Annotated in this window: 51 protein-coding genes, 1 tRNA gene and 1 pseudogene; 19 read left to right on the top strand and 34 right to left on the bottom strand. The window is 63.0% G+C overall.

Annotated features, from left to right (window positions below):
• The 8 genes from PSTU_RS0109525 to PSTU_RS0109565 all read left to right on the top strand — a co-directional run.
• Nucleotides 1–446, top strand: a 446-nt coding sequence (locus PSTU_RS0109525) for a gamma-glutamyl-gamma-aminobutyrate hydrolase family protein (protein WP_019340806.1), incomplete at its 5' end; no start/stop codon positions are given.
• Nucleotides 447–492: 46 nt separating this feature from the next.
• Nucleotides 493–1,851, top strand: coding sequence for a glutamine synthetase family protein (locus PSTU_RS0109530; protein ID WP_019340807.1), 1,359 nt, complete (start codon nucleotides 493–495; stop codon nucleotides 1,849–1,851).
• Nucleotides 1,852–1,923: 72 nt separating this feature from the next.
• On the top strand, nucleotides 1,924–3,282 hold the full coding sequence (locus PSTU_RS0109535) for an aspartate aminotransferase family protein (protein WP_019340808.1): 1,359 nt from the start codon (nucleotides 1,924–1,926) through the stop codon (nucleotides 3,280–3,282).
• A 252-nt stretch (nucleotides 3,283–3,534) separates the two neighbouring features.
• The gene (locus PSTU_RS0109540) at nucleotides 3,535–4,632 is read left to right on the top strand and encodes a polyamine ABC transporter substrate-binding protein (protein ID WP_019340809.1); all 1,098 of its coding nucleotides are present in this window, start codon (nucleotides 3,535–3,537) and stop codon (nucleotides 4,630–4,632) included.
• A gap of 227 nt (nucleotides 4,633–4,859) precedes the next feature.
• On the top strand, nucleotides 4,860–5,945 hold the full coding sequence (locus PSTU_RS0109545; protein ID WP_019340810.1) for a polyamine ABC transporter substrate-binding protein: 1,086 nt from the start codon (nucleotides 4,860–4,862) through the stop codon (nucleotides 5,943–5,945).
• Nucleotides 5,946–6,045: 100 nt separating this feature from the next.
• Nucleotides 6,046–7,197, top strand: coding sequence for a polyamine ABC transporter ATP-binding protein (potA, locus tag PSTU_RS0109550; protein ID WP_019340811.1), 1,152 nt, complete (start codon nucleotides 6,046–6,048; stop codon nucleotides 7,195–7,197).
• Nucleotides 7,194–8,090 (top strand): ABC transporter permease subunit, encoded by an 897-nt coding sequence (locus tag PSTU_RS0109555; RefSeq protein WP_019340812.1) that lies wholly within the window; start codon nucleotides 7,194–7,196, stop codon nucleotides 8,088–8,090. Before potA ends, PSTU_RS0109555 begins: the two co-directional genes overlap by 4 nt.
• A 76-nt stretch (nucleotides 8,091–8,166) precedes the next feature.
• On the top strand, nucleotides 8,167–9,069 hold the full coding sequence (locus PSTU_RS0109565) for an ABC transporter permease subunit (RefSeq protein ID WP_019340813.1): 903 nt from the start codon (nucleotides 8,167–8,169) through the stop codon (nucleotides 9,067–9,069).
• Between the two features lie 193 nt (nucleotides 9,070–9,262).
• On the opposite strand, the gene PSTU_RS0109570 is transcribed toward PSTU_RS0109565, so the two are convergent.
• The 6 genes from PSTU_RS0109570 to PSTU_RS0109595 all read right to left on the bottom strand — a co-directional run bounded on the left by PSTU_RS0109570 (nucleotide 9,263) and on the right by PSTU_RS0109595 (nucleotide 15,861).
• Nucleotides 9,263–10,519 carry an NnrS family protein gene (locus tag PSTU_RS0109570; protein ID WP_019340814.1) on the bottom strand — a complete coding sequence of 419 codons (1,257 nt, stop codon included), beginning with the start codon at nucleotides 10,517–10,519 and terminating at the stop codon, nucleotides 9,263–9,265.
• On the bottom strand, nucleotides 10,513–11,337 hold the full coding sequence (locus PSTU_RS0109575; protein ID WP_019340815.1) for an ABC transporter ATP-binding protein: 825 nt from the start codon (nucleotides 11,335–11,337) through the stop codon (nucleotides 10,513–10,515). The genes PSTU_RS0109570 and PSTU_RS0109575 overlap by 7 nt, the downstream gene beginning before the upstream one ends.
• Entirely contained in the window at nucleotides 11,334–12,125 is a 792-nt protein-coding gene (locus PSTU_RS0109580) for an ABC transporter permease (RefSeq protein ID WP_019340816.1), read from the bottom strand. Before PSTU_RS0109580 ends, PSTU_RS0109575 begins: the two co-directional genes overlap by 4 nt.
• Nucleotides 12,122–13,114: an ABC transporter substrate-binding protein gene (locus PSTU_RS0109585; protein WP_019340817.1), complete on the bottom strand. Its 993-nt coding sequence runs from the start codon at nucleotides 13,112–13,114 to the stop codon at nucleotides 12,122–12,124. Before PSTU_RS0109585 ends, PSTU_RS0109580 begins: the two co-directional genes overlap by 4 nt.
• Nucleotides 13,114–15,177, bottom strand: a complete 2,064-nt coding sequence (locus PSTU_RS0109590; protein WP_019340818.1) for a TonB-dependent receptor plug domain-containing protein — start codon at nucleotides 15,175–15,177, stop codon at nucleotides 13,114–13,116. Before PSTU_RS0109590 ends, PSTU_RS0109585 begins: the two co-directional genes overlap by 1 nt.
• A gap of 114 nt (nucleotides 15,178–15,291) precedes the next feature.
• The gene (locus PSTU_RS0109595) at nucleotides 15,292–15,861 is read right to left on the bottom strand and encodes a DUF6436 domain-containing protein (RefSeq protein ID WP_019340819.1); all 570 of its coding nucleotides are present in this window, start codon (nucleotides 15,859–15,861) and stop codon (nucleotides 15,292–15,294) included.
• Between the two features lie 86 nt (nucleotides 15,862–15,947).
• Between PSTU_RS0109595 and PSTU_RS0109600 the strand changes: the two genes are divergently transcribed.
• On the top strand, nucleotides 15,948–16,886 hold the full coding sequence (locus PSTU_RS0109600) for an alpha/beta hydrolase (RefSeq protein ID WP_019340820.1): 939 nt from the start codon (nucleotides 15,948–15,950) through the stop codon (nucleotides 16,884–16,886).
• A gap of 25 nt (nucleotides 16,887–16,911) precedes the next feature.
• Here the strand turns inward: PSTU_RS0109600 and PSTU_RS0109605 are convergent, their stop codons facing one another.
• Nucleotides 16,912–17,664 carry a hypothetical protein gene (locus PSTU_RS0109605; protein WP_019340821.1) on the bottom strand — a complete coding sequence of 251 codons (753 nt, stop codon included), beginning with the start codon at nucleotides 17,662–17,664 and terminating at the stop codon, nucleotides 16,912–16,914.
• 107 nt (nucleotides 17,665–17,771) lie between these two features.
• Here PSTU_RS0109605 and PSTU_RS0109610 point away from each other — a divergent pair, with 107 nt between their 5' ends.
• Nucleotides 17,772–18,380: a 2OG-Fe(II) oxygenase gene (locus tag PSTU_RS0109610; RefSeq protein ID WP_019340822.1), complete on the top strand. Its 609-nt coding sequence runs from the start codon at nucleotides 17,772–17,774 to the stop codon at nucleotides 18,378–18,380.
• 68 nt (nucleotides 18,381–18,448) lie between these two features.
• Here PSTU_RS0109610 and dctM read toward each other — a convergent pair whose 3' ends face one another.
• The 9 genes from dctM to rfbB all read right to left on the bottom strand — a co-directional run bounded on the left by dctM (nucleotide 18,449) and on the right by rfbB (nucleotide 28,661).
• Complete coding sequence (dctM, locus tag PSTU_RS0109615) at nucleotides 18,449–19,729, bottom strand: C4-dicarboxylate TRAP transporter large permease protein DctM (protein WP_019340823.1); 1,281 nt, start codon at nucleotides 19,727–19,729, stop codon at nucleotides 18,449–18,451.
• Nucleotides 19,730–20,356, bottom strand: coding sequence for a TRAP transporter small permease (locus PSTU_RS0109620; RefSeq protein ID WP_019340824.1), 627 nt, complete (start codon nucleotides 20,354–20,356; stop codon nucleotides 19,730–19,732).
• 239 nt (nucleotides 20,357–20,595) lie between these two features.
• On the bottom strand, nucleotides 20,596–21,591 hold the full coding sequence (dctP, locus tag PSTU_RS0109625; RefSeq protein ID WP_019340825.1) for a C4-dicarboxylate TRAP substrate-binding protein DctP: 996 nt from the start codon (nucleotides 21,589–21,591) through the stop codon (nucleotides 20,596–20,598).
• Between the two features lie 383 nt (nucleotides 21,592–21,974).
• Complete coding sequence (locus PSTU_RS0109630; protein WP_019340826.1) at nucleotides 21,975–23,366, bottom strand: sigma-54-dependent transcriptional regulator; 1,392 nt, start codon at nucleotides 23,364–23,366, stop codon at nucleotides 21,975–21,977.
• A 1-nt stretch (nucleotide 23,367) separates the two neighbouring features.
• Nucleotides 23,368–25,167: a sensor histidine kinase gene (locus PSTU_RS0109635; RefSeq protein ID WP_019340827.1), complete on the bottom strand. Its 1,800-nt coding sequence runs from the start codon at nucleotides 25,165–25,167 to the stop codon at nucleotides 23,368–23,370.
• Between the two features lie 104 nt (nucleotides 25,168–25,271).
• Nucleotides 25,272–26,183 (bottom strand): dTDP-4-dehydrorhamnose reductase, encoded by a 912-nt coding sequence (rfbD, locus tag PSTU_RS0109640; protein ID WP_019340828.1) that lies wholly within the window; start codon nucleotides 26,181–26,183, stop codon nucleotides 25,272–25,274.
• Entirely contained in the window at nucleotides 26,180–26,725 is a 546-nt protein-coding gene (rfbC, locus tag PSTU_RS0109645; protein WP_019340829.1) for a dTDP-4-dehydrorhamnose 3,5-epimerase, read from the bottom strand. The genes rfbD and rfbC overlap by 4 nt, the downstream gene beginning before the upstream one ends.
• Nucleotides 26,722–27,594, bottom strand: a complete 873-nt coding sequence (rfbA, locus tag PSTU_RS0109650; RefSeq protein WP_019340830.1) for a glucose-1-phosphate thymidylyltransferase RfbA — start codon at nucleotides 27,592–27,594, stop codon at nucleotides 26,722–26,724. The genes rfbC and rfbA overlap by 4 nt, the downstream gene beginning before the upstream one ends.
• Nucleotides 27,591–28,661, bottom strand: coding sequence for a dTDP-glucose 4,6-dehydratase (gene rfbB, locus PSTU_RS0109655; protein WP_019340831.1), 1,071 nt, complete (start codon nucleotides 28,659–28,661; stop codon nucleotides 27,591–27,593). The genes rfbA and rfbB overlap by 4 nt, the downstream gene beginning before the upstream one ends.
• Before the next feature lie 332 nt (nucleotides 28,662–28,993).
• Between rfbB and PSTU_RS20630 the strand changes: the two genes are divergently transcribed.
• The gene (locus PSTU_RS20630) at nucleotides 28,994–29,293 is read left to right on the top strand and encodes a hypothetical protein (protein WP_019340832.1); all 300 of its coding nucleotides are present in this window, start codon (nucleotides 28,994–28,996) and stop codon (nucleotides 29,291–29,293) included.
• Here PSTU_RS20630 and PSTU_RS0109665 read toward each other — a convergent pair.
• From PSTU_RS0109665 to PSTU_RS0109695, 7 genes are all read right to left on the bottom strand, one after another.
• Nucleotides 29,290–30,417 carry an ABC transporter permease gene (locus tag PSTU_RS0109665; RefSeq protein WP_019340833.1) on the bottom strand — a complete coding sequence of 376 codons (1,128 nt, stop codon included), beginning with the start codon at nucleotides 30,415–30,417 and terminating at the stop codon, nucleotides 29,290–29,292. The genes PSTU_RS20630 and PSTU_RS0109665 overlap by 4 nt on opposite strands.
• A 1-nt stretch (nucleotide 30,418) precedes the next feature.
• Complete coding sequence (gene rbbA / locus PSTU_RS0109670) at nucleotides 30,419–33,160, bottom strand: ribosome-associated ATPase/putative transporter RbbA (RefSeq protein ID WP_019340834.1); 2,742 nt, start codon at nucleotides 33,158–33,160, stop codon at nucleotides 30,419–30,421.
• Complete coding sequence (locus PSTU_RS0109675) at nucleotides 33,157–34,233, bottom strand: HlyD family secretion protein (RefSeq protein WP_019340835.1); 1,077 nt, start codon at nucleotides 34,231–34,233, stop codon at nucleotides 33,157–33,159. Before PSTU_RS0109675 ends, rbbA begins: the two co-directional genes overlap by 4 nt.
• Before the next feature lie 110 nt (nucleotides 34,234–34,343).
• Entirely contained in the window at nucleotides 34,344–34,967 is a 624-nt protein-coding gene (locus tag PSTU_RS0109680) for an ABC-type transport auxiliary lipoprotein family protein (protein ID WP_019340836.1), read from the bottom strand.
• Nucleotides 34,964–35,902, bottom strand: a complete 939-nt coding sequence (locus PSTU_RS0109685) for an MlaD family protein (protein ID WP_019340837.1) — start codon at nucleotides 35,900–35,902, stop codon at nucleotides 34,964–34,966. The genes PSTU_RS0109680 and PSTU_RS0109685 overlap by 4 nt, the downstream gene beginning before the upstream one ends.
• A complete protein-coding gene (locus tag PSTU_RS0109690; protein ID WP_019340838.1) occupies nucleotides 35,903–36,688 on the bottom strand; it encodes an ATP-binding cassette domain-containing protein in 786 nt (261 codons plus the stop codon).
• Nucleotides 36,685–37,806: an MlaE family ABC transporter permease gene (locus tag PSTU_RS0109695; protein WP_029404701.1), complete on the bottom strand. Its 1,122-nt coding sequence runs from the start codon at nucleotides 37,804–37,806 to the stop codon at nucleotides 36,685–36,687. The genes PSTU_RS0109690 and PSTU_RS0109695 overlap by 4 nt, the downstream gene beginning before the upstream one ends.
• A gap of 387 nt (nucleotides 37,807–38,193) precedes the next feature.
• Between PSTU_RS0109695 and PSTU_RS20635 the strand changes: the two genes are divergently transcribed.
• On the top strand, nucleotides 38,194–38,601 hold the full coding sequence (locus PSTU_RS20635; RefSeq protein WP_019340840.1) for a VanZ family protein: 408 nt from the start codon (nucleotides 38,194–38,196) through the stop codon (nucleotides 38,599–38,601).
• A gap of 15 nt (nucleotides 38,602–38,616) precedes the next feature.
• On the opposite strand, the gene PSTU_RS0109705 is transcribed toward PSTU_RS20635, so the two are convergent.
• The gene (locus PSTU_RS0109705) at nucleotides 38,617–39,270 is read right to left on the bottom strand and encodes a DUF2238 domain-containing protein (protein ID WP_019340841.1); all 654 of its coding nucleotides are present in this window, start codon (nucleotides 39,268–39,270) and stop codon (nucleotides 38,617–38,619) included.
• Between the two features lie 136 nt (nucleotides 39,271–39,406).
• Here PSTU_RS0109705 and coxB point away from each other — a divergent pair, with 136 nt between their 5' ends.
• The 6 genes from coxB to PSTU_RS0109735 are packed head-to-tail and all read left to right on the top strand — an operon-like array spanning nucleotide 39,407 to nucleotide 45,887.
• Entirely contained in the window at nucleotides 39,407–40,426 is a 1,020-nt protein-coding gene (gene coxB / locus PSTU_RS0109710) for a cytochrome c oxidase subunit II (RefSeq protein ID WP_019340842.1), read from the top strand.
• On the top strand, nucleotides 40,423–42,951 hold the full coding sequence (gene ctaD, locus PSTU_RS0109715; protein WP_019340843.1) for a cytochrome c oxidase subunit I: 2,529 nt from the start codon (nucleotides 40,423–40,425) through the stop codon (nucleotides 42,949–42,951). Before coxB ends, ctaD begins: the two co-directional genes overlap by 4 nt.
• Complete coding sequence (locus tag PSTU_RS0109720; RefSeq protein ID WP_019340844.1) at nucleotides 42,948–43,373, top strand: hypothetical protein; 426 nt, start codon at nucleotides 42,948–42,950, stop codon at nucleotides 43,371–43,373. Before ctaD ends, PSTU_RS0109720 begins: the two co-directional genes overlap by 4 nt.
• 20 nt (nucleotides 43,374–43,393) lie before the next feature.
• A complete protein-coding gene (locus tag PSTU_RS0109725) occupies nucleotides 43,394–43,999 on the top strand; it encodes a cytochrome c oxidase assembly protein (protein ID WP_036992935.1) in 606 nt (201 codons plus the stop codon).
• A complete protein-coding gene (locus PSTU_RS20640; RefSeq protein WP_080571197.1) occupies nucleotides 43,980–45,275 on the top strand; it encodes a c-type cytochrome in 1,296 nt (431 codons plus the stop codon). The genes PSTU_RS0109725 and PSTU_RS20640 overlap by 20 nt, the downstream gene beginning before the upstream one ends.
• A gap of 3 nt (nucleotides 45,276–45,278) precedes the next feature.
• On the top strand, nucleotides 45,279–45,887 hold the full coding sequence (locus tag PSTU_RS0109735) for a DedA family protein (RefSeq protein ID WP_019340847.1): 609 nt from the start codon (nucleotides 45,279–45,281) through the stop codon (nucleotides 45,885–45,887).
• Nucleotides 45,888–45,929: 42 nt separating this feature from the next.
• On the opposite strand, the gene PSTU_RS0109740 is transcribed toward PSTU_RS0109735, so the two are convergent.
• The 7 genes from PSTU_RS0109740 to PSTU_RS0109770 form a co-directional block, all read right to left on the bottom strand.
• A complete protein-coding gene (locus tag PSTU_RS0109740) occupies nucleotides 45,930–47,114 on the bottom strand; it encodes a polysaccharide pyruvyl transferase family protein (protein ID WP_019340848.1) in 1,185 nt (394 codons plus the stop codon).
• Between the two features lie 8 nt (nucleotides 47,115–47,122).
• Entirely contained in the window at nucleotides 47,123–48,181 is a 1,059-nt protein-coding gene (locus tag PSTU_RS0109745; RefSeq protein ID WP_019340849.1) for a nitroreductase family protein, read from the bottom strand.
• A complete protein-coding gene (locus PSTU_RS0109750; RefSeq protein ID WP_019340850.1) occupies nucleotides 48,178–49,506 on the bottom strand; it encodes a flippase in 1,329 nt (442 codons plus the stop codon). The genes PSTU_RS0109745 and PSTU_RS0109750 overlap by 4 nt, the downstream gene beginning before the upstream one ends.
• A gap of 685 nt (nucleotides 49,507–50,191) precedes the next feature.
• A tRNA-Thr gene (locus PSTU_RS0109755) sits at nucleotides 50,192–50,267 on the bottom strand.
• Nucleotides 50,268–50,342: 75 nt separating this feature from the next.
• A complete protein-coding gene (locus PSTU_RS0109760; protein ID WP_019340851.1) occupies nucleotides 50,343–51,575 on the bottom strand; it encodes a methyltransferase in 1,233 nt (410 codons plus the stop codon).
• 93 nt (nucleotides 51,576–51,668) lie between these two features.
• On the bottom strand, nucleotides 51,669–53,045 hold the full coding sequence (locus PSTU_RS0109765) for a TRAP transporter large permease (protein ID WP_019340852.1): 1,377 nt from the start codon (nucleotides 53,043–53,045) through the stop codon (nucleotides 51,669–51,671).
• Entirely contained in the window at nucleotides 53,038–53,583 is a 546-nt protein-coding gene (locus tag PSTU_RS0109770; RefSeq protein ID WP_019340853.1) for a TRAP transporter small permease subunit, read from the bottom strand. Before PSTU_RS0109770 ends, PSTU_RS0109765 begins: the two co-directional genes overlap by 8 nt.
• Nucleotides 53,584–53,778: 195 nt before the next feature.
• Here PSTU_RS0109770 and PSTU_RS0109775 point away from each other — a divergent pair, with 195 nt between their 5' ends.
• A complete protein-coding gene (locus PSTU_RS0109775) occupies nucleotides 53,779–54,882 on the top strand; it encodes a TRAP transporter substrate-binding protein (protein ID WP_019340854.1) in 1,104 nt (367 codons plus the stop codon).
• A gap of 61 nt (nucleotides 54,883–54,943) precedes the next feature.
• Here the strand turns inward: PSTU_RS0109775 and PSTU_RS0109780 are convergent, their stop codons facing one another.
• From PSTU_RS0109780 to PSTU_RS0109790, 3 genes and pseudogenes are all read right to left on the bottom strand, one after another.
• Nucleotides 54,944–55,369, bottom strand: a complete 426-nt coding sequence (locus PSTU_RS0109780; protein WP_019340855.1) for an OsmC family protein — start codon at nucleotides 55,367–55,369, stop codon at nucleotides 54,944–54,946.
• A gap of 98 nt (nucleotides 55,370–55,467) precedes the next feature.
• Nucleotides 55,468–55,776, bottom strand: a complete 309-nt coding sequence (locus PSTU_RS0109785; protein WP_029404704.1) for a DUF2388 domain-containing protein — start codon at nucleotides 55,774–55,776, stop codon at nucleotides 55,468–55,470.
• Between the two features lie 64 nt (nucleotides 55,777–55,840).
• A pseudogene (locus tag PSTU_RS0109790) lies at nucleotides 55,841–56,049 on the bottom strand (response regulator); the annotation flags it as partial.

Below are 56,049 nucleotides of genomic sequence, written 5' to 3' on the forward strand. Positions count from 1 at the left end.
TCGACGCGGGCATTCCGGTGTTCGGCGTTTGCCGCGGGTTTCAGGAAATGAACGTCGCCTTCGGCGGCAGCTTGCACCAGAAAGTCCACGAGGTCGGGCCCTATGCCGATCACCGCGAGCGCGCCGAGGATCCCGTCGAGGTGCAGTATGGTCTAAGCCATCCCTTGCACGTGCAACCGGGTGGTTTGCTGCAGCGTCTCGGATTGCCAGCGCGGATAGAGGTCAACTCGGTGCATGGCCAGGGTGTCGAGCGGCTCGGCGAGGGTTTGCGTATCGAGGCGTTGGCACCCGATGGGCTGATCGAAGCGTTTTCCGTCGAAGGCGCGCGCAGCTTCGCACTCGGCGTGCAGTGGCATCCGGAATGGAAGGTGCATGAGCATCCTTATTACCTGGCGTTGTTCCAGGGCTTTGCCCGGGCTTGCCAGGAACGCGCAGGACGGCGCTGAGCGCGGGCCGGCACGGCGCTCGTTTTCATTAATTTCTGAGGTCGATATGTCCAGCAAGCTCGACCAGCTCACCGGCTGGCTGAAAGAACGCAAGATTACCGAGGTGGAGTGCCTGATCAGCGACCTGACCGGCATTGCCCGCGGCAAGATCTCGCCCACCAACAAGTTCCTTGATGAAAAGGGCATGCGCCTGCCGGAGAGCGTGCTGCTGCAGACCGTGACCGGTGACTACGTCGAGGATGATATCTATTACGAGCTGCTCGATCCCGCCGACATCGACATGTTCTGCCGGCCTGATCCGGACGCGGTGTTTCTGGTGCCCTGGGCCATCGAGCCGACTGCGCAGGTCATCCACGACACCTACGACAAGATGGGCAATCCCATCGAGATCTCGCCGCGCAACATCCTCAAGCGCGTGTTGAAGATGTACGCAGACAAGGGTTGGCAGCCCATCGTCGCGCCGGAGATGGAGTTCTACCTGACCAAGCGCTGCGAAGACCCGGACCTGCCGTTCCAGCCGCCGATCGGGCGTTCAGGCCGGCAGGAGACGGGCCGGCAGTCGTTCTCCATCGACGCGGCCAACGAGTTCGACCCGCTGTTCGAAGACATGTACGACTGGTGCGAAGCCCAGGGGCTGGATCTGGATACGCTGATCCACGAGGAAGGCACGGCGCAGATGGAAATCAACTTCCGTCACGGCGAGGCGCTGCACCTGGCCGATCAGATCCTGGTATTCAAGCGCACCATGCGCGAGGCGGCGCTCAAGCACAACGTGGCGGCCACCTTCATGGCCAAGCCCATGACCGGCGAGCCGGGCAGCGCGATGCATCTGCACCAGAGCGTTGTGGACATCGAAACCGGGCGCAACATCTTTTCCAACAGCGACGGCACCATGAGCCAGCTGTTCCTGCACCACGTCGGTGGCCTGCAGAAATACATCCCCGAGCTGTTGCCGCTGTTTGCGCCAAACGTCAACTCGTTCCGCCGCTTCCTTCCGGACACCTCGGCGCCAGTCAACGTCGAATGGGGTGAGGAGAACCGCACCGTCGGCCTGCGGGTTCCAGACTCCGATCCGCAGAACCGCCGCGTCGAGAACCGCCTGCCGGGGGCCGATGCCAACCCGTACCTGGCCATCGCGGCCAGCCTGCTGTGCGGCTATATCGGCATGGTCGAGGAGCTGCGGCCGAGTCAGCCCGTCAAGGGCCGCGGCTATGAACGTCGCAACCTGCGCCTGCCGCTCACGCTCGAAGCGGCACTGGAACGTATGGAGAACTGCCGACCGCTGGAGAAGTACCTGAGCCCCAAGTTCATCACCGGCTACATCGCGGTCAAGCGCGCCGAGCAGGAGAACTACCACCGGGTCATCAGCTCGTGGGAGCGGGAATTCCTGATGCTCTCGGTGTAACGAACAGCCGTAGGGCGGATGACGCTTTTCTCATCCGCCGATAAAGCACACCAAATAGCTAAGAGGTGATTGATGAGCGATTCGCAAACCCTGCAGTGGCAAGCCCTGAGCCGCGACCATCACCTGCCGCCGTTCACCGACTTCAAGGCGCTCAACGCCAAGGGCACGCGCATCATCACGCGGGGCGAGGGCGTCTACCTCTGGGACAGCGAAGGCCACAAGATCCTTGATGCAATGGCCGGGCTCTGGTGCGTCAACCTCGGCTATGGTCGCGAGGAACTGGTCGAGGCAGCGACGCGGCAGATGCGCGAACTCCCTTACTACAACCTGTTTTTCCAGACCGCCCACCCGCCGGCGCTGGCATTGGCCAAAGCCATCGCCGAAATCGCGCCCGAGGGCATGAACCATGTGTTTTTCACCGGCTCCGGCTCGGAAGCCAACGACACCGTGCTGCGCATGGTTCGTCACTACTGGGCGATCAAGGGGCAGCCGCAGAAGAAAGTGGTGATCGGCCGCTGGAACGGCTATCACGGCTCGACCATCGCCGGTGCCAGCCTGGGCGGCATGAAGGCCATGCATGAGCAGGGCGACGGCCCGATCCCGGGCATTGAGCACATCGACCAGCCCTACTGGTTCGGTGAGGGCGGTGACCTTGAGCCGGAAGAGTTCGGCGTTCGCGTGGCGGAGCAACTGGAGCAGAAGATTCTTGAAGTCGGCGAAGACAAGGTCGCTGCTTTCATCGCTGAGCCCATCCAGGGCGCAGGCGGGGTGATCATTCCGCCGGACAGCTATTGGCCGAAGATTCGCGAGATTCTGGCCCGCTACGACATCCTGCTCGTAGCCGACGAAGTCATTTGCGGCTTCGGCCGTACCGGCGAATGGTTCGGCAGTGATTACTACGGCAATGCGCCGGACCTGATGCCGATCGCCAAGGGCCTGACGTCCGGTTATCTGCCCATGGGCGGCGTGGTGGTACGCGATGAAGTGGTGCACACCCTTAACGAAGGCGGCGAGTTCTATCACGGCTTCACCTACTCGGGGCATCCGGTGGCGGCCGCTGTGGCGCTGGAAAATATCCGCATCCTGCGCGAGGAAAAGATCGTCGAGCGGGTGAAAAGCAAGACGGCACCCTATTTGCAAACTCGTTGGCGCGAGCTGGTCGAGCACCCGCTGGTGGGTGAGGCCCGAGGCGTCGGCATGCTTGGCGCGCTGGAGCTGGTGAAGAACAAGAAGACCCGGGAGCGTTTCGCTGACCCAGGCGTGGGCATGCTCTGTCGTGAGCACTGCTTCCGTAACGGTCTGGTGATGCGCGCCGTGGGTGACACCATGATCATCTCGCCTCCGCTGGTGATCAACGAGGAACAGATCGACGAGCTGATCGGCAAGGTCAAGCTGTGCCTGGACGCGACCTTGAAGGATGCGCGAGGTTGAATGGCGCGGGTGCCGGCAGGATGCTACCGGCGCCCTATAGCGAGTTGAACGCGTGGCAAACGAAGCGCATGCAAGCTGTTGAAAAACTGCCATCGACCTTGCCAGACTGCGCGCGTGCTTTGGCCTGACCTACCGAGGGTGTGTCGATGCCGGCATAGCCATTAGCTGCACCAGACGCAACAGGACGGCATCGACGCCGGCCAGTGTGAGCTGCCCACAGCCCAACAGATGACTACAACAGGAGCTGCACGGATGAAAACCTTTGCCAAGACCCTACTTGCGATGACGCTGGCTGGCGCGGTCGCCGGCGCTGCGCAGGCCGAAGACAAGGTGCTGCACGTTTACAACTGGTCCGACTACATCGCCGAAGACACCTTGGAAAATTTCACCAAGGAAACCGGCATTAAAGTCGTCTACGACGTATTCGACAGCAATGAAGTGCTGGAAGCCAAACTGCTCGCCGGCAGCTCAGGGTATGACGTGGTCGTACCGTCCAACCCCTTCCTGGCGAAGCAGATCAAGGCCGGGGTGTTCCAGAAACTCGACAAGAGCAAGCTGCCAAACTGGGAGAATCTCGACAAGGACCTGCTCAAGGCGCTGCAGCCGAGCGACCCGGACAACCTGTACGCAGTGCCGTACATGTGGGGCACCATCGGCATCGGCTACAACCCGGAGAAGGTGAAGGCCGCATTGGGCGAAGACGCACCGGTCGATTCCTGGGATCTGGTGTTCAAGCCGGAGAACATGGAAAAGCTGAAATCCTGCGGTGTCTCATTCCTTGATTCGCCGACGGAAATCCTCCCGGCTGCACTGCATTACCTGGGCTACAAGCCGGACACCACCAACAAGGACGAGCTGAAGAAGGCCGAAGAACTGTTCATGCAGATCCGTCCGAACGTGGCGTATTTCCATTCTTCGAAGTACATCTCCGATCTGGCCAACGGCAACGTCTGCGTCGCCATCGGCTACTCCGGCGATATCTACCAGGCCAAGGCGCGTGCCGAAGAAGCTGGCAACGAGGTCACGGTCAAGTACAACATTCCAAAGGAAGGCGCAGGCACCTTCTTTGACATGCTGGCGATTCCGGCTGATGCGAGCAATGTCGACGAGGCCCATGTCTTCCTCAACTATCTGATGAAGCCTGAGGTGATGGCCAACATCACCAACTATGTGCAGTTCCCTAACGGCAACGCTGCGGCCACACCGCTGGTAGACGAAGCGATTCGTACCGACCCCGGCGTTTACCCGAGCCAGGCTGTGCTGCAGAAGCTCTATACCTTCCCGGACCTCGATCCGAAGACCCAGCGCACCATGACCCGCAGCTGGACCAAGATCAAATCCGGTCGTTGATCCAGGCGCCTCGCCAGGCGTGCTTGCGGGTCTGGTGAGGCTTCACAATCCCCTGTAAGCGGCGAAGTACGGACCCGCAACGCTGGCTTGCGGTCCGCTGTGGTGCCACCTTTTGGGCGTGACCGTCTCGTTTGTTGCGCCGTGCCAGTTGATTTTTAGAGGTTTTTCCAATAAATAGCCCGCCTTTCGCCCGCTGATCGCGCGGTCTGCACCAAGAGGACACTCTCATGCGTTCGACATTGAAGTCGCTTCTTATCGCCGCTGCGGTCAGCGGTGCTGCATCCGCCCAGGCTGCCACGGTGCATATCTACAACTGGTCCGATTACATCGGCGAAACAACGCTGGAAGAGTTCGAGAAAGAGACCGGCATCAAGCCGGTTTATGACGTTTTTGATTCAAACGAAACCCTTGAAGGCAAACTGCTCGCTGGCCGGACTGGCTATGACGTGGTGGTGCCTTCCAACCATTTCCTCGGCAAACAGATTCGCGCTGGCGCATTCCAGAAACTGGACAAGAGCAAGCTGCCCAACTGGGAACACCTGGATCCGGCGCTGCTCAAGCAGCTCGAGAAAAACGATCCGGGCAATGCCTATGCCGCGCCCTATCTTTGGGGCACCAATGGCATCGGTTACAACGTCGAAAAGGTCACCGCTGCGTTGGGCATCGAGAAGGTCGATTCCTGGGCGGTACTGTTCGAGCCGGAGAACGCCAAGAAGCTGGCCGGCTGCGGCATTGCCTTGCTCGACTCGCCTGATGAAATGATCCCGGCGATGCTCAACTACCTCGGCCTGGACCCCAACAGCACCGACCCGGACGATTACGCCAAGGCTGAAGCGAAACTGCTCGAAATACGCCCCTATGTTCGCTATTTCCATTCATCCAAGTACATTTCGGACCTGGCGAACGGCAACATCTGCATAGCCGCGGGCTTCTCCGGGGACGTCTTCCAGGCGGCGGCGCGCGCCGACGAAGCCGGCAAGGGCATCGAGATCGCCTATACGATTCCCAAAGAGGGCGGCAATCTCTGGTTCGACATGCTGGCCATCCCGGTCGACGCGCAGAATGTCGAGGAAGCTCATGCCTTCATCAACTATCTGCTCGAACCCGAGGTGATCGCGTCGGTGAGCGATTACGTGGGCTACGCCAACCCCAATCTCAAGGCGGGCGAGCTGATGGATCAGGAGGTTCGCAACGATCCGTCGGTCTATCCGCCGCAAGCGGTGCTGGATCGCCTGTACGTCTCGGCTGAGCTGCCACAGAAGATCATCCGCCTGATGACCCGTACCTGGACCAAGGTCAAGTCCGGTCAATAGCCACACCGGGCGACACGGATTGCTTCGGCGTCCGTGTTGCCCGCGCTCCATGACGTTTCCGGGTTGTCCGGGTCCATTATTTTCAATCGGGAGTTCGCGCATGGCCGTTGCCTCCAGCGCCTACAAAAAGGCCCTCACCGGTGAGAGCCAGAACAAGCAGGTGCTGCTGAAGATTGACCGCGTCACCAAGAAGTTCGATGAAACGGTGGCGGTCGATGATGTCTCGTTGAGCATTCACCAGGGCGAGATCTTCGCCCTGCTGGGCGGTTCCGGCTCGGGCAAGTCCACGTTACTGCGCATGCTGGCAGGCTTCGAACGACCCACCGAAGGGCGGATCTTCCTCGACGGCCAGGACATCACCGATATGCCGCCGTACGAGCGGCCGATCAACATGATGTTCCAGTCCTACGCGCTGTTCCCGCACATGACCGTAGCGCAGAACATTGCCTTCGGTTTGAAGCAGGACGGGCTGTCGAAGGACGAGGTACAGACCCGCGTCGACGAGATGCTCGCGCTGGTGCAGATGAGCCAGTACGCCAAGCGCAAACCGCACCAGCTGTCTGGTGGGCAGCGCCAGCGTGTGGCCCTGGCGCGCTCGCTGGCCAAGCGACCCAAGCTGCTTTTGCTAGACGAGCCCATGGGTGCGCTGGACAAGAAACTGCGCTCGCAGATGCAGCTGGAACTGGTGCAGATCATCGAGCGGGTCGGCGTGACCTGCGTGATGGTCACCCACGACCAGGAAGAGGCCATGACCATGGCCGAGCGCATCGCCATCATGCACCTGGGCTGGATCGCCCAGGTCGGTAGCCCGATGGATATCTACGAGACCCCAGCCAGTCGGTTGGTCTGCGAGTTCATCGGCAACGTCAACCTCTTCGACGGTGAACTCATCGAAGACCTGGAAGATCATGCGGTGATCGCCTGCCCAGGCCTGGAAAACCCGATCTACGTCGGCCACGGCATCAGCACGCGCGCCCAGGACAAGCAGATCACCTATGCGATACGCCCCGAAAAGCTGCTGATCGGCACTGAGCTGCCTGACCTGCAGCGGCCCGGCTACAACTGGGCCAAGGGCGTGGTATACGACATCGCCTATCTGGGCGGACATTCGGTTTATTACATCCAGATGCCGTCCGGCGGCATCCTCCAGGCATTCATGGCCAACGCCGAACGCCATGTGAAGCTGCCTACCTGGGAGCAGGAAGTGTTCGTCTACTGGTGGGACGACAGCGGCGTGGTGTTGCAGGCATGAGCCGCTCACGGCTGAACCCGGGGCGTCGACTGGTCATCGGCGTTCCCTTCCTCTGGTTGGCGCTGTTTTTCCTGCTGCCGTTCGTGATCGTGCTGAAGATCAGCTTCGCCGAAGCCGATGTGGCGATTCCGCCTTACACGGAGGTGTTTGCCTACGCCGAGCAGCAGCTGCAGATCATCATCAACCTGGGCAACTATGTGTTCCTCAGCGAAGACGATCTGTACTGGGCGGCCTACGCCGGCTCGCTGCGCATCGCCTTCTTCAGTACGCTGATCTGCCTCTTGGTCGGCTATCCGATGGCCTATGCCATCGCCCGGGCGCGCAAGGATCTGCAAACCGTGCTGCTGCTGCTGATCATGATGCCGACCTGGACGGCGATCCTGATCCGCGTCTACGCCTGGATGGGCATCCTCAGCAGCAACGGTATTCTGAACGGCCTTTTGCAGGGCCTGGGCCTGATCGACGAGCCGCTGCGTATCCTCAACACCGATCTCGCCGTCTACATCGGCGTGGTGTATTCCTACCTGCCGTTCATGATCCTGCCGCTCTACGCCAACCTGGTGAAGCATGACCTCAGCCTGCTGGAGGCCGCCTCGGACCTCGGTGCGCGCAACCTCACCAGTTTCTGGAAGATCACCGTGCCGCTGTCCAAGAACGGCATCATTGCCGGCTGCATGCTGGTATTCATTCCGGTGGTCGGCGAGTTCGTCATCCCCGAGCTGCTCGGCGGGCCGGAGACGCTGATGATCGGCAAGGTGCTGTGGCAGGAGTTCTTCAACAACCGCGACTGGCCGGTAGCGTCTGCACTGGCGGTGGTGATGCTGGCGATCCTGCTGGTGCCGATCATTCTGTTCAACCGTAACCAGACCAAGGAACTGGAGGGCAAGCTATGACTCACCTGAGCAGCTGGCTGCCCTGTTCAACCGGCTTTCCACCGGCAGGCATGACCAAGGATCTGGAGGGCAAGCTATGAAGCGTTACAGCTTTTCCAACCTGATCCTGGTGCTCGGGCTGTTTTTCATCTACCTGCCGATGGTGCTGCTGGTCATCTACTCCTTCAACGCCTCACGGCTGGTGACGGTGTGGGGTGGCTGGTCGCTGAAGTGGTATGTCGGGTTGCTGGACAACAGCCAGCTGATGGGCGCAGTCATGCGTTCGCTGGAGATCGCGTTCTACACCGCTATTGCTGCAGTGGCGCTGGGCACCATGGCCGCCTTCGTGCTGACGCGGATCCCCAACTTCCGCGGCCGCACCCTGTTTGGCGGTCTGGTCACGGCGCCGCTGGTGATGCCCGAGGTGATCACCGGTCTGTCCTTGCTGCTGTTGTTCGTGGCCATGGCGCAGCTGGTTGGCTGGCCTGCACAGCGGGGCATTGTCACCATCTGGATCGCCCACACCACCTTCTGCTCGGCCTATGTCGCGGTGGTGGTGATGGCGCGTCTGCGCGAGCTCGATCAGTCTATCGAGGAAGCGGCAATGGACCTGGGGGCCCGTCCCTGGAAGGTGTTCTTCCTGATCACCATGCCGATGATCGCGCCATCCCTGGCCGCCGGTGGCATGCTCTCGTTCGCCCTGTCGCTGGATGATCTGGTCCTGGCCAGCTTCGTCTCCGGCCCAGGCGCAACGACCCTGCCGATGGAGATTTTCTCGGCGGTGCGCCTGGGGGTGAAGCCGGAGATCAATGCAGTCGCCAGCCTGATCCTGCTGGTGGTGTCGCTGGCGACTTTCATTGCCTGGTACGTCGGCCGTCGCGCCGAGAAGCGCCGTGTGCGTGCGATGCGCCAGGCAATGGATGACAGCAATGCCAACCCGACCTGGCGTCAGCCGATCGACAGCCACAAGGTGATGACGCCGCCGTCGGCGCATAGCTGAAGGTTTGAGCAAAACGAAAGGGCGCATCGATGCGCCTTTTCGTTTCAGGTAGCGCGTCCGCAATTGCGCCAGAGCAGGGTGGATAACGCGAAGCTTATCCACCGTCGTGCCCTTCCGACGCCGAGTGCGCACTCACGGCCCGGTTGGCTGTTCTTCTACAACGGCTGTCGTCGCGTACAGGTGCCGATCTCGTTCAGGTCCGACAGCCCGACCCCATGCTGTGTTCGTCCTGTGGCTCGTCACATCCCGCACCACCATCCGGGCGCGGGCGCAGCCAGATCGGTGCCAGGTAGCGCAACGCCAGGCCAAACGCTATCAGCCAGCCGAGCCCTGCGAGCATGTTCAGGAGCGGCACCGGCGCGCCAGGCAGGCCGGCACTTGCGCGCAGCAGCGCGGCGAATACCAGCAGGCAGGTGGCAGTCGGCACCCAGCGCCGTTGATCCAGTGCATAGCCGCTGTGGGTACGGCCGGCGATGCACAACACGGCGAGAATCGATACGCCCATGGCCCCGAGCGTGAGCAAATGGCGCCCGGCGCTGCTGGCAAAACCGTCGGCGAGCAGCGAGACACCCAGCGCGCCATAGCCCAGCGCCATCAGCCAGTACACGCTGTAGAGCATCAGCGACCAGCGTTGCAGCAGCGCCCGGCCGATGTGCCAGTCATTGAGCAGGTTGAACAGGGCGGCGCTAGCCGCGAGGGCCAGCCAGCCGGTCAGCGGTGCGGGTAACGCCAGCCATTCGGCGAGGCTGAACAGGCTGATACAGAAGATCGCCAAGTTGCGCCGTGGCGGACGTGCCCGGTAGTCGTCGTCTACTTCGTGGCCGGCATCCCGGCGGGCCTGAATGGCATCGTTGAGGATGCGCATGGAGATTCGGCTCATGGCGACCACGATCAGCACCATCATCACGCCGATGCCAGCGTACAGCCAGCGCATCGGATACTGGCCGCTGACGCTTGCGATGTGAAAGCCGACGGTCACCAGCGCCAGCGCACTGAGCCCACCCAAGAAACCGTACTGTCGGCGCAATGGATCGCCCAGCAGGCGCGGTGCGAGCAGCACGGGCAATGCGATGGCGAAGGCGCTGTTGAACAGCGCCGCTGGCCATGGCCCGATAACCCCGGAGAGCCAGAAGCACAGTCGCGCGACCAGCCATAGGATGAGAAAACCCAGGCCGACGTGCCGACCGAATGCCGCAGTCGCAGTGAATTCCGGCACCGCGGTGAGGACGAAGCCCGCGACTGCCGCAAGCCCGAAGCCGAGCAACATTTCGTGAGCATGCCAGACCATCTGGCCACCCGGTACGCTTGGCAGCGGCAACCCGAACCCAAGAAAGCCCAGCCAGAGTGCGATGCTGGCCACGGCCAGCAGCACGGTAGAAAGAAACATCGGTCGGAAGCTGCATAACAGCAGCGGCCAGTCGGCAAGTCGCGGCGATAAGGTTTTCAGCATCGTGAGCGCGCTCTGCTGGCGGAGGGTAAGGGGGCCGCCTCGCGAATGGCGACCTTGGCGGCGCCAGGCAAGGTCTGCGGCACGCGGCTGGCCAGGCCGAAACTCTCTCTTACGGCCGGCAACTGCAGCAGCTCGGCGGTGTGTTGGTAGATCCAGGCATCGCTGCGCTGCGCGGCTGGCAGATCCAGCTCAAGGTGGCTGACGATCCGCCCCGGCGCCGCCGCCATGACCAGGATGCGGTCGGCCAGGCGTACGGCTTCCATCAGATCGTGGGTGATCATCAGCACGCCCATGCCGCGGGCGGCCTGCTCGGCCAGCAGCAGGGCATAGAGGTCTTCCTTGAGGCCGATATCCAGCGCGGCGAAGGGTTCATCAAGCAGCAGCAGGTCCGGCTGCAGCACCAGCGCCCGCGCCAGCGACACGCGGCTCTGCATGCCGCCGGAAAGCTGGTGCGGAAACTTGCCGAGATCGCCGGCGGCCAGGCCCAGGCGCAGGGCCAGGGTACGGGCCTGCTGCAGGCGTTGCTGCCGCGCCATGCCTGCCGCCTTGAGGCCCAGGGCGATGTTGTCGAGGGTGGTTTTCCACGGCAGCAGCCGCGGTTGCTGAAACATGCTGGCAGGGTTGCCGAAACCGTTGTCGATGCGTCCTTCCTGTACGTCCAGCAGTCCGGCACAGAGGTGCAGGAGGGTGGTCTTGCCGCAGCCGGAGGGGCCGACCAGAGCGACCACTTCGCCTGCCGCCAGGCTGAAGTCGATGCCGCTGAAGATCTCGTCGCGGCCGAAGGCGTGGGCCAGGCCGTGGATATGCAATTGCGTCATGAAGGCACCTCGCGCCAGCGCTCGACTTCGCGCTTGATCGGTTCCAGCAGCAGGTATTCCACCGCCAGCAACAGGCCGACAACGGCGGTGATCCAAGCCATGGTCGCGCTGGTATCCAGGTGCGAGCGCGACACCGCCAGGGCGGCACCGACGCCATCCTGGGTGGCCAGCAGTTCGGCCATCACCACGATCTTCCAGGCCATGGCGAGCGCGGTGATCCACGCGGGGAACAGGTAGGAGACGACGTGCGGTAGATAGACATCGAGCAACAGCATCCGCCGCGGCAGACGGAATGCCAGGGCCATGTCCTTGAGCTGGTTATCCAGCGTGCGGGTGCCTTGCAGTGCGCCGACGAACACCAGCGGGAAGCTGGCGATGAACACGGTGAACACCGGAGTGCCGTCGCTGGCGCCGAACCAGAGCATCGCCAGTACCAGCCAGGCGATTGGCGGCATGCCCATGAGCACGGTGACCAGCGGCCGCGCCATCATCGAGGCGGTCATGGAGACACCGGCGGCGAGCCCGAGCACGCTGCCGACTGCCACGGACAGGGCAAAGCCGAGCAGCGCCCGGCGACTGGTGGCCAGCAGCTCCGGCCAGGCGGCACCTTCATCGATCAGCTGGAGCAGGCGGGAAAAGGTCTCCAGCGGCGCCGGCAGCACCAGCGCGCCATAGTGACTGGCCACTGCCTCCCAGGCGGCCAGCAACAGAAACAGGCTGGCCAGCGCGCCCCAGCCGCTCCACAGATAGCCGGGCAGGCTGGTCAGCCAGCTGCGCAGGAGGCTCATGGCTGATCGCTGACTGGCGAGTAGAAGTCATCGGCCGGCAGCTTGCCGCCGATCAGCGCCGGATTCTTTTGCAACAGCAGCTCGAACAGATACTCCACTTCCGCCCGCGCCTCGGCGGCGGGCACGGCCTCCATCTGCGCCACGGCCAACGAATCGGTCACCGCTTCGGCGCTGAGCATCGGCAGATGCCTGGCGACCAGCTGGCCGCAGCGCTCGGCGTTGGCGCTGCACCATTGCAGCGAGTCGGCGTAGGCCTGGGCGATTCGCGCGGCGATTTGCGGCTGGTCTTTCACGCTGGCCATCAGCGCGATGCCAGCCTGCGGGATGCGTGCTTCGCGTTGCAACAGACGGCCCCATTCCTGTTGCAGGTCGACGCTGCGATACAGATCCGGCGCGACCAGTCCCAGCGGCCCTTCGCTGGCCTTGCGCAGGGCCATGGAGATGGCCGGCTCGGCGAGCAGGGCGTGGTCGGTACGGCGCATCAGCAATAGCTGCATGGCGTCGATGGGCGTGGCGACGTAGCGCAAACGCAGGTCCTTGCGCACATCGATGCCGGCACGCTCGGCCAGCAGGCCGAAGAGGATGTCCGGCATGTCGCCGCGGAACGGCATGGCGATTTCCTTGCCGCGCAGGTCGTCGAGGGTGCTCAGGCCCTGTTCGCGGGACACCAGCCAGAGCAGACCCCAGGTCGAAACGTTGAGCATGCGCAGCTTGGCGCCGCGGTTGTACAGGTTGGCGGTGACGTTGACCGGCATGGCCAGCACGTCCGCCTGCTGGTTCAGCGCCAGCAGGCGCAGTTGGTCGGGATCGCGCCAGCTGACGAATTCCACCTTGTCCGCCAGGTCGTCCAGTGCGCCGGATTCGACCATGTGGATCAGCGGATTCGATACCGACGAAGAAGGGCCGGCCAGGACCAGGCGCGGCAGCTTGTCCGCCAGTGCCGGTGTACCGGCCGCCAGCAGGATGACCATCAGCAGATGGCGGAGCATCAGAAGCTCCCGCTCAGCGCGACGGTGATGCCGCGCCCGGGTGCTTGCAGCTCGTTGCCGCTGATGCCGTCGGCCAGATGCTCGTGGTAGGCCTTGTCGAACAGGTTGCTCAGGCGCGTATCGAGGTTGGCGGTCTGCAGCACGCCGATCCTGCCGAAGCCCCAGCCGAGGCTGGCATCGGCGGTAACGAAGCCTGCGGTACGGTCCTCGCCACCGCGGGTGAACTCGGTCGCTACACGATCCTGCTCGGCGACGGCACGCAGCTGCGCATGCCAGTAGAGGCCGCGCTCGGCTGGCTGGCCGATGCCCAGGGTCAACTCGTGGGCTGGCATCTGGTGCAGTGGTTCGTCGTCCTGTTTGTTCTCGCCGCGCAGCCAGGTGAAGCTGCCGTCCACCACGAACGCGCCGACGCCCTTGCTGGCGCTACCTTCAAGGCCGTAGATCACCACCTTGTCGAGGTTCTCGGTGCGCTTGATCGGCAGCCCGTTGGGCGCGTTGGCGCCGGTTACACGGCCGGCGATGTAATCGTCGATGCGGGTGTGGAAGGCAGCCAGCTGATAGGTGAAATCGCCATCGTCGCCCTTGAGGCCGAGCTCGAAGCTGGTGGAGCGTTCGGCATCCAGCTGCGGGTTGCCGAGGTGGAAATAGCCGTCACCGCGGGGCGCGTCGTCGTAGCGCTCGCGCATGTCGGCGGCGCGGTAGGCCTGGCCGATGTTGGCGTAGAGGTTGAGGGTGTCTGTCAGCGGGTGCAGCACACCCAGCGACCACGACAGGTTATGGTCAGTGCTGTCCAGCCCGCTGGTTTTCAGCGACGGGCCGTTGCCCTTGACGCGGGCATCGGCGCTGATACGGTCGTAGCGGGCGCCAGCGGTGAACCGTGTCTGGCCGATATCGAACTCGTCCTGCAGGAACAGCCCGTAGGACTCGATTTCAGCGTTCTTGAAGGGGTCGTTGCGCTGGTTGTTGTTGAAAGTCGGCGGGCCATCCACGTAGCGCTCCGGGTCGCCGGTCATTTTCCAGCCGCCGACGCCCACCGTCAGCAGGTGATCGGCGATTGGCACCACCCAGTTCGAGCGCAGCCCATGGGTGATGAAGCTGACATCGTTGCGTACATAGTCGCGGTCGAGCCGCTCGGAGTAGGCGCGGATCTCGCGGTAGACCTCCTGCCGATAGAGCTCGGTGGTCAGAGTGCCGTCGCCCAGGCCGTTTTCCAGGCCGATCTGGAACAGCTCGCGCTGCTGTTCCGGCGAATGGATGGTCGCGGTGCCGAGCGGTACCGGAATGCCAGCGCCACCCGGCTGGCCACCGGTACGCGCCGAGCCGGGGTACCAGACGTCGCGGTCGGTGTGGCGCTGGACGTTCAGGTTGACGCTGACATCCTCGGCCAGGCGCTGCTTGTACTTGAACAGCAGGGTGTCGGAGCTGTAGCCAGTGTTCTCTTCGGTGCCGTTGGGGCTCTTGTAGTCGTTGACCTTGCGCCCGGCAACGCCCAGCACCAGGGCATGATCGGCGCTGGAGTCGCGCAGCAGCAGGGCACCGGTGAAGCCTTTATCGACGCTGCTGGCGCTGGTGGAGAAGCGGCCGCTGCGTTCGTCCTGTTCGGTGAAGCGTGCTTGCGGCGTGATCAGATTGACCACCCCACCCATGGCGCCGCTGCCGTAGAGCACCGAGCCCGGCCCCTTGACCACTTCGGCGCGCTCCAATAACCCGAGATCGAGCATGGATGCCAGCGAGCCTTGCGGCTGGCCGGAGTTGACCCGCACGCCGTCGACCATCAGCACCAGGCTTTCCTTCTTCATGCCGCGCAGCACCGGGTTCTGGCCCCAGGCGCCGTCGCTGTGCACGGCCAGGCCCGGCTTGCCGCGGAACAGGCTGCCGGCCGGCTCGGCCCCTTGCGCCGGTTGTGGCTGCAGCACTTCAATGGCCTGGGGAATGTCCTGCGCCGCGGCCTCGTAACCTTTGGCGGTGACGACGGTTTCCTGCAGCTCCAGCGGAGCAGCGAGGGCGGAGGTGGTGCTGACGGCCAGGCAGGCCAGGGCGAGTGGGTAAAGGCGGAGGATCATCGAACGGCTCCCGGATAATTCGTCGGTGGTGATTGCCGACTTGAATGGGAGCAATTCTCGTTTAGTTGATAATGACTATCGTTTGATTCCGATCAAGTTTGTTCATCGCAGCCATCACCGCTGCCAGTCGCAGAAACAAGCCACCGCCAGCGAATGGGTAGCGCGGACCTTGCGCCCGGCGAGCACCGCCTCGAGGATAGGCTCGACGAAGCTGTTGTCCGAACTGCACACCGCACCCTCGCTGTAAGGCCCGATATAGACCAGTTCGCCGCTCTGGTCCCAGATGCCTACAGCCGGGCTGGCCGGAAGTTGCTCGGCGCCGGCCAGATCGTCCAGCGGCTTCAGCGCAGCCAAAGGCGCCGGCAGGCGGCCTTTGCTGCCGGGCTTACGCACTTCGTAGAACTCGACCGGTTGTCCGGCGAAGCGCTTGAGCAACTCCTCCAGATGCTGTTGGTTGCCGACGTTGCACGGGCAGCTCGGGTCCCAGAAGTGGACGAAGCGCACCGGTCCAGGGCCCTGCAGTTCGGTTGGCAGGCGCAGCACCTCGCCGTAGAACAATTCTGTGCGCTCGTTCTCGAAGGTGCGCAGGTAGCGCGCCTCGAACCACCAGAAGGCGGCCAGCATGGCGATGCCCCAGAGCAGGGCAACGAGCGCTGCGATCAGATACTTGTTGCGTACGGACATGATGGCGCTCTTGGATGGATGCGCCAGCTTGCCACGTCGCGCTGCAGAGCTGAATATCGCACTTACCCCTAGCAAGAAAACCGTTCATGCCTTCGCGAATCGATCCCGACGCTCTCCGCGCGCAATTAAGCCCGCTTCGCCACGCAGCCGAGCTGACCGCCGATGCACGTTTCTATCAGACCTACTACGGGCTGGATCTGCCTCACCACCGGGGTATTCAGCGGCGCCTGGGGCGGTTTCAGGTACACGGTTATGAAGTGGTGGCGCAGAGTTGGTGCCCCGAGCAGCCGGTCGCGACACTGCTGATGTTTCACGGTTACTACGACCATATGGGCCTGTACCGACACGTGGTGGATTGGGGGTTGCGCATGGGCTTCGCCGTGCTCGCCTGCGACCTGCCGGGGCATGGGTTGTCCAGTGGGCCACGCGCCAGCATCAACGAATTCGACGAATACCAGGCGGTGTTGCAGGGCCTGTTGCATGAAGCTGCTGCGATGAATCTGCCGCGGCCGTGGCATCTGCTGGGCCAGAGCACCGGCGCTGCCATCGTGCTGGATTATCTGCTCTGTCAGCCGGTGCACCCCGCGCTGGGGCAGAGCATTCTGCTGGCGCCGCTGGTGCGGCCCCGCGCCTGGGGATGGTCACGCCTCAGTTATGAAGTGATGCGGCGCTTCGTCAAGCAGATTCCCCGAAGCTTCAGTGAAAATTCAGGCGATCCGGCGTTTCTCCAGTTCATCCAATCCAGCGATCCACTGCAGCCGGATATCTTGCCAACCGCATGGGTGGGCGCACTGTCGCGGTGGATTCAGCGCATCGAAGGCGCCCCGACCAGCCCGCTCAGTCCGTTGATTGTCCAGGGTGAGGCCGATATGACGGTCGACTGGCAACACAACCTGCCGGTCCTGCAAGACAAGTTCGCCGCCCCGGAAATCCTTCGGCTACCCACGGCGCGGCATCACCTGGTCAACGAACAGGAAGCCCTGCGTCGTGAATATTTCGGGTTTCTCAGCGAGCGGTTGAAATAGCCCGGCGCGCCGGCTGAGAGGCCGCTCAGGCCTGGATCTCGTTGCCGCTCAATCCCACGGCAAGCCCGGCACGCAGGGCTTGCAGCGCTGCGCTGTAGTAATGCTGGCCGGCTTCCGACTGGGCGAACTGGACGAACTCCTCCAGTTCGGCATCAGAGAGGTCGCGATAGATGTACAGCAGCGTGTTGTCCAGATCGCTTTCGACCTGCTGCTGCAGGCGCTCGCGCTGGCTGTTCAACAAACCCTGCGCCTGACCACCGCCGAGCAGGCCAGGAATCATCTGGCTGAGGCTATCGGCCGCGACGCCGGCCAGCGCCAGGCTGACCTCCGCACCCGCTTCGGCGGCCGGTATCGCCTGGGCAAGATGGCGGATCAGCAACTGCCGGTTGCTGCCGGCCTCGATGCGCGGGATGCCGTTTTCATATCGCGCCAATTGCTCACGGCGCCCAGCCAGCGTCTCGGCCGCGACCACCTTGTGGCCTAGTGGCGACTGAAAAAAATCCAGCGCCGGTTGCGGATTGGCGAGGTTCTCGCGCAGCGCCTGCTTGGCCCGCTGATCGATGGCATTGACCGCGAAACGGCGATTGCTGTTGGTCACCAGCGCCTGGTACACCGCCGGTGGCAGAGTGTTCTTGTAGCGCTGCTGGGCGACGGTCAGGGCATCGTTGAAGTTGGCGCGTTGTTCGGTCCAACCGGCGGTTTCGTACAGTTCGTCGTAGACGTCTGCGAGGGTGCTGCAGCTGAAGGCAAGTAATACACAAGCGATTAAAGCGCGCATGGAAGCTCCTGTTGGCGGGCAGTTTATTTTCAGCGCCCTGACGGCAGCTGTCGAGGCGCGAAAGCGCTGCTGCTAGACTCCGAAACAGTCCTTTCGGAGTCTCTTCCTTGCAGTTCGATCCCATCATTGACGACCTTGCCGAGCATGGCTGGTCGCTGCGTCATTCATTCCTGTCAGACGATCTGACCCTTGGTTTGGCAGCGGAGTGCCGCAAGCGCGAAGCACAAGGTGACCTGGCCCCGGCAGGTATCGGCCGCGGCGATGCGTTGATGGTTCGCGAAGGCATTCGGGGTGACCAGATCCAGTGGCTCGAACCGGGGCAGTCGCATTTGTGTGACAGCTACCTGGAGCTGATGGATGGGCTTCGTCAACGTCTGAACCAGACGCTGTTTCTTGGCCTGGAAGAGTTCGAATGCCATTTCGCCCTGTACCCGCCAGGTGCCTTCTACAAGACGCATCTGGATCGCTTCCGTGATGACGACAGCCGCTGCGTTACTGCGGTGGTCTACCTCAACCCGGACTGGCAACCGGCTGATGGCGGCGAGCTGCGCATGCATTTCGCTGACGGATCGCAGCGTGACATCCCGCCGCTTGCGGGAGATCTCCTGGTTTTCCTGTCCGGCGACTTTCCACATGAGGTGAAGGTTACGCACGCTGACCGGTTGTCGCTGACCGGCTGGTTCCGCCGTCGTCCGGTGGACGCGCTGGCACTGTAATCGGCTGCCGACACGAAAAGCCCGGCGCAAGGCCGGGCTGAAGTTCGAGTCGACTAAACGCCTGGACGTTACATCCCGAGCATCTCTGGCAGGGCCAACGAGATCCACGGCAGGTAGGTAATCAGTACCAGGAATGCCAGCATCATCGCCAGCCATGGCATTACAGCGCGAATCACCTGAGTCACCGGCATGCCCGTTACCGCCGAGGCAACGAACAGGTTCAGGCCCACCGGCGGCGTGATCAGACCGATCTCCATGTTGACCACCATGATGATGCCCAGGTGGATCGGGTCGATGCCCAGCTGTGTCGCAATCGGGAACAGGATCGGCGCCAGGATCAGGATGATCGCCGACGGCTCCATGAAGGCACCGGCCACCAGCAGCACGATGTTTACCACCAGCAGGAACATCCACGGTTGCAGTCCGGCTTCGAGCACCATGGCGGTGATCTGTTGCGGGATCTGCTCGGTGGTCAGTACATGCGCAAAGAGCATGGCGTTGGCGATGATGAACATCAGCATGATGGTCAGCTTGCCCGACTCCAGCAGCACCTTGGGGCAGTCACGAATCGTGATGTCCTTGTAGACGAACAGCGCGATGAAGGCCGAGTACACGGCGGCTACTGCTGCCGCTTCGGTCGGGGTGAACATGCCGGAATAGATCCCGCCGAGGATGATCACCATCAGCAGCAGGCCCCAGATGGCCTTGCGGGCGGAAGACAACCATTCGCGGAACGTCGCGCGCGGCAGCGCCGGCAGGTTCTTTTTCACGGCGATGATGTAGATGGCGATCATCAGCGCGAGACCCAGCAGCAGACCCGGCACGACACCCGCCATGAACAGCTTGCCCACCGAGGTCTCGGTGGCGGCGGCATAGACCACCATGACGATCGACGGCGGGATCAGGATGCCCAGCGTACCGGCGTTGCAGACGATGCCGGCGCCGAATGCCTGCGGGTAACCGGAGCGGACCATGCCGGCAATCGCGATGGAGCCAACCGCGGCTACCGTTGCCGGAGAGGAACCGGACAGCGCAGCAAACAGCATGCAGGCCAGTACGGCCGCGATGGCCAGGCCGCCGCGGATATGACCGACGCTGGCGTTGGCGAAATCGATGAGTCGCTTGGCGACGCCGCCGGTGGTCATGAATGCGCCAGCCAGCAGGAAGAATGGTATCGCCAGCAGCGTGTAGTGCTCGGACGTCTCGAACAGCTTGATCGCCAGCGAGGTGACCGAATCCGGGCTGAACAGCAGGATCGTCAACGAGCCGGCCAGACCGAGGGATACGGCCACCGGCACGCCGATGAACATCAGCGCGAAGAGCGCGACAAAGAGGAACAGAATGGTCATTTACTTCGGCTCCTCTGCGCCCAGTTTCGCGGCTTCGGCGGCTTCGTCTGCCAAGCCCAGGCCACTTTGTTCGTTACGCAGGATGCGCACGAAGATTTCGGCGAAACGGATAAAGACCATAGCGAATCCGATCGGCACGATCATGCCGATGTGCCATTGCTTTACACCGAAATGCCCGAGGTCTTCGGCACCGATATTTGCGGTGAACAGGGCCGAGATCCAGTTGAAGCTGGCGAATGCCAGCAGGCCCGCATAGCCGAGGCAGAACAGGCAGGCCACAAAGCCGATGTAGCGCTGGACGTGGCGTGGCGCCAGTTTCACCAGGGCGTCGATGCCAATATGGCCGGCGGTGCGTACGCCGTAGGCCAGGCCGGAGAAGATCAGCCAGGCGAACAGCGCCTTGGTCAGCGCCGTGCTCCATGTCATGGACTGCGCGAATCCAATTACGAAGTCGCCAATGCTGAAGAAGAAGTCCTCTGCTGCCGGATACGAATCCGCCAGGCTGTAGAACACGGTGTAAAGGTTGTTCAAGACCACGTAAACGAAGGTCACCAATGTCATGGCGGCCAGAAGGAAGGCGATAAACGCTTCTTCGAAGTGGTCCCAGACGCGCCAGAGGGCGTTCATGGATGACATCTCCTGATGGATTGCTGTGTTTCGGTGGGCGTACAGAACGTGCGCCATGGGCCGGTCGGGTAACCGGGTGACAGAGCAATGAAAAACTCTTGTTGTACAGGCAGCTGGCTCGGGATCACCGCGTCGTAGGTATTGCCTGGCTGGGTTGTCTTTTCACTGGTCTGTCGATGTGGCTGGTGTTGCTCTAGTCGGAACGCGGAGGGCAGCTTGTGGCTGCCCTCCGGCAAGGCTTACTTGGCCTTGTTGGCTTCTTCGGCGGCCTTGATCAGGTCGGCACCGATGTCGTTCTCGAACTTGCTCCAAACCGGCTTCATGGCTTCGCGCCACTTGGCACGCTCTTCCGGAGTCAGAACGAGGATTTCGGTAGTACCGGCAGCCAGGATGTCCTGCTTGGCTTTCTGGTTCAGGTCATCGGCCTGCTTGTTCACCTCAACGGTGACCTCGTCGATGATCTGGTCCAGCTCGGTGCGCACGTCTTCCGGCAGACCTTCCCAGAACTTGGTGTTGGTGATCAGCATGTAGTCGAGCAGACCGTGGTCGGACTCGGTGATGTGCTTCTGCACTTCATGCATTTTCTGCGAGTAGATGTTCGAGTAGGGGTTCTCGGCACCGTTTACAACGCCAGTCTGCAGGCCCTGATAGACCTCGGCGAAGCTCATCTTGCGCGGGTTGGCGCGCAGGGCCTTGAACTGCTCGTCCAGTACAGCGGAAGCCTGTACGCGGAACTTCAGACCACGGGCATCCTTCGGCTCACGCAGTTCCTTGTTGGCCGACAGCTGCTTCATGCCGTTGTGCCAGTAGGCCAGGCCGGTGATGTTCTTGTCTTCCATCGAGCTCAGCAGCTTCTGGCCGGCATCGCTCTGTTGGAAACGGTCAACCGCCTGGATGTTGTCGAACAGGAACGGCAGGTCGAACACCTGTACGCCCTTGGAGTAATGCTCGAACTTGGCCAGCGACGGCGCGATCAGCTGTACGTCGCCCAGCAGCAGTGCTTCCATTTCCTTGCCGTCGCCGAACAGGGACGAGTTCGGGTAAACCTGGACTTCTACCTTGCCGGGCAGACGCTCTTCAACGAGCTTCTTGAACATGATGGCACCCTGACCTTTCGGGGTGTTCTCGGCAACCACGTGGGAGAACTTGATCAGGATCGGGTCGGCGGCCTGAGCCAGGCTTGCCATACCGAGGGACAGAGCACAGGCGAGCGCGGTAGCAGTCAGCTTGAACATTGTTGTGTTTCCTCTTGTTGTGAATTGAGCCCCACGCTACGTGGCAGAGGGCTCGGCTGTAACCAGCAAGACAAGTCTAGGCGTCATTGAATAAATCGCTGGGCCGGACGACGACTCGGCTTGTCGGTCCATGGAATAGCGGGAGCAAGTGCTGTGCCAGAATGGCTGCCTGCTTCCCGTGACGCGGCAGTTTACTCGCATGATGGCAAAATACTGACGAATGTTTCTCAGCTAGTCCGCTCTAGCCTGCAAGTTCTACCGCCATCCACATGATATGGATGACGGGATTGAATGCAGCCACAAAGATGTTTCGGTAGCGTGTCTGCAGGCAGCGAAAAGGCAGATGTCCTGAATGTCGCCCAGGATTGGCGGAAAACCGCCAGCTATTCGCCATCATCAGGCGGGGTTCCGCCAGCATCATTGAACGCCAGGCCGTGCTTGCGCAGCTTGTCGTGCAGCGTCTTGCGTGGCAGGCCCAGGGCTTCGGCAACGCTGCGCAGCGAGCTATGAGGCCGCGCCAGTTCGGCTGCGATCAAGGCACGCTCGAAGGCCTCCACCTGCTCACCCAGCCCATTGGCTGCGCCGGCACCGCTGTCGTCGGCGGCGCGGGCGGGATCATCGAGCCCCAGCTCGAGACCCAGCGCGAAGCGTTCGGCGGTGTTTTGTAATTCCCGCACATTGCCTGGCCAGGCATGCCGAAGCAGCTGTGCGCGCTGCTCGGCACGCAGTTCACGGATCGGCAGGGCGTGGCGGTTGGCGGCGGTCTCGGCAAAATGCTGGAACAGGAACAACAGGTCCTCGCTGCGCTCGCGCAACGGCGGAATGCGCAGCGGCGCGACATTCAGGCGGTAGTAGAGGTCGGCACGGAAGCGGCCCTGGTCAGCGGCCTGGCGCAAATCCTCCTTGGTCGCAGCGATCACGCGGATATCCAGGGGGATCGATTGGTTACCACCCAGGCGCTCGACGACCCGCTCCTGCAGCATGCGCAGCAGCTTGACCTGCACATCCAGGCTCATGCTCTCGATCTCGTCGAGGAACAGGGTGCCGCCGTTGGCGAATTCGAACTTGCCGATGCGACGCTTCTGCGCGCCGGTAAAGGCTCCGGCTTCGTGGCCGAACAGCTCGCTTTCGACCACCGATTCGGCCAGCGCTCCGGCATTGATCGCAACGAACGGGCCGCTGCGGCGGCTGGAAAGGTCGTGCAGCGCACGGGCCACGACTTCTTTGCCAGCCCCGGTTTCGCCAAGAATCAACACATCGGCCTGGGTTCCGGCGAGCGCGCCGATCTGCTCACGAAGGCGCTGCATGGCGGCAGATTGGCCGAGCAGGCGGGTCGACAGCTGTTGGCGGTCGGCCAGGGCCAGCCGCAGGCTGCGGTTGTCCAGCACCAGTTGGCGCAGGGCAAGGGCGCGGCGCACGCTATCGAGCAGCGCCTCGCTGGGAAAGGGCTTTTCGAGAAAGTCATAGGCGCCGGCCCGCATGGCTTGAACCGCCAGCTGGATATCGCCATGGCCGGTAATCAGCAGAACCGGCAGCTCGCGGTCGATCGCCTGCAGTTGTTGTTGCAGCTCCAGGCCGTCGATGCCAGGCATGCGGATGTCGCTGACCACCACGCCGCCCCAGTCCGGGGGCAACATGCCCGGCAAGCCGCGCGCATCACTCAGGCTGAGCACCTTGAGCCCGGCGAGGTCGAGGGTCTGGCTCAGCGCCTTACGCAGATGCGGATCGTCATCGACCAGGATGACCTGAGTCTGCGGGTCGATCGGGTGGGTCATGCTAGTCCTCGCTCGGAAAGGCGACGCCGGGGTCGGCGCAGTGCAAATAGAGACTGATCTGTGCGCCGCCTTCGGGATGGTTGGCCAAGATCAGTTCACCGTCCAGGGCGCGGGCCAGGGTATCGCAGATAGCCAATCCCAAGCCCAACCCCTGAGCGCTGGTCTTGGTGGTGAAGAAGGGCTCGCGGGCACGTTGCATCGCCTCGTCGGAAAAACCCGGGCCGTTATCGCGCAAGGTCAGCAGCACACCCTCGTCCTGGCGCTCCGCGCGCAGCCAGATGCGCCGCACCGGCGGGCGCTCCACCAGGGCGTCCAGCGCGTTGCTCAAGAGGTTGGAGATGATCTGCCGCAGCCGCGTCTCGCCGGCCTGCACCCAGAGCGTGGCGTCGGGCAGGTCGCGAATCAGTTCGACGCCCATGGCCTGGCGTCGCTTGGCCAGCAATGCCAGCGCGTCATCCAGTGCCGGCTGCAGCGCGACGCGCTCGGGTGCATGGCGGTCGCGCCGGGCAAATGCGCGCAGATGAGCAATGATCGAGGCCATGCGTGCGGTCAGCTCGCTGATCAGCTTGAGGTTGTCGCGCGCCTCGTCGTTGCGCTGCTGGTCGAGCAGGACGCCAGCATTGTCGGCATAGCTGCGGATCGCCCCGAGCGGCTGATTGAGTTCATGGCTGATGCTGGCGGACATGGTGCCGAGCGCCGACAGCTTGCCGGCCTGCAACAGCTCATCCTGTGCACGAACCAGCTCTTGCTGGGCTTGCTCGCGCTCCAGGACCTCGTCCTTGAGCCGGCTGTTCAGGGCTTCGAGGTCCTGTGTCCGCTCCTGCACACGGCGTTCGAGCTGTTGGCGCGCCTTGGCATCCAGCGCAATACGCTCGAGGTAATGGCGGCGCCGTTGCATCAGCAAGCCAAGCAACAGCAGGAGCGCGGCGAGGGTGGCGGCGCCAATCGCGACGACCGTCTGCACGGGTCGCTCGACCAGGCTGATCGGCGCCAGGATGCGCACCGTCCAGCCGGTTTCCTTGAGTTCACGGCTCTGGATCAGCCAGGTATCGATATCGAGTGTCAGATCCCGCGGTTCGAGCGTGGGGTAGGGGCGGTCGGAGGCAATCTGCTCACGCTCCTCGGCATCCAGCGCGCGGCTGGCGCGGAACCGCCATTCCGGCTTGGAGGTAAGAATCACCACGCCAAAACCGTCGGTCACCATCAGTTGCTCGGGCGTGCTGCCCCATAGTGTCTCGGTATGGTCCAGGTCCACCTTGACCACCAGTACCCCAAGGGTTTCGTCGCCATCGCGTACCGCAGCGCCGAAATAGTAGCCGCGCTTGCCAGACGTGGTGCCGAGGCCGAAGAAGCGACCCAGCTCGCCGGCCATCGCCTCTCGGAAATAGGGTCTGAAGGCAAAATTGCGGCTGACGAAGCTGTCTTCCTCGCTCCAGTTCGACGCGGCCAGCGTATTGCCGTCAGGCGCCATCAGATAGATCACATCGGCGCCGGTTTCCTTGCGCAGTTGGTCCAGCAGGCGGTTGGCCTGGTCCTTGGCGGCTGGGTTGTCAGGCTGGCGCAGCGCCGTGCGCAGGGTCGGCAGATCGCCGAGGATGCGCGGCAGCACTTCATAACGGCGCAATGAGCCAAGCAGGTTGGCGACATAGAGGTCGAGGGTCTGGCGGTTCTGCTCGATCAGCTCATTGCTGTAATAACGCTCCGCCAGTTGTTGCAGCGGCCACAGCAGCGGCGCCAGCAACAGCGCAACCAGCGCAAGGTTGCGCCAGCGAGGACGGCGGGGGGAATCGGGTGAGCTCATGCAGATGCGCCTGTGGTTCGGGCGCCATTATGCACGCACGGCCATCGTCGGTGCTTACTGCCGGGTGAACGGGACAGCCGGCGCGTTCAGCACTGTCGGTGCGATTAGACGCTTTGTGCAGCAGCTGCGGCGAGATCAGCCTGAACATGGGACACACTGCCAAGGCACTGGTGCAGGGCGGTTTCCCAATCGGGCAGCGTAATCTGCCAGTCATGCTGCAAACGCGCGCAGCTGAGGCGGGAATTGAGCGGGCGCTGAGCTGCGGTGGGGTAGTCGATAGACAGGATCGGCTCGACCCGCGCGCGCAGCAGGCCCTGGTTATGCAGGTGACGGGCGATATGGCAGGCGAAGCCGTACCAGGACGTCTCGCCGCTGGCGGTCAGGTGATAGAGCCCACCAGGCCCACCGGTACCCGCGCGTCGTTTACGCACTATCTCGGCAGTGACTCCGGCGATAGTGCCAGCCCAGGTGGGCGCCCCGATCTCGTCATCGACCACCGACAGCGCGTCGCGCTCCTGTAACAAGCGCTGCATGGTCAGCAGAAAGTTGCGCCCATGCAGCGAGTAGACCCAACTGGTGCGCAGGATCAGGTGATCGCCGCCTACAGCCTGAATCGCCTGCTCACCGGCCAGCTTGCTCGCCCCGTATACGCTCAACGGAGCCGGCAAGTCCTCCTCCGTGTAGGGTTCGGTCTTGCTGCCGTCGAACACGTAATCGGTGGAGTAGTGGATCAGCGGTACACCCAGGGCTGCCGCTTCCTCTGCCAGCACACCAGGGCCGATAGCGTTCACCGCGAAGGCTCGCTCGCGGTCGCCTTGCGCCGAGTCGACGGCTGTATAGGCGGCTGCGTTGACGATCAGATCCGGGCGTAGCAGACGAACCTGGCGACGGATCTGTGTCGGTTCGGCCAGGTCCAGCAGCTTATGGCCGAGCGCAAGCACCTTGCCTTCACCGGCAAGCGCCAATTGCAGCTCACGGGACAACTGTCCCGTGCTGCCGGTGATAAGGATCTTCATGGAAACAGTTCTGCCTCGCTGAGCACCTTGCCGTCGATGTCTTTCTGCGACAGCTGAGGCGGCTCGGTAAATGGCCAGTCGATGCCGATCTGCGGGTCGTTCCAGAGCAAAGAGCGTTCGTGGGCGGGGGCGTAGTAGTCGGTAGTTTTGTAGAGAAATTCAGCGCTTTCGCTGAGTACCACGAAGCCATGCGCGAACCCTTCCGGAATCCACAGTTGGCGCTGGTTTTGTGCGCTCAGGTTCACCCCGACCCAGCGACCGAAGCTGGGCGAGCTGCGGCGCAGATCCACCGCTACGTCGAACACCTCGCCGGCGACGACCCGCACCAGCTTCCCCTGCGGCTGCTGGATCTGATAGTGCAGCCCGCGCAGCACGCCGCGCTGGGACTTGGAGTGGTTGTCCTGAACGAAGCTGCGCGTGACGCCTGTCGCCGCCTCGAAAGCCGCCGCGTTGAAGCTTTCGTAGAAAAAGCCGCGCTCGTCACCGAACACCTTCGGCTCGATGATCAACACATCGGGAATGTCGGTTTCGATGACTTTCATGCGTCTTCACCCGCCAGCTTGAACAGGTACTGTCCGTAGCCGGTCTTGCCCAGGGCGTCGGCGCGGCGTAGCAGCTGCTCGCGATCGATCCATTTGTGTTGGTAGGCGATCTCTTCCAGGCAAGCGACCTTGAGTCCTTGGCGATGCTCGATGGTCTGCACGTACTGCGAGGCTTCCAGCAGGCTGTCGTGGGTTCCGGTGTCGAGCCAGGCGAAGCCGCGGCCGAAGCGCTCGACATTCAGATCGCCGCGCTTGAGGTAGGCGTTGTTCACGTCAGTGATTTCCAGCTCGCCGCGCGGCGACGGCTTGATCGACTTGGCGATCTCGACCACATCGTTGTCGTAGAAGTACAGACCGGTCACGGCGTAGCTGGATTTCGGCTTGGCTGGCTTCTCCTCGATGGACAGCGCCTTGCCGTTTTCGTCGAAGTCGATCACGCCGAAGCGCTCCGGGTCCTTGACCCAGTAACCGAAGACCGTTGCGCCCTTCTCCTGATGAGAGGCGCGCTGCAGCTTCTCGGTGAAGTGCTGGCCGTGGAAGATGTTGTCGCCCAGGATCAGGCACACCGAGTCGGTGCCGATGAACTCTTCACCGATCAGAAAGGCCTGCGCCAGACCGTCCGGCGAGGGCTGCTCGGCGTAGCTGATGCTGATGCCGAACTGGCTGCCATCGCCCAGCAGGTTGCGGTACTGCGGCAGGTCCTGCGGTGTGGAAATCAGCAGGATGTCGCGAATCCCGGCGAGCATCAGCACCGAGATGGGGTAGTAGGCCATCGGCTTGTCATAGATTGGCAGCAGCTGCTTGGATACGCCCAGGGTGATGGGGTGCAGGCGGGTGCCGGAGCCTCCGGCGAGGATGATTCCTTTCATGCGTTCTCCAGCGCGCCAAGGCGCTCGCGTTGATAGCTGCCGTCCTGGACGCGACGGCACCATTCGAGGTTGTTGAGGTACCACTGCACGGTCTTGCGCAGGCCGGTCTCGAAGGTTTCCTGCGGGACCCAGCCGAGTTCACGCTCGATCTTGCTGGCGTCGATGGCGTAGCGCAGGTCGTGGCCCGGGCGGTCCTTGACGAACGTGATCAGATCCTCGAAACGCTCGAGGCCCTCGGGCTTGTGCGGCGCCAGCTCTTCGAGCAGGGCGCAGATACCGCGTACCACGTCGATGTTCTTCTGCTCGTTGTGGCCGCCGATGTTGTAGGTCTCGCCGACCTCTCCCTTACTGACCACCTGGAACAGCGCGCGCGCATGGTCCTCGACGAACAGCCAGTCACGCACCTGGGTGCCGTTGCCGTAGACCGGCAGCGGCTTGCCATCCAGCGCATTGAGGATGACCAGCGGGATCAGCTTCTCGGGGAAGTGATACGGGCCGTAGTTGTTCGAGCAGTTGGTGATCAGCACCGGCAAGCCGTAGGTGCGCTGCCAGGCGCGAACCAGATGATCGGACGAGGCCTTGCTGGCCGAATACGGTGAGCTCGGCGCGTAGGGTGTGGTTTCGGTGAACAGATCGTCGACGCCGTGCAGATCGCCATACACCTCGTCGGTTGAGATGTGGTGGAAGCGGAACGCCTCGCGGCGCTCGACGGGCAGGGTCTGCCAGTAGGCACGAGTCGCTTCGAGCAGTTGATAAGTGCCGACGATATTGGTCTGGATGAACTCGGCCGGGCCATCGATAGAGCGATCGACGTGCGACTCGGCGGCCAGGTGCATGATGGCGTCCGGCTGGAACTCCAGCAGCGCCTCGCTTACCCGGTCGCGGTCGGCGATGTCGGCTTGGAGAAACTGATAGCGGTCACTGCCGTGGACTTCGGCCAGCGACTCGAGATTGCCAGCGTAGGTCAGCTTGTCCAGGTTGAGCACGCTGTGCTCGGTGTCTTGGATCAGATGGCGGATCAGAGCAGAGCCGATGAATCCGGCTCCGCCGGTAACGAGAATGCGCATGATTGAGAGGCTTCCTTGGCGCGCTACAGAGCTACAGGCTCTTGGCATGTCGGCAGGATAGACCTGCCGGAAATACAAAAATTCCCGCTCACGACGGTGAGTCACGAGTGGCTGTGAATGTGCCGACCGGCGTTGTCCCGGCAAACCGCTAGCCAGAGCCCTGTTGCCCAGGCCGGGGCAGATCGTTCGTTTTCTTGCCGGGTTGCCGTGCGTGCCACACGCTCGTCAGCGATCAGCCAGAGGTCGCGATTATTCGACCAAAAACGGCGATGCAAAATGGCGGCAAAAATGCAGTAACATCACGGCGATATCAACCCCTGGGTGGCAATGGAATGCACACTTGTAATGATCAACTGGCCGAGCTGCTGAGCTTGACCGTACGTAGCCTGTCGCAGCTGAGCGACGCCCTGACAACCCATTCGTTCGAAATGATGGCCTGCGAGGACCCCGGCGTACGCATCGCCAGTCGTCGCATGGTGTCGCGGGTGGCGCAAATCCAATCAAGCTTCGACCGCCAGCTGCAGCTGGTCAGTGCCCTGACCGGGGTAGAACACGCCGCGGGTGGCTCAGTGTTCGAGGTCGAATTGCGGTCGTCGCCGGACGGCGACCCTCCCACCGGTGGCGATCACTAACGCAACGACTGGCGCAGCCGCGACAACGCGCCGAGGAAAAACACCGCGCCGATCGCCAGCAGCGCCAGCAGTTGTGGCCAGATCACCGAGACGCCGGCGCCACGGAACAGGATGGCCTGCGCCAGCTCGACGAAATGCGTAGTCGGCGCCACCAGCATGATGTGCTGGATCAGCGCCGGCATGCTCTCGCGCGGGGTCACGCCGCCGGAGAGGATCTGCAACGGAATCAGCGTGAGAATTACCAGCAGCCCCAATTGCGGCATGGAGCGCGCCACCGTGCCGAAGAAGATGCCCATCGAGGTGGCGGCGAACAGGTGCAGCGCCGCGCCGCCAGCGAACAGCAGCAGCGAGCCCTGAATCGGGATATCGAGCCAGCCCTCGACGACGAAGCGCAGGGCGAAGGCCGCTGCCGCCAGCACCACCAGCCCCATCGCCCAGACCTTGCCGACCATGATTTCGAATGGCGTCACCGGCATCACCAGCAGGTGTTCGATGGTGCCGTGCTCGCGCTCGCGGATCAGCGCGGCGCCGGTGAGGATGATCGCCAGCATAGTGATCTGGTTGATCACCTCGTTCACGGCGCCGAACCAGGCCCGATTCAGGTTGGGATTGAAGGCCGTGCGCACCACCGCCTCGACCGGTAAGGCGTCACCGCTGCGGTAGCGGCGAACGAACTCGGCGGTCTCGCTGGCGATGATCTGCTGGATGTGCCCGGCGCCGGTGAAGGCCTGGCTGACCTGGGTCGCATCGACGTTGAGCTGGATGGTCGGCTGGCGGCCGGCGAGCAGGTCCTGCTGGAAGCGCGGCGGGATGTTCAGGGTGAAGGTGTAAAGGCCGTTGTCCATGCCGCTGTCCATCTGCTGCAGGGTGATGGCCTTGGGCTCGATGAAGTAGGGCAACTGGAAGGCGTTGACGATGCGCAGCGAGGCCTGAGAGCGGTCCTCGTCGACCACGGCGATGCTGGCGCGGTGTGGCGCCTCGGGCACGGCGGTGGCGCCTTCGTAGATGGCCAGGGTGAACGAATAGATGATCAGCACCAACATCGCCGGGTCGCGGTAGAGGCTGCGCAGCTCCTTGAGGCCGAGCTGGATGATGTTGCCGAGCTTGCGTCGCAGGCCGCCCATGTCATTTCTCCTGCTTGCGCAGACCGGCGACGCTGAGCAGGGTCAGCAGCGGAATCGCCAGTAGCATCGGAATGAAATAGGGGTATAGCTCGGCCAGGCCCAGCGCCTTGGAAAACACCCCGCGGCTGATGATCAGAAAATGCGTGGTGGGATAGAGCTTGCCGATAAAGGCGCCGGCGCCTTCCATGGCCGAGGTCGGATGGATCAGCCCGGAGAACTGAATCGCCGGCAGCAGCGTGACGATGGTGGTGCCGAAGATCGCCGCGATCTGGCTGTTGAGGATCGAGGACATCAACAGGCCCAGCCCGGTGGCGCAGGCCACGTAGAGCAGGGCGCCAAGGCAGAGGGTGAGGATGCTGCCTTTGATTGGAATGCCGAAGACAAACACCGCCAGCAACGCCAGGGTGGCGAAGTTGAACATGCCCAGGGCGATGTAGGGCAGCTGCTTGCCGAGCAGGAATTCCAGGCGGGTGGTCGGGGTGACGTAGAAGTTGGTGATCGAGCCCAGCTCCTTCTCGCGCACCACACCAAGCGCGGTGAGCATCGCCGGGATCATCATCAGCAGCAGCGGGATCATCGCCGGTGCCATGGCCGGCAGGCTCTGCACGTCGGGGTTGTAGCGGTAGCGGATGGCGACATCGGCCGGGGCCAGTTGCGCCTCGACACCGGCTTCGCGGGCCAGTTGCTGCAGGTAGGTCAGATGGATGCCCTGCACATAGCCCTTGATGGTGTCGGCGCGCATGGGCATGGCCCCGTCGATCCAGAATGCAACTTCAGGCACGGCCCCGCGTTTGAGGTCGCGGCCGAAATTGGGCGGGATTTCCACCGCCAGGCTGATATCGCCGCTGCGCAAACGTGCGTCCAGTTCCGCATGGCTGGCCAGCGCCGGCTTTTCCAAGAAGTAGCGCGAGCCGGCGATGTTCAGCAGGTAGTGCTGGCTGGTGGTGGTCTGGTCGCGGTCGAGCACGGCGTAGGTCAGGTTCTCCACGTCGAAGCTGACGCCATAACCCATGATGAACATCAGCAGCACGCTGCCTAGCATCGCCAACGTTGCACGGATCGGGTCGCGGCGCAGCTCCATGGCTTCGCGGCGGGTGTAGCTGAGCAGACGGCGCAGGCTGAAGCGGGCCTGGCGGCCATTGTTGTCGGCCGGTCGGATCGGGTTGCGGGTCGCGGCAGGAGGCGCTGCTGGCTGTTCAGTGGCATGTGCGGCGGCGGCTTCCTCCAGGTAGGCGATAAAGGTCTGTTCCAGCGTCGGCAGGCCGCGCTTGGCCATCAGCGCCTGCGGCGTGTCGCTGTCGAGCACGCGCCCGGCGTGCATCAGCGAAATGCGGTCGCAGCGCTGTGCCTCGTTCATGAAGTGGGTGGAGATGAAGATGGTCACGCCGTCTTCGCGTGACAGCTGCGCCAGGAGCTCCCAGAAGCCGTCGCGGGCCACCGGATCGACCCCCGAGGTGGGTTCGTCGAGGATGAGGATTTCCGGGTTGTGGATCACCGCCACCGCCAACGACAGGCGCTGGCGCACGCCCAGCGGCAGGCTGCTGGGCAGGCTTTCGGCATCGCCGCTGAGGTCGAAGCGGGTGAGCATCTCCTGCACGCGCGGCCCGCGCCGTTCGGCCGGCAGGTGGAACAGTCGTGCATGCAGCTCGAGGTTCTGCCGCACCGTCAGCTCGCTGTACAGCGAGAAGGCCTGGGACATGTAGCCGACCCGTTGGCGGGTCTGCATGTCGTGTGGGTCCACCGGTTTGCCGAACAGCAGGGCGTCGCCCTCGCTGGCCGGCAGCAGGCCGGTGAGCATCTTCATGGTGGTGGTCTTGCCGCAGCCGTTGGAGCCGAGAAAGCCGAAGATCTCGCCGCGCGCGATGCGGAAGTTGACCCGGTCCACCGCAACGAAATCACCGAAACGCATGGTCAGGCCATGGGCCTCGATGGCGATGCTGTCACTGTGCGGCTGTGGCGGAATGATCAGTTCGCGATGCTGGCTGCGCTTGGCTTCAGGCAGCAGGCGGATAAAGGCGTGCTCCAGCGAGTCGCTGCCAGTGCGCGCCAGCAGCTCGGCCGGCGTGCCTGTGGCCAGCACCTGGCCGGCGTCCATCGCTACCAGATGGTCGAAGCGCTGCGCCTCGTCCATGTAGGCGGTGGCGACCAATACGCTCATCTGTGGGCGCTCGCTGCGGATGCGTTCGATCAGTTCCCAGAACTGCGCGCGCGACAGCGGGTCGACGCCGGTGGTGGGCTCATCGAGGATCAGCAGGTCGGGGTCGTGGATCAGCGCGCAGCAGAGGCCGAGCTTCTGCTTCATGCCACCGGAGAGCTTGCCCGCCGGGCGTTCGAGGAAGGGCGCGAGGCCCGTGCTGCGCGTCAGTTCGGCAATGCGCCAGTGGCGCTCCTCAGCCGCCTGGCCGAACAGGCGGCCAAAAAACTCGAGGTTTTCGCGCACAGTCAGTGTTGGATAAAGATTCTTGCCCAGGCCCTGCGGCATATAAGCGATGCGCGGGCAGACCCTGCGCCGGTGGCCGGCGTCAGCGATGTCACCGCCGAGCACCTCTAGCGTGCCTTGCTGGAGCTTGCGCGCCCCGGAAATCAGCGCCAACAGGCTGGATTTGCCCACGCCATCGGGGCCGATCAGGCCGACCATGCATCGCGCGGGCAAACTCAGCGTCAGCTCATCCAGCGCACGCGTCTTGCCATACAGCAGGCTGACCCCGGCCACCTGCACCACAGAATCGAGCGGCTCGCTCATGGCGTGACATTGATCTGCAGGTCGGCGGGCCACTCGCTGTCAGCGTCGAGCTTCAGGTAGGCCATGCCCGGCAGGCCGGTCTTGACCTGCTCCATGTGGCGCTTGAGCAGTTCGGGATCGATACGCGCCTTGACCCGGAACATCAGCTTCTCGCGCTCGCTTTCGGTTTCCACGGTCTTCGGTGTGAATTGCGCCACGCTGGCCACATAGCTGACTTTGGCCGGGATGACGTACTGCGGCGCGGCGTCGATCACCAGGCGCACCTCGGCGCCGATTGCCACGCGGCCGGCCTGGCGCTCGGGAAGAAAGAAGGTCATGTAGACGTCGGCCAGGTCGACCAGGTTGAGCAGCTTGCCGCCCGCGCCGAGCACCTCGCCGGGTTGCGCCACGCGATATTGCACCCGAGCGGTTCGGTCACTCTGCAACGCGCTGTCGCGGATATCTGCCTGCAGGCGCTCGACGCCGGCCTGTGCCGCCTCGACGGCTGACTGCGCCTCGATCACCTGTGACTTCGCTGCCGCAATTCCGGCGTCGGCGGAGATGACCTGCGAGCGCGCCGCCGCCAGCGCCGCCTGGGCGCTCTGCATTGCAGCGAGATCGTCGTCCAATTGCTGGCGCGCCATGGCATTGCGTGCCACCAGCGTTTCGGTGCGTTGATGGCGTTTCTGCGCGGCCGTCAGCTCGGCGCGGCGCTGGGTGACGACGGCTTCGGCGGTGGCCCGTTCGCTCTCGCGCTGGGTGACCATGGCCTGCGCCGTGAGAATCGCGTTCTCGCCCTGGCGGACCTGCGCACGCGCCTGGTTCAGTTGCGCCTGGAGCACCTCGGTATCCATACGTGCCAGCAGCTGGCCCGGCTGGACGAAGTCACCCTCGTCCACGAGGATTTCAAGCACCCGTCCCGGGCTCTTGGTGGCGACATCAATCTCGGTCGCTTCGATGCGACCATTACCGCTGGCGAACCCTTCGCCGAGGCCGCTGGGGCGCAATTCGCTCCACAGCAGCGCCCCGATGACGGCAATCACGGCGGCGGCCGCGACAACCTTGAGTGCGGCTCGGGTGCGTGGTTGACTCATGACACTGCTCCGGCTGTTGAACGACCGGAATCATCTTAGGACCGTCGCGCGCCGGGTATGTGTATCTGGATCAATTCCGGCGCGATTAGCGCCTAGCGCACGGCATTTGTTCAGGGCAGCTGGCTGGCGTGGTGCAGTGTCCAGTCGATGATGTCGGCGCTGAGCCGGTCGCTGGCCAGACCGAACGCCTCGACCACGCTTTCCACGCTGGGGTCGGCACTTGGCCGGCGTACTTCGAAGCGGCGGTTGGCCAGGGTGTGCTGGTCGTTGCGATTGACCAGCCGCGCATCGAGGGTGATCACCACCACCGGCTTGCCATCGACATAGACGCTCTGGAACGCGCGCAGATTGCTGTGCAGGCTGAGATCGGCATAGAGATTGACGTCTTCGTTGCTCACCGAGGGCATCCGCCCATCGCGCTGGAACCCCTCGATCAGCCGGTCGCGCAGGAGCATCGGCGCGGCATCGCTCCAGCGCGCCGCCTGATAGGCACTGATCTGGTTCCCCTGCGGCACCACGGCGATGCGCTGGCTGGCAAGGATTCGGCTGGCCTGCGGCGTGTTGATGCGCAGCGCCTGCTGCGTCGTTGGCTCACTGGCCTGCTGCTGCGCTGGGGTGGTTGGCAGCAGGAAGACCCGCAGGGTTTCGGATTCCGGCAGGATCGAACAGGCGGCGAGTGCTGTGAACAACCCGAGCACGGCGAGGCGGCAGACGGAACGGTAGCGAAGGCTCATGGCTTGAACTCCTGCAGTTTGTCGCGGCCAAGCAGGAAGCCGCTGGGGTTGTCTTCCAGGCGCTGGGTGACCCGGCGCAGTGCGCCGAGGGTGCTGCGTAGTTCATTGATCGCCGGACCGAGCTCGTTGAAGCCCTGCATGCCATTGTTCAGCGCGCCCTGGTTGTCTTCCAGCAGCTGGTCCAGCCGTGCGGTGGTGCGGTCTAGCGTGCTCATGGACTGCGCCGCGCTGTCCAGCACGCTGCGGCCCTGATCATCGAGCAGCTCATTGGCGTTATGCGCCAGGCTCGACAGCTCGCCCATCACGGTATTGGCCTGCTGGCTCAGCTGGTTGAATTGCTGGAGCGTCTGGGCCAGATCGCCGCGTTGCTCCGACAGCACGCTGGTAGCTTGTTCCAGGTGCTCCAGCGTGCGGCTCAGGCGTGTGGTGTTTTCCTCGGAGAAGATCTGGTTGGCGCTGAGCAGCAGGCTGTTGATGTTGCTCATCAGGTCTTCGCCGTTTTCCAGCAGGGCGCTGAGCGAGGACGGGTCGGCGATGATCAACGGCGGATCATCGCGTTCACCTTCGAGCCGCGGCGCGTCCGGGGTGCCGCCGTGCAGCTGGATGACCATGCTACCGGTGATATTGGCCAGCGCCAGGCGCGCCTGGGTATTGGTCTTGATCGGCGTGCCGCCGTAGACACGAATGCGCGCGCGGACCTTGCGCGGATCATCCGGCTCCAGCCATAGCTGGACGACGTCGCCCACCTTGATGCCGCTGTATTCCACCGAGCTGCCGCTCGACAGCCCGCTGACGGCCTGGCTGAAGCCGATGTCGTAGTAGCTGTATTCGCGGTCGATGCTGGATTTGCCTAGCCACAGCGCGAACAGCAGCGCGCAGCCGACCGCGACCACGGTGAACAAACCGATCAATACGTGATGGGCACGGGTTTCCATTTATAGGCTCTCCAACCGTTGCGCGGCGTCGTGCGCGGCGCGGCCACGCGGGCCATGAAAGTATTCGCGAATCCACTGGTCGTCGGTCGCGGCGACCTTTTCCAGCGTGTCGACCACCAGTACGCGTTTCTGCGCCAGGACGGCAATGCGGTCACAAATGGTGTACAGCGTATCGAGGTCGTGGGTGACCAGGAACACGCTGAAGCCCAGCGCATCGCGCAGGGTGAGGATCAATTGATCGAAGGCAGCGGCGCCGATCGGGTCGAGCCCGGCGGTGGGCTCGTCGAGAAACAGCACCTCCGGGTCCAATGCCAGCGCGCGGGCCAGCGCGGCGCGCTTGACCATGCCGCCGGACAGCTCGTCAGGGTATTTGCAGGCCGCTTCCGGTGGCAGCCCGGCCAGGGCCAGCTTCTGCCGCGCCAGGTGTTCGGCGTCGGCGCGCTTGAGGCCGATGTGCTCGATCAGCGGCAGGGCGACGTTTTCCTGGAGGTTGAGCGAGGTGAACAGGGCGCCGCGCTGGAACAGCACGCCGAAGCGTCGCTCGACTTCCGAGCGGCGCTGGGCTGAAAGCTTCAGCAGGTTTTCGCCGAACACCTTGACGCTGCCGGCGTTGGGCTGACGCAAGCCGACAATGCTGCGCAGCAATACCGACTTGCCGGTGCCGGAGCCGCCGACTACGCCCAGAATCTCGCCGCGACGGATATCCAGGTCGAGATTGACGTGCACCGCCTGGTTGCCGAAGCGGTTGACCAGCCCCTGGACCTGAATCACGGGATCGTCATTCACCAGCCCATCTCCATGAAGAACAGCGCGGCGATCGCATCGAGCAGGATCACCATGAAAATCGACTGCACCACGCTGGAGGTGGTGTGCTCGCCCACCGACTGGGCGCTGCCGCTGGCCTTGAAGCCTTCCAGGCAGCCGATCACCGCAATCAGGAAGGCGAACACGGGTGCCTTGCCGATGCCGACCAGGAAGTGATTGAGCGGAATATCGCGCTGCAGGATGGTGAAGAACATCGCCGGCGAGATGTCCAGCGCCAGCGAACAGACCACCAGCCCGCCGACAATGCCGCTGAGGATGCCGATAAAGGTCAGGATCGGCAGGGTGATCAGCATCGCCAGTACGCGCGGCAGCACCAGCAGCTCGACGGGGCTCAAGCCAAGGGTGCGAATGGCGTCGATCTCTTCGTTGGATTTCATCGCGCCGATCTGTGCGGCGAAGGCGCTGGCGGTGCGCCCGGCCAGCAGGATCGCCGCCAGCAGCACACCGAATTCACGCAGAAAGGAAAACGCCACCAGATTGACCGTATAGATGGTCGCACCGAAGTCGGCCAGCACCGTGGCGCCGAGAAACGCCACCACGGCGCCGACCAGAAAAGTCAGCAGGGCGACGATGGGGATCGCGTCCAGCCCGGTCTGCTCGATATGCGCCACCAGTGCGGTCACGCGCCAGCGCCGCGGATTGAGGATGACGGTAAAGAGTGTCTGCAGGGTCAGGCCGATAAAGCCGAGCAGGGTGCGCTGCTGATTCCAGACCCCGGAAACGGTGCGACCCACGTGTGCCAGCACATCGGCCAGGCCGTTGGTTTCGGGTGTCTGTTCGGCTTCGGGTTGGTCCAGCGCGGCGGCGACGGTCGTCAGCAGTGCGCGTCGCTCCTCCGGCAGCTGCGGCGCCCAATCGCTCAGGCGGGCCACCCGCGCCGGCCCGATCAATTCCACCAGCAATCCGGCGCCTGCAGTGTCCAGCTTGCCGAGAGCGCCAAGCTCGATCTGGTCGGCTTCAGTCACCTGGCGACGGGTGCGTTCGATCTCCCGGCGCAGCGTCGCGTAGTGCTGCAACGTCCAGTCGCCGCCGACGGTGAGCGTGGCGGCGCGTGCGTCCTGTGTCGGTTGGCGCTGCAGACTGCCGGGCAGCGAAGTGGGGTGCGTCAAAAGTGATATCCCGTTTTGCTGGTAGCAGGGCGCGGTACTCGCCGTTTCTCCACGGCATTGGCCCTGATCGTAACAGTTCGGACCGCAATCCTGAGGTTACGTTTAGGCTGGCGGCTGTTGCGCAAAGGACAGCTGATCGACAACTGCGCAATTTGTTACATGGCCACACGAACTATCGATGGCTTTGGACCTCCATAGCGTGCACGCCGATGGCCATGCTCGGTATGCGCCACGTCGAGGGCTGCCGCCGACGGGCTGATATATTACGCCGCCTTTGCTGACGTCTTCATCCTGCCCACAATCCGGGCCCTGCCAATTTCACCCTTTTCCGATCCCAGCGAGAGCTACCGATTGCCTATGAATTACCTGCGCATCCTGCCCTTCCTTGCGGTTCTGGCGGTCATCCTGTTCAGCGGACTGCGGCCCGAGCCGGTCCCCCAGGTGTTCGATCAGCAGGACAAGCTGCACCACATGCTTGGCTTTGCCGCGCTGATGTTCTCCCTGCGCCTGGCGTTCCCACAATGGCGCGTGTTCTGGGCGGTGGCGGTGAGCCTGGCTGCCGCCACGCTGATCGAGATCGGCCAGAGTCTGTTGCCCAATCGGCAGGCATCGCTGGGCGACATGCTTGCCAATACCCTTGGCGTTCTGCTCGGCTGGGGCTGCTCGTACCTCGCTTATCAGTGGTACCTGCGCCGGATCGGCGTAACCACCGATCCCGAGCCATCCGACTCGCCCGAGCGGCTCGGAGACGCTGCCCGGCCCTGAGGGCAGTGGCGGTGGTCACGCCCGCGGTTCGTGATGCCGGCGCCGCGCACGCGCAGCGATTGCGGTGATGACCATGGCGATAAGCGCCCCACCGGCTGCCAGCGCCATATCCTTCTGCGGGTCCCAGCGGTCATTCTGGGTGGCGAGAAAGGTGCGCCCCAAGCCGCCATCAAGCAGTTCAGCGCCAAACCATTCGATCAGCTCATAGATCGCCGAGGTCGACAGCACAATGTCTATCGGCAGGATCAGGCTCCAGATCCCCGGGCGCAGGCCCATGCGGAACAGCACATCACGCATTGGATAGGCCAGCAGCAGCCCATAGCTGAAGTGTGCCAAGCGGTCGAACTGATTGCGCTCCCAGCCCAGCTGTTCATTCAGCCCTTCGCCGGTCAGGGCCTGCCACCAGTCGTTGTAGGGCACATTGGCGTAGGTGTAATGCGCGCCGAGCTGATGGATGCACAGATAGAGGAAGATCAGCGTCGCGGCGCTGCGGGAGGGCAGGTAGTGCTTGTGGCCCAGCAACAAGGCCGCGGCCAATCCCACGACCAACAGGTTCTCCAGTAGCCAGTCGTGGCGGTTGAAGGGGTTGATCGCCAGCGCGCCCCAGATCAACAGGAACATGCCGGTCAGGGTCAACAGGTAGTGTCGGTGGCGTCTGTCTGCAGCCATAGGTTCTCCTGGTCGTTCTCCTTGTTCTTTCAGACAAGCGCAACGACTCAAGGGTCCGCCGCCGATGAATTCCGCGGCTTATCCAACCTTTTTCGCCTGCGGATGGTCACAAATGTGATCCTCAGCGAGGCGGACTATGCGGCCCACCCTGACAAATGACCTCACCGGAACGCGCCTCAGGCTGCGCGGCGTCTGCCTGTTGCTGGCGCTGGCAACCCTGGCGGGCTGCGACGGCCAGCAGTCAGCACTGAACCCGGCCGGGGTCGGTGCGCAGAGCATCGCCACGCTGTTCTGGTGGATGGCGGGCGGTGCGTTGGTCATCTGGCTGGTGGTGATGGGGATCGCCCTGTATGCCACCCAGGCGCACCCGGAAGCTCACGGTATTCGCGGTGCGCGGTGGTTGATCATCGGTGGGGGGATCATTTTTCCGGTCGTGGTCCTGACCGGCCTGCTGATTTATGGACTGATGCTGATGCCGCAATTGCGCTCGAGCGAAAACGTCGCCCTGCGTGTCGATGTGTCGGGCGAGCAGTGGTGGTGGCGGGTGCGCTACCGGACCGAGGCGGGTGAGGCGGTCGAGCTGGCGAACGAAATACGACTGCCAGTTGGGGAGCGAGTGGCCTTCAGCCTGACCAGCCCGGACGTGATCCACTCGTTCTGGATTCCGTCGCTGGGCGGCAAGGTCGACATGATCCCCGGGCGCACCACTGAGCTGGTGCTGGAGCCGACCGAGACCGGCACCTTTCGCGGCGCTTGCGCCGAATATTGCGGGACTTCCCATGCGCTGATGAATTTCGCCGTGGTGGTGATGACCCGTGAGGCGTTCGATCTGTGGCTTGCCGAACAGGCCGAGCCTGCCCAGCCACCTGCTAGCGAATTGCAGCAGGCCGGCCAGCAGGCGTTTCTCGCCAACGGCTGCGGCAGCTGTCACCAGGTGCGCGGCACCGAAGCAGACGGCACGGTCGGGCCGGACCTGACGCACGTCGGCAGTCGTCTGACCCTGGCAGCCGGCACCCTGCCAGCCGATGTCGAAGCCTTCCGACGCTGGATCGGCCACAGCAGCGCGATCAAACCCGACGTGAGGATGCCCGCCTTCGGCATGCTGCCCGAGGCGCAGCTGAACGCCATGGCGCACTACCTGAAGGGCCTCGAATGAGCGAGCCGATCGAGTACCGCGACCCAGAGGAAGAAGCCCGCGCCAAGGCGCAGGCCGAACGCCTGGCGGCGGCCTGGAAGACACCCACCGGCTGGCGCTACTGGTCGGCGGTGAACAACACCGAGGTGGGCCTCTGGTACACCGGCGTGTCGTTCCTGTTCTTCCTGTTTGCCGGCGTGCTGGCGATGCTGATCCGCGCCCAGCTGGCGGTGCCGAACAACGATCTGCTGTCCGCCGAAACCTACAACCAGGTGTTCACCCTGCACGGCTCGGTGATGATGTTCCTGTTCGGCGTGCCGATCTTCGAAGCCTTTTCGATTCTGATCCTGCCGCAAATGCTCGGTGCGCGGGACCTGCCCTTCCCGCGACTGTCCGCCTACGGCTTCTGGTGTTTCATCATTGGCGGCGTGTTCGTCTGCGGTTCGATCTTTTTCGGCGTGGCGCCGCAGGGCGGCTGGTTCATGTACCCGCCGCTCACGACTACCTATCAGGACGGGCTCGGCGCGGACGTCTGGCTGCTCGGGCTTTCATTCATCGAAGTCTCTTCGATTGCAGCGGCAGTGGAGTTGATTGTCGGCGTGCTGAAGACCCGGCCGCCGGGCATGCGCATCAACCTGATTCCGCTGTATTCCTGGTACATCCTGGTGGTGGCGGGAATGATCCTGTTCGCCTTCCCGCCGCTGATCGCCGGCGATCTGTTGTTCGAGCTGGAGCGCGCCTTCGACTGGCCGTTCTTCGATGCCAGCCGTGGCGGTGATCCACTCTTGTGGCAACACCTGTTCTGGATCTTCGGCCACCCTGAGGTGTACATCATCTTTTTGCCCGCCGTGGCGCTGGTGGCGACCATCGTGCCCACCGCCGCCGGGCGGCCCATCGTTGGCTACAGCTTTATCGTGCTGGCTGCGGTGGGCACCGGCTTCATCAGTTTTGGCTTGTGGGTCCATCACATGTTCACCACCGGGATGCCGGGCGTCTCGCTGGCGTTCTTCTCGGCGGCCTCCGAGGCCGTGGCGATTCCCACCGGCGTGCAGATCTTCTGCTTCCTGGCCACGGCGCTGGCGGGGCGCTTCGTCAAATCGGTGCCGATGCTGTTTGTCGCCGGCGCGCTGGCGATCTTCGTCCTTGGCGGGCTGACCGGGGTGATGGTGGCGCTGGCGCCGTTCGACTTCCAGGCCCATGACACCTACTTCATCGTCGCTCACCTGCATTACGTGCTGATCGGCGGCATGCTGTTCCCGGTCATCGCTGGGCTCTACTACTTCTTCCCGTTGGCGATGAGCAAGACGCTGTCCGACCGCCTCGGGCGCATCGCCTTCTGGCTGATGTTCATTGGCTTCAACATCGCGTTTCTGCCCATGCATTTCACCGGTTTGCTGGGCATGCCGCGACGTGTTTATACCTACGGGCCGGACATGGGCTTCGACATGCTCAATATGGTGTCCACGGTGGGCGCCTTCATCCTCGCCGCCGGCGTCGCGGTGCTGGTCTGGGACGTCTTGCGACCCAAGGGCAAACAGCCCTACAGCACGCGCAACCCGTGGAATGCCGGGACGCTCGAATGGCTCGCGGAAATGCCCGGCAGGGCCTGGGGCGCGCGCTCGATCCCGATCATCAAGAGCCGCTACCCGCTGTGGGATCAGCCCAACCTGATGCGCGACGTCGATGCCGGGCGCTTCTACCTGCCCGACGCCGAGGAAGGCAAACGCGAGACCCTGATCAGCAGCATCATCGATGCCGAGCCGATCCAGTGCCTGCGGGTGCCGGGCCCGACCTTTCTGAGCATGTGGGCAGCGATCTTCACCGGCGGCCTGTTTATCTTTGCCACCTACAGCTGGTACGTCGCGGCGTTGGTCAGCGGTGGCCTCGCGCTGATCACCATTTTGATCTGGCTATGGACCGGCACGGCGGTTATCCCGGAGAAGCCGAAAAAGGACATCGGCCTGGACGTGACGGTGCCGCTTTATGCCTCGGGCGCCAAGTCGGTGGGCTGGTGGGCCATGTTCATCACCATGATCGGCGACATGAGTGCCTTCGGCAGCCTGGTGTTCGGCTACTTCTTCTTCTGGACCGTGCACGAGGATTTTCCACCCGCCGATGCGGCTGGCCCCGGCGTGTTCTGGCCTGTGTTGGCGCTGGGGCTGATTGCCGTGTCCTGGGCGCTGACGCTGCTGGCGCGGCGCTGCAACGTCCGTGATCAGGCTGCAGGCTTCTACGGCTCGCTGGGACTGGCGGCGATCTGCACCATCGCGGGGGCCTATTCGATGTGGGCCGGGCCGCATTTCAGTGGCCTGGACCCGACCACTAACGTCTACCCCGCCACGGTCTGGGTGCTGGTGCTCTGGTGCCTGATCCACCTGTCCATCGGCCTGATCATGCAGCTCTACTGCCTGGCGCGCCGCGCTGCCGGCCGGATGACGGCGGTGCATGACATCGATATCCACAACGTCGCGCTGTTCTGGCATTTCATGCTCATCACCATTGGCGTAACCGTGGCTGTCATCGCCGGCTTTCCGGAGGTGCTATGAGTGACAATCTGAGCGAACGACAACGGCCAATCGAGCCGCAACCGCCGGAAGCTCCGCCGCAGGAGCGCGACACGCTGTGGTTGATCACCGTCAGCCCGACGATCTGGGCGGCGCATTTTCTGCTGTCCTACCTGGCCGTGTCCGTGTGGTGCGCGAAGGTGGCGGGCCGCAGCGGCGAGCTGGGCGACATTCGACTCGCCATCGGCGTGCTGACGCTGATCGCCCTGGTCGGCATTGGATTGACCGGCTGGAAAGGCTGGCGCCACCACTCCTTTGGTCATGCAACGGCGCCGCACGACTTCGACACACCGGGCGACCGCCATCGCTTTCTTGGTTTCGCCACGCTGCTGCTTAGCGGGCTGAGCTTTGTCGCGACGATTTTCGGCGCCTTGAGCGTGGTGTTCATCAGGAGCTGCACGTGATCTGGCGTCCGCTTTCGCTGATGCTCGGCCTGGCCACGCTGGGCGCGGTCTGGCTCGGGCCTCTGCCGGGCATGGCGGACCGCCTGTTCGTCGGCCATATGCTGATGCACGTGATGGTGGTGGCGGTGGCGGCGCCGCTACTGGCAATCGGGTTGGCGGGTGGCCGGTTTGATTTTTCCAACCGCATTCCGTTGCTGTTCTCGCCGATCCTGGCCTCGGTGATCGAACTGTTCGTGGTCTGGGCCTGGCACATGCCGGCGCTGCACCATGCGGCGCGCACCTCGCAGTCGGCGGAACTGCTGGAGCAGGGCAGCTACCTGTTTGTCGGCCTGCTGGTCTGGCTTGCGGCATTTGGCGGCGTGCGGCATCGGCGCGCGCTTGCGGGTATCGCCGGCCTGCTGCTGACGTCGATGCACATGACGCTGCTCGGCGTCCTGCTGGCCATGTCCAGCCGACCGCTGTTCGAGCACACAGGCTCGATACTATCGGGGATGAGCCCGCTGGAGGATCAGCAAATGGGCGGCGTGATCATGCTGGCCTTTGGCGGCAGCGCCTATCTCATCGGCGGGCTGTATCTGCTGTTCGGACTCTTACAGGACAAGCGCAATGCTTTTTCAGTCAGCTAAACGCAGGGTCTGGCGATGGTCGGCGCCCTTGCGGCGCTGGCTGTGCTGGCTGATCGGAGGCTCCTGGAAACGGGTTGTAGCGGCTGTCGCGTTGATGGCGGCGCTCGCGGGGGCCGGCGCGTTCGTGCTGGTTTCGCTGGGGTTGGTCTCGATCAGTGCCAGCTCGGGTCATTGGAAGCCGACTGGATGGCTGCTGCACTACGCCATGCGCCGTGCGGTGAGCACGCAGTCGATAGGCATAGAGGTTCCGCCGCTGGACGATCCGGCGCTGCTGCTCAAGGGCGCCGGGCATTATCACACCGGCTGCCTGGCCTGCCATGGCGCGCCGGGGGAGGAGCGCTCACTGATCGTTCAGCAGATGACTCCCGAGCCGCCATACCTGCCGCCGCGGATCGAACACTGGGCGCCGCAGGAGCTGTTCTGGATCGTGAAGAATGGCGTGAAATTCACCGCCATGCCGGCCTGGCCCGCACCGAAAAGAGACGATGAGGTCTGGGCCGTGGTGGCCTTCCTGCAGGCGATGCCAGGCATGTCGCCCGAGCGCTACAAAGAACTCGCGCTGGGCGGGCGCAGCGATGAGACGGCCAAGTCGGTCACGCCCGATCATTTGCAACCGCTGCAAGACCCGCTCGGTCCGGTGTTGGCCAACTGCAACCGCTGTCATGCCAAGGACGGCGGCGGCCGCGGCGAAGGCGCTTTCCCGCGGTTGGCCGGGCAGAGCGAGCCTTATTTGCACGGTGCGTTGCAGGCCTACGCCCGCGGGGCGCGGCATAGCGGCGTCATGCAGCCGATCGCCGCGGGCCTGGAGCCGGAAGTGCTCGAAGCGCTGGCGCAGCATTACGCCGAGTTGCCGCCGGTCAGCCGCACGAATGCACCGAAGCCAACGCCGGACATTCTCGCCCAGGGCCTGTCGCTGGCCGAGCGCGGCGTGCCTGAGCGCGGCGTCCCGTCTTGCCTGCATTGCCATGGTCCGAAGAACGGGCCGCGTAATCCGATGTACCCGAACATTGCCGGTCAGTACGCCCGCTACCTGAAGTTGCAACTGGAATTGTTCACGGCGGGTAAACGTGGCGGCAGTGAATATGCCCATATCATGCACAGCGCCGCGCAGCGGCTTACGCCGGAGCAGATGCAGGCCCTGGCCGATTACTACGCGTCGCTGCCGGCTACGCCAGTGCCGGCGGTCAGTACCAAGCCCTCGCCGCCGCTCGATAAGCCAGCGCCAACCCGCGCGGGCCCTGCGGCGAAGATTTCTTCACCCCAACAGCAGAGGTAATCGATGTTCGACAAGATCGTGGAAATCGTCTCGGCATTCGGCTACATCGGCGTGTTCTTGTTGATGTTGCTGGAGAACATCTTCCCGCCGATCCCGTCGGAGCTGATCATGCCGCTCGCCGGCTTCGTCGCAGCGCGCGGTGATCTCAATTTCATTGCGGTGATCCTGGTCGGCACGGCAGGTTCGGTCGTCGGCGCGCTGCCCTGGTACTACGCCGGCGCCAAGCTCGGCCAGGCGCGCATGAAGCGCTTTGCCGAACGTTGGGGGCATTGGCTCACGTTGTCGCCGGAGGATGTCGACAAGGCCAGCGAGTGGTTCGACCGGCACGGCAAGGGCGCGGTGTTCTTCGGTCGTCTGATCCCGGCGGTACGTACCCTGATCTCGGTGCCGGCCGGTATTGCCGGGATGTCGATGACCAAATTCCTGATCTATTCGACGCTGGGGTCGCTGATCTGGACCGCGCTGCTGGCGCTGGCCGGCTACCTGCTCGAATCGCAGTACGAGAAGGTCTCCGAGTACATGAACCCGATCTCCACCGGCGTGGTCGTGTTGATGGTGCTCTACTACCTGTACCGGCTGATCCGTCAGCGCTTCGGCAGGAAAGAGCACTAGGCAGTGACGCCAGCTCGCGCGACGCCACGGCGGTCGGCCAGGTCAGGCCGCGCCAGCTCTGTGGTGTTGCGGCTGGTGAGCACGCTCGCACTGATCGATCACGGCGAACACCTGCTGCCACATCTGCTCTGATTGTTGCTTGAGTTGTTCGGTACGGGCCTGGATCAAGGCCTGGATTCGCGCCGCATCGTCTGTGATCAGGTCGATCTTGCGCTTGATTTCCGCCTCGTCGGTGGTGACCTGAACCAGCCCTTCGGGGAAGCCATAGTCTTCGAAGAGCATCTGATACTTGTGGCTCCAGCCGGTGGCCAGCGCCGGAACGCCCTGTGACAGCGCGCTGACCAGGCCATGAAAGCGGCTGCCCAAGGTGCCGCTGCAGGCACCCAGGATGCCTTTGATTTCCAGCGCGCCACTTTCCTTGACGATCGGAATGCCGCCGACGGCCGCCGATACTTCGTCAGCCAGGCGTTGATCGTCCTTGCCCTCATGCACGAGCACGAACGGTTTGGCGCCTTTTTCCAGCAGGTAGCGCGTGCAACTGATGAGAAAGGGCAGGTAGGCCTCGCGCGTCTTCTGGTCGGTCTTATCGAGCATCCGGCAGTTAGGCACGATGCAGAAACGATTCTGCTCGGTATCGAAGCCTTGGGGCAGCACGCCGGTCATGAGGTTGGTGAAGTCCGGCGATTGCTTTATCTTGGCCTGCTCACCCACCAGTTCAGTCAGGTGTTCGTAGGACACGCGCTCGCGCGGGAATATCAGGTCGACGTTTTCGACCACCGTCTTCATCGCCGCACGGTTTTTCTCGGACTTGAATGGCCCTAGCGCCTGTGGCAGCAGGATCACGCGGGTGCCGTTCTTCTTCCAGCGCCGGGTCGATTGCGCCAGTTCCGCGCAGGGATCCTCGCCCCATTGATCGCTGTAGGCGAAGCCCGCTGCATCAATGACCACGTCGACTTCCCTATCCAGCACCACGCCGTACATCTCGCGCAGCGGCCGCGGGGTGAAGTTGGCAAGGGTGCCCCACTGTATGCCGTAGCGCCACAGCCAGGCCTTGGGGTAGAAGCCCAGCTGCACCAGCTTACGGAACGGTTGTTCGGCTTTTTTCGGGGTCGGCGCCATGACGAAGGTAGCGTCGGGATACCGGGTCCTCAGCTTCTGCAGCGCCGCGTGCAACATCAGCTCAGCGCCTTTATTGACGAAGCCTGCCTTTCTGATCTCGATAATCATCGCTTACCTCAGTTGTATACGATCAAGTCTTTCTCGGTCTTCTTGTCCGAATAAGGAATCCCTCCCGTTGGATCGGCATAGCCCACCGCCAGGAGCATCACAGTGCGCTCCTGATACGTTAGGCCCAGTATTTTCGCCAGTTGGCGTTCTCTTTCTTCAACGTCTGGCCAGTTGATCGAGCAGCTCGACAACCCCAGGCTTTCCAAGGCCAGCATCAACTGCATCGCTGCCAGCGAGCCGTCGATATAAACCACGTGGCGGTCGCGTGCTTCCGGGTAGCAGCCGAGGTCACCGACCACGGCAATCACGCAGGGCAGGTTGTCGTGGAAACCGGCGGTGCCGCCGGCGCACTTGGCGACCGCGGCGGCTTTTTCATTGCCGTTGCTGACATAGAAACGGAACGGTTGGCGGTTGCAGGCCGATGGCGCCAGCGCGGCGGCCCGCACGGCCTGTTCGATCAACTCGTTGCTCACCGGCTTGTCCTGATACCAGCGCACCGAGCGGCGGCGACGGAACAGCACCATCAGCTCGTCATAGCTGACCGGGCAGTTCGGCAGATCGCTGTGCGGGTAGGGCACGCAGCGGTTGGTCTCTTCAGGCGTCTGGGTGCTGGTGAAGGCTTGCTTGGCCGAATCGATGCGTGGCGTGCTACCGACCGCTGAGAAGTAGTCGGTGAGCACATCGTTGGCCCAGCGCTGTTGGCCGTTGACGACGCCCGCCTGGGTCGCATCGGCGAAGCAGCGGACCGTCGGGCCGATGTAATCCTCGGCAAAGGTACTGCGCCGGGGGCGCATGATCAGGCCCTTTTCCAGGCGATGCACGTTGCGCCGCAGAAAGGCGTCGTTGTCGCCCTGTCCGCGCATCCGTTTGGCGAAATTCAGCCGGCCAAGCAGCACGGCGCGGTGCTCACGATCGAACTCGCGGCTGATCAGGCAGTAATAAACCGAGGCCAGGAATCCGCTGGAGGAGAACAGGCGGACCAGGGCCAGGCCAGTGTTGTCGCGGGTGACCTTAATCGCGTTCTTGACGGGATCAGGCAAGGCTCTGGCGAGCGACATCAGGCTCATCGGGCGGCTCCTACAGCGTTGAATGCGTAACGGACGGGGCTGAACATCGATTTGGTCATCATGTAGAACACCGGGCGGGTCTTCTTGTGCACCAGCAGGGCAGCGTAGGAAGCAACCGCATAAGAAATGAGCGTGGCCATGGCGGCGCCTTCACCGCCGTAGTGTGGAATCAGCAGCAGGTTGATGCCGATGTTGGCCAGCGCGCCGAGGCCCTGAGTGATCAGTGAAAACATCAGCGCGCCCTCGATCAGAATCCAGCGGCTGAACGCCGCACGCATGAAGATGAACACGCCTGCCCAGATATGGATGGTGAGGATCGCGGCGGAGTTCTGGTATTCGTCGCCAAACAGCAGGGCGATCACGGGTTCGGCGACGAGCGACACCAGCACCGCGACGGCAATGGCAAGGATGAACAGGACATCGAAAAGCTGCTGGAAGCGCTTGTTGAACAGCGCCGGGTCGGCGGCGTGCAGCTTGATCAGCTTCGGGAAGAACGAAGCGACAATGGCGATCGGCAGGAAGTACCAGGCTTCTGAGAGTTGTGCCGCAACGGCGTACACGCCGACTTCCTCGGCGCCCACCATCCACTTGAGCATCACCTGATCGATCTTCATGTAGACGACCGCGAAGATCGACCCGAGGTACAGAATCCAACCCTGGCTGAGCAACTCCTTGGCCTTGGCCAAGCTGGCTTTCCAGCTCATCAGCGAGACGGTCGTGGTGCCTTTATAGAGCACCGCGAGAATCACCGCCGCCAGCATGAACTGCGCGGTATGGGCGAACGCAAAGGCGATGACGCCCGCACCGCTGAACACCATCAACAGCTTCAGACCCGAGGAAAGCAGGATTGCGCTGGACTTGGCGATGGCCGGATAGCGGGCCTGCACCTGGGACTGGAACCAGTACTCCACCACGTCGAAGGTCTGGAAGAAGATGGCCGAGGCGACGATCAGCAACATCCAGAACTCGGTACCGCCGACCTCTTCGAACAGCGATGCGTAAACGAGCACCAGGACGAAACCAATGGTCATGCCGGTCAGCTTAAGCATGAACGTGGTGCCCAGCGTCTCCGGAACCTTGTCCGGCTGCTTTACCACCTCGCGCACCACCAGTCCCGCCAATCCCATGTGACCGGCCGAGGCGAAGATCGTGGTCATGGAAATGGCGTAGGCGAGAATCCCGAACTGTTCCGGTCCCAGATAGCGGGCCAGCACGATCGCCATGAGAAAGCCCACGCCGATGTTCAGCAACCGCTCCGCCATCATCCATGAAGCATTGAACAGATACAGTTTGAGTTTGTGGAAGACGGTGGTGATTGCGCTCATCGAGTGGCTCGGTTCCTCAAGGCTGGCTCCGTGGTGGCAAGCATTGCCTTCAGCTGCGCTGGAGTGGCGACGCATAGCAGACCGTGCTTTGCCTGGCATGTTCCGGACGTAAACAATTGGACATGTATCGCCGGTCAGCCTGGCGAGGCGCTGGCGAAAGGCCGCTAGAGCTCCTCGGCTAGCAGCAAACTCGCGGGCTAAGTGCAGGCGAAACGGTTGGCTGGCGGTCCGTCTAGACGAGCCTGACCGGTGGCGGGGCAGACTGACGGTTACGCTGGTATTGCGTGGCTGTACTTAAGCTGATGGCCTTTTCATTTCAAAAGTGGAACTTTTGCCATCACACCTGCTCTTAACCCTGCTGCCGCTGCTGGCCGTTCCCTGACCCATCTCGATGTGTCAGGGAGCGCCTAGCACGGCGACCGGCCCTCCGCCTTGGGGCTGGTGCAAGGCTGCCGCGAAGGATCTCGCGAAGCGTCAGGATCGACGCAAGGAATCGCTGCTCGGAGCGGCCGAAGGGAAAGGACCCAGCCCAAACAGAAAAGCCCCGCATCGTCTGATGCGGGGCTTTTTTGTTTGTGTTGTCCCGTCCTGAACAAGGTTTACACCTTCAGAAACGACAAACCCCGCACGGAGCGGGGTTTGATGTCGCTTTCCGACCATGAGGAGTCATGGGAAAGCATTTGTATGGTGCCGGCACCAAGAGTCGAACTCGGGACCTACTGATTACAAGTCAGTTGCTCTACCAGCTGAGCTATACCGGCTAAAAGATGGGCGCCATTATAGCCATTGCTCGCGGCGAGTAAACTGTTTGTTGCCAGTTGTTTGCGTGAGTTTTCTCATGTGCTTGCATTCGGGTGTTCAAGCTCGGCAATCAGCATCAGGTTGCGTGGGGTCAGTTCCGCTGGGCAGAAGGTGCCCAGCCGCACTGCATAGCCGTTTTCCACCAGTAATAGTGCGCGGTCGAGCAGTAGCCAGAGCTCTAGCGGGCGTCGGAACAGGCCTCGCAGCAGTTCCAGATTGCGTACTTGGGCAAGTCGTTGCCAGCCGCGTTGTTCCAGCACATTCCAGTCTCGCTCCGGCGGTTCGGGTAGTTGCTTGAGGGTCGCCAGGTCACGGCAGTAGTGGGCGAAGCTTTTTTTCAGCCAGTTGCTGGGAAGCGAGGGTGTGGGCAGATACTCATCCGTGCCACGCAGATCACGCTGGAGCAGGTCGAAACCGAGGCGCCAGGCCATCGATTGGTCGCGCTGGCGGCGCTCGCGCGCACCGGCAGTGACGGTTTCGCTGAGAGGTAGGCCGAGGTCATCGCGAGAAAGCTCTAGCGCGGAATGTCGCGCGATTGCTGATAAGGGTTGGTAACGGTCGGCTTGGGTGCGGTTATAGCAGCAGGGCGCTAGCGCCAGCTGGTGGCAACGCTGCGCAATGCTCAGCTCGATCAGTCGAACATGCAGATCGCCACAGGCATGCAGCGCCACCGGTGTCATTGCTGGATCGAGCCGTGCGGACACGTCGTCGGCCATCACGTCCTGCTGGAGGTGACTGGCGTCGGTGCCGAGCTTCTGGCTGAGATGGGCACTGGCGGTAACCAAGGACTTATCCCACTCGAGGCTGGTCAGCTCGCCGCCACGGCTGACCAGCTGGCGCCCCAGATGGCCTTTGCCCGCACACCAGTCGAGCCAGTGCTGAGGCGCTTCTCGGAACTTCAACGCCGCACCGAATGCCTGAATTTGCCGCCATTTTCGCCCGGGTACGTCGGCTGGCTGCCAGGCCTCGGCGCTGGGAGTTGGGGAGGTGGGCAGCTCATCCATGCGGCTCAGTGCAGTGGTCTGCGCGGCCAGCTGTGGAAACGGGGCGGGCGCAAGGAGCTGTGCGGGCTGGTTGTGCGCCGCTTCGGCCTCGTCCAGCGAGCGGCCCCGCAACCAGCAAGCCAGTTCTGGATGTTCGGCTTCCCAGGCGAGATGCAAATGGGTGAAAGGGCGCGGGCGCCACAACGCCTGGTGCTGCAGCAGGAACTCGTCGAGTTGCCGAAAGTGTTCGGTCAGTTGTGCGTAGCTGAATGGGGCGGTGGGCATGGGGGCTCGGCGATGGCGGCTTCGTGACTATGATCGCGCCGAACGCCGCTGCCGAAAAGCGAGACGCCCGTCGAAGCGGGCGTATGAACAGGACTACTTGCCGTAAATCTGTTCGGGTAACCAGGTAACCAGCCCCGGGAACTGGTAGGCGATCACCAGCAGCAATAGCTGAATCGCGATGAACGGCAGCACGCCTTTGTAGATCGTGCTGGTGGGCACTGATTTCGGCGTCACCCCGCGCAGGTAGAACAGGGCGAAACCGAACGGCGGTGTAAGGAACGAGGTCTGCAGGTTCAGCGCGATCATTACGCCGAGCCACACCGGATCGAGCCCCATGGCCAGCAGCACCGGCCCGACAATCGGGACCACCACAAAGGTGATCTCGATAAAGTCGAGGATGAAGCCGAGCAGGAAGATCACCAGCATCACCACGAAGAAGGCTCCGAGAACGCCACCTGGCAGCTGCGCGAAGACATCCTCGATCAGCACTTCGCCGCCGAAGCCGCGGAATACCAGCGAGAACAGCGAGGCGCCAATGAGGATCAGAAACACCATGGCGCTGATTTCAGTGGTGCCATAGGCCACTTCGCGCAGCTGGCCGAAGTTCAGCTTGCCTTTATAGAAAGCAAGAATCATCGCGCCCAGAGCACCCAGCGCGGCAGCTTCGGTCGGGGTGGCATAACCCGCCAGGATCGAGCCGAGGACAGCGCTGATAAGCAGCAATGGCGGGACCAGTGCATGGATCAACTTACCCCATTCGATGGGTCCCAGTTCCTCCTGAGGCAGGGCTGGCAACTTCTTCGGTTGGAAGATGGCAACCGCGATGATGTAGAGGATGTACATGCCGACCAGCAACAAGCCGGGCAGTAGCGCACCGACGAAGAGGTCGCCGACCGAGACGGTCTTTGGCGAGAAGATGCCCATCTTCAGCTGCGCCTGCTGATAGGCGCTGGACATCACGTCGCCCAGCAGGACCAGCACGATCGACGGCGGGATGATCTGGCCCAGGGTGCCGGTGGCGGCGAGCGTGCCGGTCGAGATGGCCGGATCATAGCCGCGGCGCAACATGGTCGGCAGCGCCAACAGACCCATGGTTACTACCGTGGCGCCGACAATGCCGGTGCTGGCGGCGAGCAAAGCGCCGACTACGCAAACGGAAATCGCCAGGCCGCCGCGCAGGGTGCCGAACAGCCGCGACATGGATTCGAGCAGATCCTCGGCCACCCGGCTTTTTTCCAGCATCACGCCCATGAACACGAACAGCGGCACCGCCAGCATCGTCTGGTTGTTCATGATGCCGAACAGGCGATTGGGCAATGCGCTCAGGAAGCCGCCATCGAACGTGCCAGTGAGCATGCCGATACCGGCGAACAGCAGTGAGACACCACCGAGCGTAAAGGCAACCGGATAGCCGGCCATCAAGGCCACGCAGATGCTGATGAACAGCAGTATTGCCATCAACTCAGCCATGCTTCACCTCCGGCTCCGGCAGGCGTCCAGCAACGATGTAGGCGGCCTTGATGATTTCAGAAATGCCTTGCAGTACCAGCGTAAAAACCAGAACCAGAATGATGCTTTTCTGTATGAAAACTAACTTCAAGCCACCCGTCTCGCTGGAAGCTTCCAGCGTCGCCCAGGAGTTGGCAACGTAGTCCCAGCTGGCCCAGCCGAGGAACAGGCAGACCGGAAGCAGAAACAGCAGCGTGCCGAGCACTTCGACCAATGCCTGGTAGCGGGCGCTGAAACGCTGGTAGAAGATGTCGACGCGAACATGGCCGTTGCGTTGCAGGACCCAGGCCGCGGTGCCCATGAAGACCAATGCGTGAGCGTAGAGAACGGCTTCCTGAAGTGCGGTTGCGCCGATGCCAAAACCATAGCGCAGCACTACTACCAGGGCGGTCCCGAGGACCAAAAACAGGGTCAGCCAGGCACAGGCCTGTCCGAAGCGGGCGTTCACTGCATCGATTACTCTGGCGAGACCGAGCAGTGGCGGGGCATGTTTCGACATGGCAGATCCTTTATTGTTATGGCCAGGCGGCCGGCGATTCTAGGCGGCTGTGCGAGCGTGTCGCAACCGGCAGTACTACGTACGTAGTGGGTGTACGTAGTCACGGTGCTTGAGCGAGAGATAGCCATATGATAGCTAGAACCACCTGATATCGGGGCTTCCGATATTCAGCATTACAACAACAAGGAGTGACTCATGAAACGTCGTCAAATTCTGGCCGCCGCCGGTGCGGGCCTGGCTGCAGCCGCACTGGCGGGTTGCAACAAGGAAACCGAGAAAACCGCAGCCAAATCCGAAGGCAGCGCAAGCGCTGAGAAATTCCAATGGAAGATGGTCACCTCCTGGCCGAAGAACTTCCCGGGCGTTGGCGTTGGCGCCGAGAACTTCGCCAAGCGCGTCAACGAGATGAGCAATGGCCGGTTGACCGTCAAGGTCTACGCTGCAGGCGAATTGGTGCCGGCACTTGAAGTCTTCGATGCGGTATCTCGCGGCACAGCCGAAATGGGCCATGGCGCCCCCTACTACTGGAAGGGCAAGGTTCCGGCCGCGCAGTTCTTCTGTGCGCTGCCGTTCGGTCCGAACGCGCAGGAAATGAACGCCTGGCTGCACTACGGCGGCGGCATGGAGTTGTGGGAAGAGGTCTATAAGCCTTACGGCGTGCTGCCGATGGCCTGCGGCGCAACCGGCGTGCAGACGGCTGGCTGGTTCAACAAGGAAATCAATTCGGTCGACGATTTCAATGGCCTGAAAATGCGCACCCCCGGCCTTGGCGGCGAAGTACTGACCAAGATGGGCGGGACCGTGGTGAACATGCCGGCCGGCGAGATCTTCACAGCGCTGCAGACCGGTGCGATCGACGCCACCGAGTGGATCGGCCCGTACAACGACCTGGCGCTGGGGCTACACAAAGCCTCCAAGTACTACTACACGCCGGGCTGGCAGGAGCCGAACGTTACCTTCGAGCTGGACGTCAATCTCAAGGCTTGGGATACCCTGCCGGACGACCTCAAGGCCATCGTTCGTGCCGCTGCCCGTGCGGTGAACGGCGACATGCTCGACGACTACAACGCGAAGAACATGGAAGCACTGGAGCAGCTGCGCGAGCAGGGCGTCGAAGTGCGCCGCCTGCCTGACGAAGTGCTGGCCCGCCTGAAGGAAGTGGCGGCCGAAGTGGTCGATGCCTCCGCCGCTGCCGATCCGGTTGCCAGCAAAGTCTGGGAACAGCAGAGCGCCTATCTCAATCGCTTGTACGAATATGCCGAGCTGAACGAGAAGGACATCTACAACATCCGCGGTTGATCCAGCAAACCGCACGCACGAAAACGCCGCCCGATGGGGCGGCGTTTTTGTTTGCGTGGGGTCAGTTCTCCAGCGTCGCGTTCAGGCTGATCTGCGCATTGAGCACACGCGATACCGGGCAGCCTTCCTTCGCCTGGTTGGCAATCTGTTGGAACTGCTGGTCGTCGGCGCCAGGCACCTTGGCCTTCAGCGTCAGGGCGATTGCGGTGATGGCGAAACCTTTATCGTCCTTGTCCAGGGTGACTTCCGCGGTAGTGTTGATGCGGTCTGCAGTCAAGCCCGCCTGACCCAGCATCATCGACAGCGCCATGGAAAAACAACCGGCATGTGCGGCGCCAATCAGCTCTTCGGGGTTGGTACCAGGCGCACCTTCGAAGCGGGTGTTGAAGCCGTACGGGTTTTCCTTAAGCGCGCCACTTTCGGTGCTGATGGTGCCTTTGCCGCTTTTGAGATCGCCTTGCCAAACGGCGGATGCGGTTTTCTTCATGGAATTCTCCGAATGCTGCGAGTGGACGGGTGACGACGCGAATTGCCGCTTGAATGCATGCGGAGCGACAACCGGCCGGCTGGCCGGTGTTGCGTTGCCTAGTGTTGTTCGGCTGCGAGAATGGCGTTAGCCAGTTGCATGTCGCTGGCATGCAGTTGCGGCTGCTCGCGACGTAGCTTGACGAGCATCCCTTCCAGATAAGGGCCACGAATGGCGCCGTCGCTGGCCACAAAGCTGCTGGCGTCTTCGCGGGCCGCAGCGACCAGCTTGTCGTCGCGGAACGTCATGTAAGTGGAAGCGGTGGTGGCGCCCGATGACAAAATCTGGCGGACGAAACCTTCATCCGCCATCGCCGCGCCAAAAGGGATACAGCTCAGGGTAACGGCTGTCAGGATTATTCTGCGCATGATGGATGCCTCTGCTTGATCCTCCACTAGAGAGTGCGCAGCGCTCAGCAGAGTTCCTTGGATGCTATCCGCTGCGCTCGATCAGTTGACGAACCTTGGTGCCGAGCATGTCGATACTGAAGGGTTTGGCCAGCATGTCCATTCCGGGACCGAGGAACTCGCCACGTACCTGAGCATTCGGCGCGTAGCCGGTGATGAACAACACATGAAGGCCGGGTCGATGCTGGCGCGCGATTTCGGCCAGCTGCCGCCCGCTGATGCCGGGCAAGCCGA

The sequence above is a fragment of the Stutzerimonas stutzeri SDM-LAC genome (assembly GCF_000235745.1).
Classification (GTDB): domain Bacteria; phylum Pseudomonadota; class Gammaproteobacteria; order Pseudomonadales; family Pseudomonadaceae; genus Stutzerimonas; species Stutzerimonas stutzeri_H.

What these genes read in the sequence shown, in the direction of transcription:
- PSTU_RS0109530 (WP_019340807.1), top strand. Translation starts at nt 493, where the DNA reads ATGTCCAGCAAGCTCGACCAGCTCACCGGCTGGCTGAAAGAACGCAAG.
- PSTU_RS0109535 (WP_019340808.1), top strand. Translation starts at nt 1,924, where the DNA reads ATGAGCGATTCGCAAACCCTGCAGTGGCAAGCCCTGAGCCGCGACCAT.
- PSTU_RS0109540 (WP_019340809.1), top strand. Translation starts at nt 3,535, where the DNA reads ATGAAAACCTTTGCCAAGACCCTACTTGCGATGACGCTGGCTGGCGCG.
- PSTU_RS0109545 (WP_019340810.1), top strand. Translation starts at nt 4,860, where the DNA reads ATGCGTTCGACATTGAAGTCGCTTCTTATCGCCGCTGCGGTCAGCGGT.
- potA (WP_019340811.1), top strand. Translation starts at nt 6,046, where the DNA reads ATGGCCGTTGCCTCCAGCGCCTACAAAAAGGCCCTCACCGGTGAGAGC.
- PSTU_RS0109555 (WP_019340812.1), top strand. Translation starts at nt 7,194, where the DNA reads ATGAGCCGCTCACGGCTGAACCCGGGGCGTCGACTGGTCATCGGCGTT.
- PSTU_RS0109565 (WP_019340813.1), top strand. Translation starts at nt 8,167, where the DNA reads ATGAAGCGTTACAGCTTTTCCAACCTGATCCTGGTGCTCGGGCTGTTT.
- PSTU_RS0109570 (WP_019340814.1), bottom strand. Translation starts at nt 10,519, where the DNA reads ATGCTGAAAACCTTATCGCCGCGACTTGCCGACTGGCCGCTGCTGTTA.
- PSTU_RS0109575 (WP_019340815.1), bottom strand. Translation starts at nt 11,337, where the DNA reads ATGACGCAATTGCATATCCACGGCCTGGCCCACGCCTTCGGCCGCGAC.
- PSTU_RS0109580 (WP_019340816.1), bottom strand. Translation starts at nt 12,125, where the DNA reads ATGAGCCTCCTGCGCAGCTGGCTGACCAGCCTGCCCGGCTATCTGTGG.
- PSTU_RS0109585 (WP_019340817.1), bottom strand. Translation starts at nt 13,114, where the DNA reads ATGCTCCGCCATCTGCTGATGGTCATCCTGCTGGCGGCCGGTACACCG.
- PSTU_RS0109590 (WP_019340818.1), bottom strand. Translation starts at nt 15,177, where the DNA reads ATGATCCTCCGCCTTTACCCACTCGCCCTGGCCTGCCTGGCCGTCAGC.
- PSTU_RS0109595 (WP_019340819.1), bottom strand. Translation starts at nt 15,861, where the DNA reads ATGTCCGTACGCAACAAGTATCTGATCGCAGCGCTCGTTGCCCTGCTC.
- PSTU_RS0109600 (WP_019340820.1), top strand. Translation starts at nt 15,948, where the DNA reads ATGCCTTCGCGAATCGATCCCGACGCTCTCCGCGCGCAATTAAGCCCG.
- PSTU_RS0109605 (WP_019340821.1), bottom strand. Translation starts at nt 17,664, where the DNA reads ATGCGCGCTTTAATCGCTTGTGTATTACTTGCCTTCAGCTGCAGCACC.
- dctM (WP_019340823.1), bottom strand. Translation starts at nt 19,729, where the DNA reads ATGACCATTCTGTTCCTCTTTGTCGCGCTCTTCGCGCTGATGTTCATC.
- PSTU_RS0109620 (WP_019340824.1), bottom strand. Translation starts at nt 20,356, where the DNA reads ATGAACGCCCTCTGGCGCGTCTGGGACCACTTCGAAGAAGCGTTTATC.
- dctP (WP_019340825.1), bottom strand. Translation starts at nt 21,591, where the DNA reads ATGTTCAAGCTGACTGCTACCGCGCTCGCCTGTGCTCTGTCCCTCGGT.
- PSTU_RS0109630 (WP_019340826.1), bottom strand. Translation starts at nt 23,366, where the DNA reads ATGACCCACCCGATCGACCCGCAGACTCAGGTCATCCTGGTCGATGAC.
- PSTU_RS0109635 (WP_019340827.1), bottom strand. Translation starts at nt 25,167, where the DNA reads ATGAGCTCACCCGATTCCCCCCGCCGTCCTCGCTGGCGCAACCTTGCG.
- rfbD (WP_019340828.1), bottom strand. Translation starts at nt 26,183, where the DNA reads ATGAAGATCCTTATCACCGGCAGCACGGGACAGTTGTCCCGTGAGCTG.
- rfbC (WP_019340829.1), bottom strand. Translation starts at nt 26,725, where the DNA reads ATGAAAGTCATCGAAACCGACATTCCCGATGTGTTGATCATCGAGCCG.
- rfbA (WP_019340830.1), bottom strand. Translation starts at nt 27,594, where the DNA reads ATGAAAGGAATCATCCTCGCCGGAGGCTCCGGCACCCGCCTGCACCCC.
- rfbB (WP_019340831.1), bottom strand. Translation starts at nt 28,661, where the DNA reads ATGCGCATTCTCGTTACCGGCGGAGCCGGATTCATCGGCTCTGCTCTG.
- PSTU_RS20630 (WP_019340832.1), top strand. Translation starts at nt 28,994, where the DNA reads ATGCACACTTGTAATGATCAACTGGCCGAGCTGCTGAGCTTGACCGTA.
- PSTU_RS0109665 (WP_019340833.1), bottom strand. Translation starts at nt 30,417, where the DNA reads ATGGGCGGCCTGCGACGCAAGCTCGGCAACATCATCCAGCTCGGCCTC.
- rbbA (WP_019340834.1), bottom strand. Translation starts at nt 33,160, where the DNA reads ATGAGCGAGCCGCTCGATTCTGTGGTGCAGGTGGCCGGGGTCAGCCTG.
- PSTU_RS0109675 (WP_019340835.1), bottom strand. Translation starts at nt 34,233, where the DNA reads ATGAGTCAACCACGCACCCGAGCCGCACTCAAGGTTGTCGCGGCCGCC.
- PSTU_RS0109680 (WP_019340836.1), bottom strand. Translation starts at nt 34,967, where the DNA reads ATGAGCCTTCGCTACCGTTCCGTCTGCCGCCTCGCCGTGCTCGGGTTG.
- PSTU_RS0109685 (WP_019340837.1), bottom strand. Translation starts at nt 35,902, where the DNA reads ATGGAAACCCGTGCCCATCACGTATTGATCGGTTTGTTCACCGTGGTC.
- PSTU_RS20635 (WP_019340840.1), top strand. Translation starts at nt 38,194, where the DNA reads ATGAATTACCTGCGCATCCTGCCCTTCCTTGCGGTTCTGGCGGTCATC.
- PSTU_RS0109705 (WP_019340841.1), bottom strand. Translation starts at nt 39,270, where the DNA reads ATGGCTGCAGACAGACGCCACCGACACTACCTGTTGACCCTGACCGGC.
- coxB (WP_019340842.1), top strand. Translation starts at nt 39,407, where the DNA reads ATGCGGCCCACCCTGACAAATGACCTCACCGGAACGCGCCTCAGGCTG.
- ctaD (WP_019340843.1), top strand. Translation starts at nt 40,423, where the DNA reads ATGAGCGAGCCGATCGAGTACCGCGACCCAGAGGAAGAAGCCCGCGCC.
- PSTU_RS0109720 (WP_019340844.1), top strand. Translation starts at nt 42,948, where the DNA reads ATGAGTGACAATCTGAGCGAACGACAACGGCCAATCGAGCCGCAACCG.
- PSTU_RS0109725 (WP_036992935.1), top strand. Translation starts at nt 43,394, where the DNA reads ATGCTCGGCCTGGCCACGCTGGGCGCGGTCTGGCTCGGGCCTCTGCCG.
- PSTU_RS20640 (WP_080571197.1), top strand. Translation starts at nt 43,980, where the DNA reads ATGCTTTTTCAGTCAGCTAAACGCAGGGTCTGGCGATGGTCGGCGCCC.
- PSTU_RS0109735 (WP_019340847.1), top strand. Translation starts at nt 45,279, where the DNA reads ATGTTCGACAAGATCGTGGAAATCGTCTCGGCATTCGGCTACATCGGC.
- PSTU_RS0109740 (WP_019340848.1), bottom strand. Translation starts at nt 47,114, where the DNA reads ATGATTATCGAGATCAGAAAGGCAGGCTTCGTCAATAAAGGCGCTGAG.
- PSTU_RS0109745 (WP_019340849.1), bottom strand. Translation starts at nt 48,181, where the DNA reads ATGAGCCTGATGTCGCTCGCCAGAGCCTTGCCTGATCCCGTCAAGAAC.
- PSTU_RS0109750 (WP_019340850.1), bottom strand. Translation starts at nt 49,506, where the DNA reads ATGAGCGCAATCACCACCGTCTTCCACAAACTCAAACTGTATCTGTTC.
- PSTU_RS0109760 (WP_019340851.1), bottom strand. Translation starts at nt 51,575, where the DNA reads ATGCCCACCGCCCCATTCAGCTACGCACAACTGACCGAACACTTTCGG.
- PSTU_RS0109765 (WP_019340852.1), bottom strand. Translation starts at nt 53,045, where the DNA reads ATGGCTGAGTTGATGGCAATACTGCTGTTCATCAGCATCTGCGTGGCC.
- PSTU_RS0109770 (WP_019340853.1), bottom strand. Translation starts at nt 53,583, where the DNA reads ATGTCGAAACATGCCCCGCCACTGCTCGGTCTCGCCAGAGTAATCGAT.
- PSTU_RS0109775 (WP_019340854.1), top strand. Translation starts at nt 53,779, where the DNA reads ATGAAACGTCGTCAAATTCTGGCCGCCGCCGGTGCGGGCCTGGCTGCA.
- PSTU_RS0109780 (WP_019340855.1), bottom strand. Translation starts at nt 55,369, where the DNA reads ATGAAGAAAACCGCATCCGCCGTTTGGCAAGGCGATCTCAAAAGCGGC.
- PSTU_RS0109785 (WP_029404704.1), bottom strand. Translation starts at nt 55,776, where the DNA reads ATGCGCAGAATAATCCTGACAGCCGTTACCCTGAGCTGTATCCCTTTT.